This window comes from Haloechinothrix aidingensis, assembly GCF_013450155.1.
GTDB lineage: Bacteria > Actinomycetota > Actinomycetes > Mycobacteriales > Pseudonocardiaceae > Haloechinothrix > Haloechinothrix aidingensis.
In genome coordinates, this window is record NZ_JACCKD010000004.1 from 341,166 (window position 1) to 398,512 (window position 57,347).

Genomic DNA, 57,347 nt, shown 5'->3' on the forward strand with positions numbered 1-57,347 from the left:
AGCACCGGTCGCCGTCGCGCCGTTCCGCGCTGTGCCAGACATGCGCACATTCTGCCTGTCCGGCACCGGCGCTAGGCGTGGGCCCGAAGCTCCTTGCGCGCAAGCGAGGCCTTGTGTACCTCGTCCGGTCCGTCGGCGAACCGCAGGGTACGGATGCTCGCGTACCACTCGGCCAGCGGGGTGTCCTGACTCAGCCCACCGGCACCGTGTACCTGGATGGCCTTGTCGAGGATCCATTCCACTGTGGAGGGAGTGGCGATCTTGATCGCCTGGATCTCCGTGTGTGCTCCCTTGTTGCCGACGGTGTCCATCAGCCACGCCGCCTTGAGCACCAGCAGGCGCAGCTGCTCGATGCGCACGCGCGCCTCGGCGATCCAGTCGCGGATCACACCCTGGCGCGCGAGCTGCTCGCCGAACGCGACCCGCTCGGACGCGCGCCTGCACATCATCTCCACCGCGCGCTCGGCGATACCGATCGAGCGCATGCAGTGGTGGATCCGGCCGGGTCCGAGCCGCGCCTGCGCGATGGCGAAGCCGTCGCCCTCGGTGCCGATGAGGTTCTCCGCGGGCACCCGGACGTCGGTGAACTCCAGGTCGGCGTGCCCGCCGTGGTCGCCGTCGTCGTAGCCGAACACGGTCATACCGCGCGTGATCGTCAGGCCCGGCGTGTCGCGGGGTACCAGGATCATGCTCTGCTGCCGGTGGGTCTCCGCCTGAGGGTCCGTCTTGCCCATCACGATGAGGACCTTCGCGTCGGGGTTCAGCGCCCCGGTGATCCACCACTTCCGCCCGTTGATCACGTACTGGTCCCCGTCGCGCTCGATGCGCGTGGCGATGTTGGTGGCATCCGAGGAGGCCACATCGGGCTCGGTCATCGCGAACGAGGACCGTATCCGCCCGTCGAGCAGGGGACGCAGCCACTGCTCGCGTTGGTCCTCGGTGCCGAACATGGACAGCACCTCCATGTTGCCGGTGTCCGGCGCGGAGCAGTTGAGCGCGGCCGGCGCCAGGCGCGGGCTCCGCCCGGTGATCTCCGCGAGCGGCGCGTACTGCAGGTTGCTCAGCCCCGCCCCGTCCGCGCCCGGCAGGAAGAAGTTCCACAGTCCACGGTCCCGTGCCTCCCGCTGGAGCTCACCGACCACGGCAGGCACCGCCCACGGGTCCGCACGTTCGGACAGTTGCCGCGCGTACTCGGCCTCGGCCGGGTACACACACTCGTCCATGAAGGCCAGCAGTGCGTCCCGAAGCTCCTCGGTACGCGCGTCGTAGGCGAAGTCCATCAGCTCTCCTCGAGTGCGTCGAGACCGGCGGAGACGATGGGTTCGACGAAGCCGCCGACGCTGTCGAACCCCTCGCCCACGGTCTTGCCCTGCGTGTAGCGGAAGTGGATCCCCTCGAGGATCACCGCAAGCTTGAAATGTGCCAGCCCCAGGTAGAACCCCATCGAGCCGAGGTCCCTCCCGGACACCCGCGCGTAGTGGTCCAGGATCTCCGCCGGACCGGGGAAGCCGGGGGCGTCGCTGGCGTCGGCGATCACCGCCGAGTCGTCGATCTCGGACAGCCCCCGGTAGGTCGCCAGCAGGGCCACGTCGGTCAGCGGGTCGCCCAGCGTGGCCATCTCCCAGTCCAGCACGGCCGTGATCTCGTCCCGCTCGTCGACGAGCAGGTTGTCCAGCCGGTAGTCGCCGTGCACCACAGCGGTCGGCGACTGCTCGGGCACGCGGGACTCCAGGCGCTCGTGCAGCTCGTCGATGCCGGGCACCGGCCTGGCCCGGGAAGCGTCGAGCTGCTTCTTCCAGCGGCGCACCTGCCGGGGCAGGAACCCGTCCGGCCGTCCGAAGTCCGCGAGCCCGGCCGCCGTGGGGTCGACCGCGTGCAACTCGGCGAGTACCTCGATCATGCTCGTACTCAGCGCCCGGACACGCTCGGCACCCAGCCGCTCGAGCTCGTGCGCGTTGCGGTAGGCGGTGCCGGGCGCCTTCTCCATCACGTAGAACGGCGCGCCGAGCACCTCGGTGTCCTCGCACAGCAGGACGGTGCGTGGCACCGGCACCGGCGACGGCCCCAGTGCCGTCATCACGCGGTACTCCCGGCCCATGTCGTGCGCGGTCGCCAGCACGTGCCCGAGCGGGGGTCGGCGCACGACCCACTCGCGACGGCCGTCACCGACCTCGTAGGTCAGGTTCGAGCGCCCGCCCGCGATCACCGAGCCACGCAACTCACCGGAGACCAGGTCCGGAGCGGCCTGCCCGAGGTAGGTCCGTAGCCGGGCGAGGTCCAGCCCCGGAAGCTCGTCCCCCGGCTCATCGTCGCCGTACATGCTCGCTCCACCTGCCCTCACGTACCCGTCCGGCACACCGACAAACACCATACCAACTGGTCGGTTCGGCGTCGATCACCTCACGCACCGTGTGGTGTCCCGCTGGTCAGCCTGCTTGTCGTTCGGGGGCACCGGCCACGAGCGCGACGCGGCCCACGGTCTGCCCGTCCGCCAGCCGCTGCACCCCGGAGGCGACGTCGCCAAGCGGCAGCTGCTCGCTGACCACGGGAGCGACGAGGCCGTCCTCGGCCAGCCGGGTCAGCTCCTCGTGGCACTGCCGGACGGCCTGCGGGTCCTTGCTGTTGTACAGCCCCCAGTGCAGCCCGAGGATCGAGTAGTTCTTCACCAGCGCGTGGTTGAGCGCGGCCTGCTGCAACTCACCGCCTGCGAACCCGACGATGATGATGCGCCCCTCGAAGGCGATGCACTTGGTCGACCGGCGGTAGGTCTCCCCGCCGACAGGGTCGTAGACGACATCGGCGCCCCGGCCGTCCGTGGCCCGCTTGACGACGTCGACGAAGTCCTCGTCACCGCGGTCGACGACGATATCCGCCCCGAGCGAGCGGGCCACCTCGGCCTTGGCCGGGCCGCCGACCACGCCGATGACCGTCGCGCCCGCCGCCTTGCCGAGCTGCACGGCGGCGCTGCCGACCCCACCGGCCGCGGCGTGCACGAGCAACGTCTCCCCCGGGCGCAGCTGCGCCCGGCGGTGCAGCCCGAACCAGCCGGTCTGGTACCCGATGTAGAACGAGGCAGCCTGGGCGTCGTCCAGCGCCCGCGGGGCGTGAAATGTCGTGGCCTGCTCCATCAACGCCAGCTCCGCGAAGCCGCCTGCCGGGATCGCGGCTCCGCCGATGACCCGGTCACCCGCGGAGAAGCCGGTCACCTCCGCGCCCGTGGCCACCACCTCGCCGCACAGCTCGACGCCGGGAGTGAACGGCAGCTCGGGCTTGACCTGGTACTCGCCGCGGCACATCAGCACGTCCGGGAAGTTGGCAGCCGCTGCCCGCACCCGGACGAGCAGCTGGCTCGGCGCGGGCTGCGGGTCGGCGACCTCCTCGAGCCGCAGCACATCGGCGGGCTCGCCCAGCTCAGGGACCGTCCACGCGCGCATCACACGCCTCCCGTCTGCGTCACGCCGCCGTCGAGCACGACCGTCTGGCCCGTCATCCACGACGCCTCCGCGGAGAGCAGGAAGGCCACCGCGCTGCCGACATCGCCCGGCACGCCCAACCGCTTGAGCGGGTAGGCAGCCGACACCTCTTCTTCCTGCCCCTCGTACAGCGCGCTGGCGAACGCGGTCTTGACCACGGCCGGCGCGACCCCGTTGACCCGGATGTCCGGCCCGAGCTCGACGGCGAGCTCGGCGGTCAGGTGCGAGAGCATCGCCTTGCTCGCGCCGTAGAAGCCGATCCCCGGCGCCGGTTTGAGCCCGGCTACCGACGACACGTTGACGATCGAGCCGCCGTGCTCGCCCAGCCACGCGCGGTGCGCCTGCTGCACCCAGGACAGTGCGGACAGGCAGTTCACCTCCACGATCTTGCGCGCAGCGTCGAGCTCGAGGTCGACGAGCGGCCCGTAGACAGGGTTGATGCCCGCGTTGTTCACCAGCATGTCCAGGCGGCCGAACTCCCCGATGGTGCGCTCGATCGCCTCGGCCTGGTGCGCGGTGTCGTGGCTCTTGCCCGCCACCGCGATCGCGTGCTCCTTGCCACCCAGATGGTCGACAGCCTCGTCCAGCGCATCCTGGTTGCGAGCGGTGATGCACACCCGCGCGCCGTCGGCGACCAGCTGCTCGGCGATGCCGAGGCCGATTCCCCTGCTGGCCCCGGTAACCACGGCGACCTCGCCGCTGAACCTGCTCGTCATGGAACGCTCCTTCCTCGGCGGCGTGCCGGACAACCGCCCGGTGGGCACGGTGACCACGATGATCTGCCCCTGCGTCGGTCCCGCGCCGTCAGCGACGTACTAAGCGGTTGCTTATCCGCGAGACGCCAGCTTCCCGCGCTCCGGACGTGTTCGTCAACATACCCGGGACACGACGGCACGTGAGTCAAATCACACATCGCGACGGTGTCCTGGCGCTACCGGGTCTCGCCGCCACGGCCTCGTTCCGCGGTGGGCAACCGCTGTACTACCATGCGGTCGCCTGTCGAGCGCGTGGCGCGAGGCCCACGCGCTCCCCGTATCGACGACCGTGGCACCAACCTCCCGAAAGATCGTGGCCATCATGCTCCGGAGGCGCTCGAGCGCAGACGACAGTAGGCGGTCCGGTCGGCCGAGCCTGCGCAGGCGCTGCCAGCAGCACGTCCAGGCACTTGGCCTGCCGCGCGCAGGCAGGCTGACCGTGCGCGCGGTCTGCGACCGCGTCAGTGAGCATCGCGGGCGCCCCATTCACCTCGTCCCCCTCGAGCTGAGCACCGTGGCCGATGCCCTGTGGGTCGCCTCCGCGACGGACGATCACATCGTGTTCGAGTCGCGCCTGACTCCGGTGCATCAGCATCAGGTGATCCTGCACGAGCTCGGGCACATCATCTGCGGGCACGCGGCCAACTCGGATGCCGCGCTCGAGACGCTCCGCCTGCTCATGCCCTCGCTGGATCCCGCTCGCGCGCGCAGCGTCCTCGGCAGGGAGCACGCGGACTCCGGCTGCGAACTGGAAGCCGAGCTGGTCGGCTCGCTTCTCGCGCAGCGCGTCTCCTCGTGGACCGCCCAGCAGCACTACACCGTTCCCCCGCAAGCACGCGAGCTCGCAGCCCGGCTGTCCGCGCTCATGGAAACGCCTCGCGAACCATGACCGCGGCCGTGTACGCGCTGTGCGTCGGTGTGACCGCCGTCGCGCTGCTGTACCGGGCGCGGGCGCTGCGCACCGACCGCTCGCCTGCGCAGGTCGCCCTCACCGGGGTGTTCTTCTTCTCCCTGTGTATCTGGGTGGTGGTCCTGCCGGGGCTCTGGAGGTTCCTCGGCGAGACCGTCGGGCTGGCCAACCTGTCCGGGCTGCTGTCGCATATCGCCGTGATGCTGGTGACCGCCTGCCAGCAGATCGTCCTGCTGCACCTCAGCCACGACCGTGACGTCGCGTGGCGCAAGGCCGCGCCACGCTTGATCGCTATCGGGCTGGTCATCGGCACGATGGTCGGGCTGTTCGCGCGAGCGATCGGCAGGCTCGGCGAGCACCCCACCGACTTCGCCGTGACGACCGCGGCGAGCAACCCCGCCTACCTGGCCGTGTACCTTGCGGCCTTCGGTGCCGCGCAGGCCGAGGTGGCGCGGCTGTGCAGGCGGTACCGTGCGGTCGCACCGACGGCATGGCTGCGCCGCAGCCTCGGGCTGATCATCGTCAGCATCGGGCTGCTGTGGATCTACGTTCTCGGCAGGCTGGCCGGCATCGTCGCCGGGTTCGTCGGCGCCACCGGGCACGCGTGGGAGCCCGTCACGCTGGTGGCCGTGGTCGCCGGGAGCACCCTGCACCTGTTCGGCTGGCTGCTCCCGGACCTGGGCCCGCAGCTGTCCCGGCTGTGGGCCCGGCTCGACCGCCCGCGCGCGTACCGCGCGCTCCTCCCGCTGCACAGCGCGCTCACCAGGCACGTCCCCACGGTCGTGTTGCGCGACTCCGTGGCCGTCGCCCGCGACCGCCGCGCCGACCTGCGGCTCCGGCTCTACCGGTTGATCATCGAGATCCGGGACGCGCAGTGGGCGCTGCGCGAGTGGATGTCCACCGACACGCGGCGCGCGGCGGAGCGGGACGCCGGTGATCGCGGGCTCACCGGCGAGGACCGCGACGCGGCGATCGAGGCCGCGATGCTCGCCGGCGCGCTGCGCGCGAAGGCTCACGGACAGCGGCCCGAGCACCCCGTCGACACGCCCCGCGTGGGCGAGCCCGAGGATCTCGCGGCCGAGCTGGCGTACCACCGCGCGCTGGCACGGCACTTCGGCAGGCTGCACGCGGCACCGGCCGAGCCGACCGGCGAGCCCGCCCGCGCCGCGGGCGAGACGACCGGCGGGTAGTACCCGGACCTGCCGGTGGCGGGAGGACGCTATGCTGCCCGGCTGTGTCCAGCGGTGCCGCGCCGCGGGACAACACCACCCGATCCCGCCGCCCGTCCAGGAGACGTCGTGCCCGACCAGCCGGACCAGGCCGACCAGTCCGACCAGCCAGTCCAGCAGGACCAGCAGCACCAGCACTGCCGGCCTGGCAGCCCCGAGCCGGCACTGACGCTCGACACCGGTTTCGTCGCCGACCCGCACGCAGCGTTGGCGCGGCTGCGCGAGACCGAGCCCGTCTGCCGCGTGCGACTTCCCGACGGCAACCAGGCCTGGCTGGCGACCAGCGACGCCGACGTGCGCTCCGCGCTGACCGACGCGCGGCTGGCGCTGGACAAGGCCCACTCGGCCGGTGACTACGCGGGCTTCGCGCTGCCCCCGGCACTGGATGCCAACCTGCTCAACCGGGACGGGTCCGCGCACGCGCGGCTGCGCCGCCTCGCCGCGGGCGCCTTCGCACCGCACCGCATCGACGCGCTCGGCGAGCGCGTGCGCGCCGTCGCCGATTCGCTGGCCCGCGATCTCGCCGCGCGCGGTGGCGGCGACCTGATCGCCGAGTTCGCCGCACCGCTGCCGCTGACGGTCATCGGCGAGCTCCTCGGTGTCCCGGAGTCCCAGCGGGAGCACTTCGCCGCACAGACCCGCCGCATGCTGGCCCCCGAGCGGCGCGAGGACCTGTCCCTGGCCGTCGCGGAGATCCATACGCTGCTGCTCGAGGTGATCGCACTGCGGCGCGACGCGCCTGCAGAGGACCTGCTGTCGGCGTGGATCGGCGCCAGCGACCGCGACGACCGGCTGGACGAGAACGAGCTCGTGTCGCTCGCCTTCCTGGTGCTGTGGGCAGGCATCGAGAACGTCACCCACCTCATCGGCAACGGCACGGTCCGGCTGCTGCGGGATCCGAAGCTGCGCGAGGCGCTCCGCGCCGATCCGGCGCGGCTACCGGGCGTCGTCGAGGAGCTGCTGCGGCTGGCCCACCCGAACACCCTGGCGATCCGCCGGTTCGCCACGACCGATCTCGACCTCGGTGGCGCCCGGATCCACGCCGGTGACACCGTCCTGCTGGCGCTCGCCGCCGCCAACCGCGACCCCGGCAGCCACCCGCACCCGGACCGGCTCGATCCCCACCGCGGGTGGTCCGCACGCCCGGCGCACCTCGCGTTCGGCCACGGGCCCCACTACTGCCTGGGTGCGGCGCTCGCACGGCTGGAGCTGGAGGTCGCTTTCGACACGCTGCTGCGCGGGCTGCCCGGCATGCGACTGGCCGTTCCCGAGACCGAGTTGCAGCGCCGCGCGTCGTTCCGCTCGTTCGACCTGGAGTCGCTGCCGGTCACGACGTAGGTCGCCGGACCTCCCGGCAGCCACGGCGCGGCATGCCGGGGCGATAGGCTCCAACCATGTCCGACCGACTCTACTTCCGCCAGCTGCTGTCCGGCCGTGACTTCGCCGTGGGCGATCCCGTCGCCACCCAGATGCTCAACTTCGCGTACCTGATCGGCGACCGTGAGACCCGCGAGGCGGTCGTCATCGACCCCGCCTACGCCGTCGGTGACCTGCTCGACGTGCTCGCCGCCGACGACATGCGGCTGGTCGGCGTGCTCGGCACCCACCACCACCCCGACCACGTCGGCGGCAGCATGATGGGCTTCCAGCTGCCCGGGCTGGCCGAGCTGCTGGCGCGCCAGCAGGTTCCGGTGCACGTCAACCGGGATGAGCTGGACTGGGTGCAGCGGGTGACCGGCCTGTCGACCACCGATCTCACCGGGCACCACCACGACGACACGATCGAGGTGGGCGCGATCACCATCCGGCTGCTGCACACGCCCGGCCACACTCCGGGCAGCCAGTGCTTCCTTCTCGACGACCGGCTCATCGCGGGCGACACGCTCTTCCTCGAGGGGTGCGGGCGCACCGACTTCCCCGGCGGCGACGCCGACGCGATGTACCGCAGCCTGCAGCAGCTCGCGGGCCTCAAGGGCGACCCGGTCGTGTACCCCGGCCACCAGTACTCGACCGAGCCGTCCGCGCCGCTGTCCTCGGTCCGCGAAGGGAACTTCGTCTTCCGGCCACGGTCCCTCGAGGAATGGCGCATGATGTTCGGCGGTTGAGGGGCCCGGGCGGACAGGTCGGGACCGCACCGGCACTCGCCGGGTGTGCACCTCCGGGCGCGAGCGTCAGGGCTTGCGGCCGACGACGGCGGTGTACTCGGCCTCGAACCGCAGCGTGCCGTCGGTGGCCGTGTTGAGCTCCTCGAGGAGACCGATGATCTCGTCACGGCAGTCGCCCCACCGGTCCTCCGCGGACAGCCGTTCGCGGACCTTGACCATCGGGCCGTAGTAGTCCTCGAAGAACGCCATGTAGTCGTCAGCGGACGGGAACCGGAACGGGTTGGTCCCGTAGTGGAACTCCAGCTCGATGCCTGTGCCGGCGAACAGGCCGCGGACGTGGTCCTCATCGCCCCACTTGGGTGGCGGGGAGGCGAACGGCGGGGGCGCGGGCATGTAGCTGCCGATGATGCGCAGCATCCGCCCGACCTGACTGTCCGGCGTCCAGTTGATCAGGCCGATGATCCCGCCCGGTTTGCACACCCGGGCGAGCTCCCGTGCGACCACCTCGTGCCGGGGCGCGAACTGGACACCGAGCACCGAGAGCACGCGATCGAAGCGGTTGTCGCCCAACGGCAGCTCCTCGGCGTCTCCGGTGACCCACTCGACGGTCACACCCCACTCGGCGGCACGCCGGTGGGCGGCGTCGAGCAGCTCGGGTGCGAGATCCAGGCCGGTGACGTCGGCTCCGGCCCGCGCGGCCCGCAGCGCCACGTTCCCGGTACCCGTGGCGACGTCGAGCACCTCCTGCCCGGGGGCGACCCCGACGAGGTCGAGCAGGTGCCGTGGCGGCACGTCGTCGACGAGCTCGGCGACCTTGGCGTACTCGCCCGCGGCCCACGTCACCCGGTGCGTCTGCTTGAGCTGGGCGACGGCGGCGTCACCCGTCGGCTGCTCGGTAGGTGATGACATGGCGGAACCTCCATGGTGTTTCCCGTTCGGCTTACGTCTCGCAGTCTGTCCCGGCAAGAACGGGCGATACATCCGTAGTCACCACTGATTTGCCACTGATCCCGGTTACGGGACAATCACCGGATGACCGATACCGCCCGGTTGCGCGGCATGGGGATCTCGGCCCGGGAGGCCGAGGTACTTGCGCTGCTGGGGGACCACCTCACCAACTCCGAGATCGCGTCGCGGCTGTTCATCTCGGTGCGCACCGTGGAGAGCCACGTGGCGTCGTTGCTGCGCAAGCTGGGGGTGGCCGACCGTCGCGCGCTGGCCGCGCTGGCGGCCGACGCCGCTGCCACCACCGGCCGGGGTATCACGCGGCTGCCCACGCCGTTGGGCGCGCTGATCGGGCGGCAGGCCGAGCTGGATCACCTGGTGTCTGCCGTCGGCGGTGCGCGGTTGGTGACCCTCGTCGGCGCAGGAGGGTCGGGAAAGACCCGCCTCGCGATCGAGGCAGCTCACCGCCTCACAGCCGCGCACCCGGAGGGAACGTGGTTCGTCGAGCTGGCGCCGCTGCGCGATCCGGGCCAGGTACCCCGCGCGGTCACCGCCGCGCTGGGCGTGGCCGATCACGCGTCCCGCACGCCACTGGAGTCGCTGATCGACTACCTCCGGCAACGCCGCGCGCTGCTGGTGCTCGACAACTGCGAGCACCTCGTCGACGCGTGCGCGGAGCTCGCCGTGTCGGTCACCTCGGCCTGCCCCGCCGTTCGGGTGCTCGCCACCAGCCGGGAAGCGCTCGACGTGGCAGGCGAGACCGTGATCCCCCTCGGGGGCCTGGACGCCAGGTCGGCCGCCGAGCTGTTCGACACGGTCGCTACCGCGGGCAACCCGCACTTCGCCGCATCCCCCGAGTCCGTCGACCGGGTGTGCGGCAAACTCGACCGCCTGCCGCTGGCCATCGAGCTCGCCGCGGCACAGCTGGCGACCGTGACGCTGGAGGAGCTCGAAGCCGGACTGGCCGACTCGCCCACGACGCTGCGGGCCATCCGGCGCCGGGCCGACCCCCGCCACCGGTCACTGGCCGAGGTCATCGAGTGGAGCGTGGATCTGCTCGATACCCGCCAGCGCGAGGCGCTGGCCGCGCTGGCGGTGTTCGCCGGGCCGTTCGGGATGGCAGCGGCGGAGAGCGTCGTCGGCACGCCGACCGCGACCGGCGACGTCGCAGGCCTGCATCGCCGCTCGCTGCTCAGCCGGGACGCCGACGTCGCGGGCGAGTCACGGTTCCGGATGCTCGAGACCGTACGGCAGTTCGCTACCGGGCTCGACCGGACAGCGGTGGGCTCGGCTCGCCGGAACCACCTGCGCTACCACCTCAGCCTCGCCGAAGAGGCCGACAGCGGTCTGCGCACGGCCGACTCGCCCCTGTGGATGGAGCGGTTGCGCGCATCGTCCGACGATCTGCGCGTCGCGCTCGACGAGGCGTTCGCAGCCGAACCCGACAGTGCCGCCAGCCTGGTCGCCGACCTGTCCTGGCCGTGGTTCGTCGATGGCAGGCTCGCCGAGCTGCAGCTGCGCAGCGAACAGGCCCTCGCCGTGAGCGTCGTGGACCCGCTGCTGCGTTCCCGTCTGTACTTCGGCCTGGCCGCGGCCACGATCGCGCAGGGGGATCTGCCCGCGTCCGAGGACGCCGCCACACGGCAGATCCGCGAGGCGGAGGAGGCCGCCGACGTCGACTTCGCCGGGCACGGGTACCAGCTTCTCGGCATGGCGGCGTGGGCGCGCGGTGACCACGCCAGCGCCGACACCCACCATCGAACAGCACTGAGTTACATGCGCCGCTCCCGAAGCGAATGGCGGCTCGCCCTGGTGTGTGCCACCGCGGGCCGGTCGGCGCGGGCCGCGGGCGACGTCGAGCGCGGCGCGGCCCTGCTCCGCGAGGCGACCGCCGTAGCGGAGCAGCTGGGCGAGCCGATGGTGCTGGCCAGCGCGCTGGACTACACGTGCGTCGGCCTGTTCGAGCGGCAACACTACGAGGCGGCCGTGCCGCTGGTCTCGCGCAGCCTCGCTGCCTACCGCGCCGTCGGCTACGCGGAAGGGATCTCCTCCGCACTCGCGCTGCAGGCGGTGCTGGCCATGCGCCACGACCGGTGGGACGAGGCCGAGGCACACTACGCGGAGACCCTCGAGGTCTGCCTGCGCGCCCAACACTCCGGCGGCACCGCGACCGCGCTCGAGGGCCTCGGGCTGGTCGCCGCGCACCGGGGCGATGCGCGGGCGGCGGCGCGCCTGCTCGGGGCCTGCGACCACACCAGGTCGAGTATCGGCGTCGCCGTGCCCGAGCACATGGCCGAGCCGCGCGACGACGCGCTCACGGTGCTGGCGCACGAGCTCGGCGACGAGTTCGACCCCGAGTACCTGCGGGGCCGCGAGCTCCGGCCCGAGGCCTACGCCGACGGATTCGGCCGTTAGCCGAACCAGTCGACGATCTCGTCGATGAAGGCCACGTTCCACGGCTCGTGGTTGAGCGCGTGGGTGGCGCCCGCGAGGATGTGGTGCGTGCCGTGCCGCGCGGCGTGCAGGTAGCCCTGGATGGACTCCTGCGAGATGACCTCGTCGTGCTCGCATTCCAGCACGAGCGTGCACCCGTCGAAAGCGCGCAGCGCGCGCAGGGCGGGGTTGGCGTCGATCAGCTCGCGCAGGTGCTGCCTGCTCCCCGTGGGGTCAGGGCCTTCCGCGTCGACGTAGAGGGCGGGAGCCCGCACGAGGAGCCGGTCGACGGCACGTTCGGCCAGCAGCAGGCACGACAGGTAGGCGCCGTAGCTGGCCGCGCACACGCCGATCCGCTGGACACCCGCCGCCGCGAGCGCGTCGTAGGCCGAGACGACGTCCTGCACGTGCTCCCTTCGTGTCCGTGCAGGCAGCTCACCGGGACTCTCGCCGTGCCCACGAAGGTCGAAAGCCAGGCCGGTATGTCCCGTTCGGCGGGCGAGCTCGGTGGCGCGCGGGATGTAGCTGCGGCGCGAGCTGGCGTAGCCGTGCACGAACAGTACGCCGTAACCACTCGGCTCACCTTCGGGCTCGACCAGGTCGGCGGCGAGCATGTGCTCACCGGAGGGAATACGCATGGTCGTCATGGTGCCCGGCGGCGAGACGTCACCCGGAAGCGCCCGCGGACAACCGTCGCCGCAGGCGGCCCAGCACGTGCCCGACCGCGAGCTCGACGCGAACCGCGTCGAGCAGCACCACGGCCTGCAGGACGATCGCACCCATCAGGAACCCGGCGAGCATGTCGGTCATCCAGTGCGTGTCCCGGTAGACCGCCGTCACCCCCATCAGCAGCGTCAGCGCCGCCACCCCGGCGCCGAGCGCGCGCCGCCGGTGCCACAACGGCCCGTAGACGGCGAGCAGGTACGCCACGACACCCCAGGTCAGCACCACGTTGGCCGCGTGCCCGGACGGGAAAAGCAGACCGCCTTGGAAGAGCTCGGGATCGTCGAAAGCGGGATCCTTGCGTCCGAACCCCAGCTTCGCCAGCCCCACCACGAGGTTGATGGCGAGCAGTGCCGCGCCCGTGACCACGACCGGACGCCACCGCCGCTGCCGCACGCCGAGTACCGCCGCGAGGACCAGCGCGAGCACGGCGGTCGGGCCGCGCTGCCCGACGAGGTCGGTCACCCGTGCCGCGCCGACGAGGGACGGCCACCGTTGCCGGAACGGGGCCTCGTGCAGGAGGTGATCGGCGCGAACGAGGACACCGGCGTCGGCCCAGACCTGCGCGACCGTGAAGACCAGCAGGACGCCGCAGACCACCAGCACCCACCGTGCACGGCGGGTGGCGAGCCCGGTGACCCCTGGCGAGCAGATCGAAGGCTCCGACCCCGGACCACCTTCACGGGACGGGCTTCGATCCGTCGCCGCCTCCTCGACGACCACGGCAGCGGCACTCCTCTCTGCTGCGCCTCACCATCGACGATACGGGCCGCGCTGTCGCGCCCGTCACCCCCGCTCCGCGCCACCGAGCCCCGGCGCCGCCGGTTGCCTCCGTGCCAGCAGCCTGCTCACCCGATGACGCTCCGAGTCGTATAGTTCCTCGGCCAGCACCGTGAACGTCGCAGGAAGGCGGGCGCCCAGCTCGCCGTGCGCCACCCGGTACGGCCCTCTCTCCCCGCCCGGTGCCTGTGCCAGCGCCTCCCAGCCGAGCAGCCCGCCCGGCAGCACGGCGGCAGCCGCCGAGCCGAACACATCCGGGTCCCAGTATCGGGTCGCCAGCACGAGCGCGTACCGCCCGGCCGCTACCGGGTAGGCCGGAAGGTCGGCGAGCACGCGGCGCACCCGGGCGTCGAGCCCGCGTCGCCGCGCCTGACGCCCAAGCTGCGCCAGCGCGTGGTCGGAGATGTCCACCGCCGTAACCGTGCGGCCCGCCGCGGCCAGGGCCAGGGCGCTACCGGACCGGCCGCAGGCCAGCTCGAGCACCGGGCCGGCAGGCAGCCCCGCGGCCAGCGCATCGGTGACAAGCTGGTGCGGCGCGAAGTCCGGGTCGGCCTCGCGGTACCGCTCGTTCCACCGGAACCGGTCCGGGTGTTCGCGCAGCTCGGACGGCACGTCCGGGCCACACGGGCCCGCCGGCTCGCTCGCGCCGCTCATCGCTTCTGGGCGAACTCGACGACGTTTCCGTCCGGATCGGACACGTGCAGGGTGCGCTCACCCCACGGCCGGTCCACCGGCCCGGTCAGGATCCGCACGCCGTGCTCCCGCATCCGCTCGGCATCGGCATCCACATCGTGGGTGCGGAACCCGATCTCGCCGCACGGTGGGGTACCGCCGTCCCGCCCGATCAGCTCGCCCAACTTGGCTGCCTCGAAGAGCGCGAACTTCGTGTTGTCCATGGCGAACTCGATGTAGCCGTCGCCCTCGACCCGGACCTCGAGCCCGAGAACGTCACGGTAGAACGCCATCGCCCGGTCGAGTGAGCGCACGTACCAGATGACGTAGTCGATCCGGCTCATGCCAGCCACGACCCTTCAGCGCTCGTAGACGCCCACGACACGGTTCTGCTCGAGGATCGCGTCCCGGTAGTCGTCCAGGAACTCCGCCCGCGACGGTGTTCCGTCGACCGCACGGTCCAGGGCATAGACCCAGAAGTAATAGCGGTGCGGTCCGTGACCCGCGGGTGGCTTCGGGCCGCCGTACCCGGTCGTGCCGAAGTCGTTCGGTCCGGGACGGAAACGGCTGTCCGCGTCCGGCCCGATCTCGGTGACATCGGCAGGGATCCCGTACAACGTCCAGTGCGTGAAGCCCCTGGGCAACGGCGCGTCCGGATCATGGCAGACCACCGCGAGCTCGGCCGTGCCGGCGGGAACACCGCTGACCCGCAGCGCGGGTGGCGCGTTGTCGCGGTCCTTGGCGTGCCGGTCACCGAGACGCTCGTCCGGCCCGATATCGGCGGTGGTGACCGTCAGGTCCTTGATGTTCAGCCCCACGCCTCGTCCCTCCTTCTCGCCGGGGAACCTGTGGCAACACCCTCAACGTAGTAGACCCCGGCGACCGTCACTCGCCCTCACCCGCGGCGGCACCCGAGGCGCTGAACATGCTCGGGAACATGCGCCGCACCTGCGCGCCGTTCAGCCGCAGGAACCGCGCTTCGGCCTCCACGAGCGCGACATCCGGTTCGGCCACCGTGGTGATACCGCCCTGGGTGACGGTGCGGTTGCCGTCCACCTCCACCGTGTCCGCCCAGATCCGCAGCGGCACACCCAGCGGGACCGGCTTGCGGTAGCGCACGGAGAGATTCGTGGTCACCCCACGGTTGTCCGCCGCTGCCGCGGCGTGGCCGAGCGCCTGGTCCAGCCACAACGCGCTCATCCCCCCGTGGCTGGACGACGGGGGTCCCTCGTGCGCGAGCCCCAGGGTGCAGCGGCCCTCGACGAAGGTCCCGTCGATCTCGAAGCGGATCGGCGGCGCGATCGGGTGTCCCTCCCCGATCACCGGGTTGTACATGCGTACCCCGCCGATCAGGTCGTCCACCGCGGCGGTCTCGGATATCTCCCGCTGCTGCCTGCCCAGCTCCTCGGTCGCCGCGGCCACCTCGTCTGCCACGCGGCGCAGCACGTCCGTGGGCACCTCCGTGCGCACAGCCGCCTCGGTCAGCTCACGGAGCCGCCTGCCCAGCTCGGTTACCGCGTCGCGGCGCTCCGCCAGCTCCGCGGTCTCGGTCACAGCGGCCACCCACGCCTCGCTCGCACCGGGTAGCCCGCCCCCGGGAGTGCGCGAACCCTCCACAACGCCTCCTCGCAGATGGAACTCGTGGCAGCCTGCCACGGGTATCCCCGCTCCCGGCAGTGGAGGTGACCGGCGCCACACGCGGCCTGGTCCGGGCGCTCGCGGCCCGCTCCGGCGGTACCGCAGCGGCTCGCCGATCGGGCGCACCGGGGACTACCGTGGCGGTATGGCCCGGCCGAACGACGAGGTCGCAGCCCTGCTGCAGGAGTACTCCGACCTGCTGTCCATCGGCGGCGGTGCGGCGTACAAGGTCCGGGCGTACGAGAAGGCCGCACGGGCGATCAGCGGCCACCCGCAGGACATCTCGGTGATGGACGCCGACACGCTCCGCTCCGTGCCCGGAGTGGGCAAGGCGATCGCCGACAAGGTGCTCGAGTACCTGCGCACCGGCAGCGTGCGAGCGCTCGACGCGCTCCGCGACGAGATCCCGCCCGGGGTACGCGACCTCATCGCGATACCGAACCTCGGACCGAGGAAGGCGGCCACGCTCTACCACGACCTCGGGATAGCCTCGACCGGCGAGCTGGTGGCGGCCATCCACGCCGGGCGGCTACGGGAGATCGCCGGCTTCGGCGCGCGGACCGAGGAGAACATCCTGCACGGCATCGAGCTCACCCGGCAGCACGGGGAGCGCGTACACCTCGACACCGCGATGGAACGGGCCGAGGAGCTCGTCGAGCGCCTGCTGTCGGTCGGCGGCTGCCAGCGCTGCACGCACGCGGGCTCGTTGCGCCGCTTCGTCGAGACCATCGGCGACGTCGACGTCCTCGCGGCCGCCGACGAACCCGGCCCCCTCATGGAGACCTTCACCGAGCGCGAACCGGTCGAGGAGGTGATCGCGACCGGGGAGACGAAGAGCTCGATCCGCACCACCGACGGCCTGCGGATCGACCTGCGGGTCGTGCCGCTGCGCGCGTGGGGCGCGGCGCTGCAGTACTTCACCGGCTCGCGGGCCCACAACATCCGGACCCGCGAGATCGCGGGGCATGCGGGGCTGAAACTCAGCGAGTACGGACTGTTCGACGCCGAGACCGACCAGCTCGTCGTCTCCGAGACCGAGGAGGAGGAGGTCTACAACCGACTCGCGCTCCCGTGGATACCCCCGCCGCTGCGGGAAGATCGGGGCGAGATCGAGGCCGCACGGAAGCGCGAGCTGCCGGACCTGGTCAGTGAGACGGATATCCGGGGTGACCTGCACACGCATACCGACCTCACCGACGGCGTGTCGCCACTCGAGGACATGGTGGCCACAGCCGCCGAGCGTGGCTACGCCTACTACGCGGTCACCGACCACGCCCCTGGCCTGCCGATGCACCGCATGACCGACGAGAAGGTCCGTGCCCAGCGTGAGCGGGTGCGTGAGCTGGACGGCGCCTACCGTGGCATGCGCCTGCTGCACGGCAGTGAACTCAACATCGGGCCGGACGGTGAGGTGGACTGGCCGGAGGAGTTCCTGAACGGCTTCGACGTCTGCGTCGCATCGGTGCACACGCACTTCGACCAGCCACGCGAGGAGATGACCAGGCGGCTGGTGCGGGCCTGCGAGAACCCGTGCGTGAACATCATCGGGCACCCGACCGCGCGCCTCATCGGCCGCCGCCCCGCCGTCGACGCCGATCTCGACGAGGTGTTCCGCGCGTGCGCCCGCACGCGCACCGCGCTGGAGATCAACGCGTCCCCGCGCCGTCTGGACCTGCGCGACGACGACATCCTGCTGGCGAAGCAGTACGGTGTGCGGTTCGCCGTGGACAGCGACGCGCACTCCGCCGTGCACCTCGCGGGACTGCGTTACGGGGTGGGCACGGCGCAGCGCGCGTGGCTCACCGGCGAGGACGTCATCAACACCTGGCCCCTGCACCAGCTGCGCCGGTTCCTGCGCCCGCCGTCGTAGGCGGCCACAGCCGCCCCGGCACCCTTTCCCCGGACCGGCTACCCCGCGCAGAATCGGTGTGGCCCGCCAACGTTCTACCGCCAGGGGCCCGGACATGCGCGACGACACACGCGATACCGAACTCGCCGCCTACCTCGATGCGAAGCTGGCTGAGCTGCGCACCGCGGTCGGCGACCTCAATGACGACGACATCATCCGGATCATCGGTCACGTCCGCGCCGAGGCCGGTCTCGGTGCGGCCTCGAGTGTCGTCACGGAGCTGCTGCAAGCGTCACGGAACTCCCTGACGGACCCGACAGCCGCCGCGTGCATCCGCACGGCCCTCGCGCGCTACGAGGCCGACTAGCCGCGACCGCGCCAGAGCGGCAGTATGCGAGGCCGGGACGGCGGGCACCGTCCCGAGGCGCTACCGGCCTCAGCCGGTGACGCCGGACCACAGCAGGGCGGAGATCAGCACACCGAGTCCGTTGGTGGCCCAGTGCAGCCCGAGGGGCGCGAGCAGGCTTCCGGTGCGGCGGCGCAGCTCGCACAGCACCACACCGGCGACGCCGGTGAACACCACAACGGCAGCCACGCCAAGCGCCGGGAACGCGCTGCCCGGCCCGAGGATCACGTCGAAAGCCGTGTCCTGCTTGGCGACCTCCAGCGTCGGGAGGATGTGCCACAGCCCGAACATGGCCGAGGAGGCGCCCACCGCCCATGCCCTGCCTGCCGGGCGGCTCAGCATGCCGAGTAGCACGCCGCGGAACGCGATCTCCTCGAGCAGGACCGTCTTGAGCGGGATCACCACGAGGGCCAGCAGCAGCGCCGAGCCGAGCGCCATGTCGTAGCGGGCATCGGCGATCACGGCCCGGGTGACCGGTAACAGCATCCCGGCCAGGTACACCAGCCCGACGAGCGCGATCGCGGCACCGCCGTAGGCGGCTCCCTTGCGCCAGGTGTGCCTGCTGATCCCGAGATCGGCCCAGGTCAACCCGAACCGGTGTGCGAGGCCGAGCAACACGACCGCGATCGCGGGCTCGACGAGCGCCTCGGCCCCGGCCGAGCCGTACGCGGTCACCACATTGGCTCCTGCCAGCAGGGCCACGACCGTGGCGAGCACGGCGAGCCGGTCGGAACGCGGGACGCTCCGGCGCACCGCACCCGCGGATGCGGGATCGACGAGAGTCACAGTGGGCGCCAGTGTACCGGCGGCTTTCCGACGGTCGCCGCTACTCCCGCCCGGACCGGCCGCGCCCTGCTACGCGTGCCGCGCGTGGTACCGCAGGGCCGACAGCGCGGCGTTGTAACCGCACATACCGTGCACACCCGGTCCGGGCGGGGTGGCAGCCGAGCACAGGAAGACCCCCGGAACGCCCGTGGCGTACGGGTCCACGGCCACGCGCGGGCGCAGGAGCGCCTGCACGGGAGAGTTGGCCCCCGTCGCGATGTCGCCGCCGGTGTAGTTCGTGTTGTAGCGCGCCATCTCGGGTGCCGACCGGACGAACGTCCCGAGGACGCGTTCCCGCACACCGGGCGCGAACCGCTCGATCTGGCGGAGCACGGCCTCGGTCGCGTCGCCCTCGTAGCCGTGCGGCACGTGCGCGTAGGTCCACACCGGATGTACGTCGCCCGAGGATCGCTGCGGGTCGGCGAGGTACTGCTGGGCCACGAGCACGAACGGTCGTTCCGGCATGGTGCCGCGGTAGACGTCCCGCTCGGCGCCGGCGACCTCCTCCAGGGTTCCCCCGACGTGGACGGTTCCCGCCTTGCGGCAGTCCTCGTTGCGCCACGGGATGCCGCCCTGCACGGCGAGATCGACCTTGTACGCGCCGGGGCCGCGCCGGTATCGGGTGTACGCGCGCCGCACCCGCGCAGGCAGCTGCGGGCCGAGAATCCGCACCGCGGCGGCCGGGTCGAGGTCGAGCAGCACGACGTCGGAAGGTGGCAGGTCCGCGTAACGGTGCACCGGCCTGCCGGTCTCCACGACACCGCCGTGCTCGGCCAGCAGCGCGACGAGCGCGTCGACGATCGTCTGCGACCCTCCCCTGGCGACCGGCCACCCGTACCGGTGCCCCGCTGCCGTGAGCATCGTCCCGATAGCGGCGCTGACCGGGCGGTTCAGCGGGTAGAACGCGTGCGCCGCGATCCCTGCGAACAGCGCGCGGGCCTCCTCGGTACGCCAGGCGCGCGCCAGCATCGTCGCGGGAAGCACGGCTCGCATCCCGAAGTGGGCCAGCTGCACAGGGTGCTTCGGCACATGCGCAACGGGCCGGAAGAGGTCCTCGGCGAGCGCGTCGAACCCGGCTGCCGGGCGGCCGAACACGGCACGCCACGCCCGCCCGTCCCCGCCGAGCCCGCGCGCCGTGTCGTCGAGCGAGCGCCGCAGCACCCCGGCACCGCCCGAGTCCAGCGGGTGCGCGAGGTCCACCTCGGGCCAGGACCACGACACGCCGTAACGCTCGAGGTCGAGCGAGTGGAAGACCGGCGAGCCGCACCCGGTGGGGTGCACGGCCGAGCACTGGTCGTGCAGCAGACCCGGCAGGGTGAGCTCGGCCGAGCGCGCCCCACCACCGGCCTCGTCGGCCGCCTCCAGCACGGTGACCCGGAAGCCCCGCTGCGCGAGCACGACAGCCGCGGCGAGCCCGTTCGGACCCGACCCGACGACAACCGCCTCACTCACGCCGCGCCCTCTCGGTATCGCGGTCACGCTCGGCGGCCTGCTCGCTGTCTCGGCCGCCCAGCGGCTGGACGGGAATCGTGCCGTCGCCGTCGAGCCACGGCTGGCGCTCGCACATGTCCTTGACGTCCACGTGTCCTTCCTCGATCACTCCGGTGGCGACATCCACGATGCGGTAGTGCTGGCGCTGGTGCTGCATCGGTTGCGACTCCAGAAGGATGACCCGCACCTCGCCTTCCTCGAACCCACAGCGCCGCTGGATCGCCCGGATGAGCTGCTCGTGGTGCAGGTGCCCCTCACCGAAGTTCCACCCGAGCACGACTCCGGCGACGAACTCACCCTCACGCACATCGTAGTCCCGGGTGTCGTCGACGGCACGCGGCAGCAACCCGAGCAGGGCCCTGCCGTGCGTGTGCATCGAACGGAACACCACCGCCTTCTGCATCAGCAGCTCGGCCATCTCCTCACCGTAGAGCTTCGTCAGCTGCGCCTTCTGCGTCGCTGCCGACTTGGTGATGTGCTGGTCCAGCTTCTGCTCGCTGCCCTTGCGGAACGCCCACATCGACGTCGCCCAGTTGCCCGCGTAGTAGCGCATCGCGGGCAGGAACGAGATCAGGTGCGGCTTGACGTTGCCCAGCACGGGACCGATCACCAGCAGCGCCAGCACGACCACCATCAGCACCGGCGATTCCAGCGAGGTCACGCCCACCTCGGCGTAGTTGCCGAACAGGAACAGTGCGCCGAAGATGACGTAGACGTTCCACTCGAGCGGGACGCCCAGCGGGAACGTCGAGATGATGTGCAGGTGGAAGATCACCATGATCACGAGCGCGACCCAGGTCAGCGGCCCGCCGGTGGACAGCAGCAGCACGAGCGGCACCGTGAACTCGATGACCGTGCCCAGGTGAGCCGCCGTCGCCGACAGCTTCGAGGGTCGCATGTCCCTCGGGTAGTCGCGGAACAGCTTGCGCTTGATCCGCTTCACCCGCATGAACGGGCTGTTGCTGATCATCACCGAGACCACGAACGGGAAGTGGCGGTTGAGCTTCGAAGTCGCAGCGCCCCACCAGATCGCCACCATCAACAATTTCAGCGCGACGATGATGTCGGTGGCCGAGAAGAGGAAGAAGAACAGCGGTACCCAGTACTGCTCGCTGCGCGCGGCCAGGAAGATCGTCTTGTCGCGCAGGCCCAGCAGGGGCAGCAGGACCATCAGGGGGATCAGCCGGACCGGATCGATCAGCCCCACCGAATTACCGAGGGCACCGACCTGCACGGCACCGGGTGAGCTCAGCAGCCATACCGCCGAGGCGATCACCGCGACGTACAGCACGATGTCCACGGCGCCGCGGCGATCACCCCGGGTGCCGGGCACCGTGCCCGGCCACGGCGGCAACCGCACCGTGCCCGGCCGTAACCAGTACGTCAGCGCCCCGATGGGCGGCAGGAACCGGAACGTGAGCGGCCCCGAGCCGCAGCCGAAACCGAGGACCTCGAACAGCAGGGTCCAGACGATGACCTTCTGGTAGACGATCGGCTCGGTCCACCACGCGGCGACGTCGGAAACCGGGCCGAGGCCGGGCGTGGCTGCGATGACGAACAGCGCGCCCAGGATGTAGGCGATCATCTTGAACAGGTAGAAGAAGTAGACGCCGCCGGGCGACCCGAAACCGTTCTGGCCCCAGTCCACCACGATCGGCTTGATCCGCTCGAGGATGGGCCTCGAGCGCCATTCGGCGATGTCGAAGTCGGGTTCGCGTGGCGCGAGGAGTCCCATGGTTGTCCTTCCTCGTGGCTCGGATGGTTACTCGGCCCCTCGGGGCGCGAGATGGCCCTGCGCGGCAGGCGCGTCCGCGTTCACCGGGAGCGCAGCGCCGGCTTGTCGATCTTTCCGACCGGGTTCTTCGGCAGGCTCCCGGTGACGACGGTCTCTTCGGGAACCTTGTACCGCGACAGGGACGCCCGGCACAGCTCGTCGAGCTCACCCTCGTCGAGGTCGGTCTCCGGGCGCGGCACGACGAACGCCACCGGTACCTCACCGAGCACGTCGTGGGCGCGCCCGACGACAGCGGCTTCCAGCACTCCCTCGTGGGTGTAGAGGACGGACTCGATCTCCTTCGGGTAGATGTTCTCCCCACCGCGGATGATCATGTCCTTGATCCGGTCCACGAGCACCAGGTAGCCGTCCTCGTCGAGATACCCGACATCACCGGTGTGCAGCCACCCGTCGACGATCGTCTCCGCCGTGGCCTCCTGCCGGTTCAGGTACCCGCGCATGACGTTCGGGCCACTGATCACCACCTCGCCTGCCTGCCCGTCCGGCAGCGCCGCCCCCGAGCTGTCCACGACCGCGACGCGCTGTCCCGGTAGCGGCAGCCCCACGGTCCCGGGCTTGCGTATCCCGTCGACGGGGTTGATCGTCGAGGCGCACGTTCCCTCGGACAGCCCGTATCCTTCCACCACGGGCACGCCGAACCGCAGCTCGAACCGGTCGATGAGCTCCGCGGGCATGGGGGCGGCCCCGCAGATCGCGAACCGTAGCGAGGCCAGGTCCGGGTCGGTGCCGGAGGGCAGGGCCGACAGCATGGCATAGATCGCGGGCACCGCGGAGAAGTATGTGGGACGTACCCGTTGGACGGTGTCGAGGAAGGTCTGCGGGCTGAAGCCGCCCGCGATCGTGGCACGGGCTCGGGCCAGCAACGGCGAGAGGATACTGACCACGATGCCGTTGACGTGGAACAGCGGGAGGATCAGCAGGCTGTGATCGTTCTCGTCCAGGTAAAGCCCGTCGAGGGCCATCTCGCACATCGCCGTGAGGTTGGCGTGATCGAGCATCACACCCTTGGGCTTTCCTGTGGTTCCACTGGTGTAGACCAACAGTGCAAGCGATCCGTCGTCACCCGGAACGGCCGGAGGTTCATCGTCCACTGTGGTCATATCTGCCGCATCGAGCGCCGCGATCTCCATCACCGGGCACGACAGTTCCGTCGAGTCCGTGACGACGAGAGCCGTGCCGGAGTCGCTTGCCTGGTACTCGGCCTCGCCAACGGTCAGCTCCGGATTGATCGGCGTCACCGTCGCGCCGAGCCGCCATGCCGCGAACATCGCGACGACGAACTCGATGCGGTTGGGCATCATCAGCGCGACGACGTCACCCGCACCGACTCCCCGGTCGCGCAACGCCGCACAGGCGCGACGGACCCGCAGCAGGAAGTCCTCGTTGGTCAGCTCCGTGCCGTTTCCCGCCAGGCAGGGCGCAGCAGGATTCTCGCCCGCGCGTATGTCCGGGAGCACCGACCAGTGCATAACGTTCCTCCACCCTCGTCCGGCTCGTTGGTTCGGGGCGAACCCGCATCGTGTTCGGACGAGCGTAGGAACGCGCGGCAAGCGCCGGTAACGGGCGCGGGGAACGAAACTTCGCGCCCGCGTCGTGCTCGAGGCACAATACCCGGCCGCGGAACGCGCCGACGGGATCAGCGTGGGCGCAGTACCGCCGGGCCGAGCCAGTGACACACGTTCAGCGCCAGCTCGACGTGCAACCGCTTCTCCCGGACAGAGTGGCCCAGCTCGTCCTCGGCCTTCCTGATCCGGTACTGGATGGAGTTCTTGTGCAGGTTGAGCCTGCCTGCGGCCGCAGCATAACTACCCCCCTCGGACAGGAACACGCGCAGCGTCTCACGCATCCGGGCGTGCGGGGCGTCGTCGATCGCCAGGGCACCGAGCGTGTCGATCAGCCACGAGCGCGTCGCCGCGAGATCGGTACACATCAACGCGATCGGTCCCGTCTCGTCGAAGCTGACCACGGTGCGCGCCTCCCGGCCTGCGATCAGCGAGACCGACTGCGCCTGGACCGCCTGCCGGTGCGTGGCCCGGAACCCGTCCAGCCCCACAGCAGGCCGCCCCACAGCGGCGCGCAGGGATGTATCGCCGTCCTCTGTCACGGACCTGACGATCTCGCCGTTCACCTCGGTTACGTCCCTGGACACGGGTAGCCACGCCCACCCGCTGGTGGCATCACAGGGCACGAAGAGCGGGCGGGCGATACAGCCGATACGCTCCGCCAGCCGCCGCACGGATGCCTCCAGCACCGCCACCGGGCTGTCCAGGCCCTTGTCCTCGGTGAACCAGAGTACGACGCCGGCATGGTTACGCCCTGTGAGGCGGTAACCGAGCGTCTTCTCGGTCGCCGCGATATCGATGCCGTCCTCGCCGAGCAGCCTGCGGATGTGCGCGGCTCGGACCGCGTCCCTGTTCTGCAGCCAGCGCTCGCGTTCCTCTTCGTAGACGGCGACGACCTGCTGCGAGACCCTGTCGACGTAGGCGAACGTCAGGGCGACCAGGCGTTGCGACACCGCGGCGATGAGCTCCTCGTCGCCGAACGGCAGGAGCTCGAACGCCCGGCGGAGGAACGTGTCCTGGCCGAGCCGGTACGCCCGGATCAGCGCGTCCACGGCGACCCCGTGCTGGGCCAGCCGCTTCGCGTACTCGACGGCCGCCGACGGCGCCTCGATCCTGCCGATGTCGATGCCGTGCTGCAGCACGTGCAGGGCGGTGTCGATGTTCGCCTCGACACTGGCACCGAGCAGGTTGATCAGACGCTCGTCCCCGCCGAGCTGGTCGACCTCGGTCGCCAGGCGGTCGCGTACGGCAGCGGTCAACGACGCGAGCTCGCCGTTGAGTTGCGCGGCAAGGGCCGCGATCTGCCCGTCGACCTCAGCGGAACGGTCCACTACGAACGGCCTTCCATGCGCGTGTACAGCATTGAACGTCTGCCAATAGTACGGTCGGTCCCGTCGCGGTGGAAGCCCGCATGCCTCGGCAGTGCCGTCCGTCGTTTCCCGCACGGTGTCATGCTGCGGTCAGCAGGGCGTGTGCGCCTGCGGCCAGCAGGAGTGTGGCCGCGACAAGGCAGGCGATGCCGCCGCGGCGGAGTACGCGTGCCCGGTGCCTGCGTTCCTGTCCGGGAAGTGCGGCAGGTGCCAGCCGTGGTGCGTGGCGGATGCCCCACGTGCCGAGGGCGACCAGGATCGCGGCCATGGCGGTGAGGATGAGGGTGTTCATTCGCCGTCGGGGTCCGGTTGCCGGGGTTGTACTCGCTGCTGGTCACCGGGGCCGGGTTCGAGGTTCGGCGGCGCGTCGGGGTCGTCGGGGCGGTACTGGTCGGCGTAGACGACGTCGGCGGCGCGGATGCGCTCGGCGAGCCAGTCACGCCATGCACTCAGGGTCTGCTCGTTCTGCAGCTGGGCGCGCAGGTCCTCGGCGACCTCGTCGAAGGTGGCCTCCTCGGCGGGGTGGACGTTGTCGACGCGGCCGACGTTCCAGCCGTAGTCGTTGTGTACGGGGCCGAACACCTCGCCCTCCTCGGCGCTGAATGCGGCCTGGCCGTACTCCTTCTCGAGCTGGTCCTTGCTGAGCCTGCCGAGGTCGCCGCCGTCCTCGCGGGTGCTGCCGTCCAGGCTGGACTCCCGGGCGAGCTCGGCGAAGTCGGCGCCCGACTCGAGCTGCGCGATGACGTCCTCGGCAGCTGCTTCGCTGTCGACGACGATGTTGCGGATCTCGCGGGTCTGCGGCACGCCCAGCTCGTCCCGGCGTTGCTGGAAGGCCTCCTCGAGCCGCTGCCTGCCGACCTGGCGGTGGTCCTCGGTGACGGTGTTGAACAGCTCGCCGAGCTCGAGCTGCCGTGTGATCTCGTCGAGCACCGCCTGCTCGGTGGCGCCTTCCTGGCCGAGCGTGTCGATGAACTGGTTGTAGGCCTCCTGCCCCTCCCCGAGCTCCTGTTCGATGAAGGACGTGAGGGTGTCGCGGGCCTCCTTGCCGGAGACGGCGATGTCACGCTCGTCGGCCTCGCGTTCGAGGATCAGGCTCACCGCGTAGGACTTGGCGGTGTCCCGCCGGAACCGGTCGCGCTCGGCTTCCTCCTCGGGCGGGGTGATCCCGTACAGCGCGCCCAGTACCTCGATGCGCTGTTCCAGCTCGGTCTCGGTCACCCGGCGCCCGCCTGCCTCGAACGCCACCCCGCCGGGCAGGCGCACCGGCAGGAACGAGAGCACGCCCTGCCCGGACTGCAGGCCGGCCAGGGACCGGCCGCTGCCCAGCCACAGCGCGGAGCCGCTCAGCACAAGGACCAGCACCAGCGCCACCACCAGCACGCTCCGCGCGCGCCTGCCGGCCGGTACCAGCCTGCGCAGCCCGCGGGTGGTCCCGGCGTCGGACACGGTCCCGGCGTCGGACGCGGTTCCGGTCTCGGCGCCGGTCTCGGCGCCGGTTTCGGTCTCGGCGTGTTCCTCGGCAGGCTGCGTATCGCCCTTGCCTGCGCTGTTCTCGTTGCCGCCGTCGTCGCGCGGACCGGTGGGTGGTTCTTCTCCGGTGGTCATGTCGATGCCCCTACGGTCTCGGTGGCCACTGCGGTGTGCCGGGGTGCGCTGGGGGTCTCGCGTGGTGGGCAGGCCCAGGTCACGCAGGCCGCTGCTGCCAGGGACAGCGCGACCGCCCCTGCCAGGACCAGGCCGAACTCGGCGATGGCGGCCAGATCGGACAGGGCGAGCACGGCATAGCCGGCCATCGAGGTGGCGGTGGCCAGCAGCACCGAGCGCCGCAGCGCGGGATCGCCGCGCCGGGACGCCTCCGACAGTAGTACCGCGAACTCGCAGCCGACCGCGGCGGTCAGCGCTCCGAGGGCCACGGTCAGCGGGCTGAGCGCGATCCCGGCCAGCTGCTGCGCGAGCAGGCCGGCACCGGTGGCGATACCGGCGGCCAGCGCGGCCCGCAGCGCGTCGGCGCGGCGCCGCAACGCGATCGCCACCACCAGGCTCGCCGCGGCGATGCCGGCCAGGTTGCTCCACAGGCGGTTGTCCGACAGTAGCTCGTGGGCACGGGCGATCGCCACGGGCAGGCCGGTCACGGCGGTCTCGTACCCCTCGGGCGGGTCGGGCACCAGGCCGGTGAGCTCGTCGCGCAGCACGCGCAGCTCTCCTGCGTCGAGGGTGTCCACGCCGAAACTCAGCAGCGCCATCCCGCCGTCGCCGCGGAACACCGCCCCGGTCAGGTACGGCGGAAGCAGCCGTAACGCGGCCGATACCTCCTCTCCGGTGGGATCGGCACCGAGGAACGGCAGCACCATCGGCGGGGTGACCACCGGGGTGAGCCGGTCGCCGTGCGCGGCCAGTAGCGCGTTCTGCGCCTGCCTGCTCCAGTCCAGCGTCTCGGGAGTACGTACCTCGTCCCCGGTCAGGGTCACGGCCACCTCCCCGCGCGAGCCGAGCACCGACGCCACCGTGTCGGCATCGTCCAGCGCGGGCAGCCCCTCGGCGAAGCGCTCCATGCTGCTGTCCAGCTCCATTCCCGGCAGCGCCAGCCACCCGGCCGCGGCGACCGCGATCGCACCCGCGAGGGCCCCTGCCCTCGCGGGAACCGACGGTGACCTGCGAGCCGGTGGCGCCGGGCCGGCGGGTGCGGAGGCACCGTCCGTGGCCGGTTCGCGGGCACCTGCCCGCGCCACCCGCAGCAGCACCAGGCCGGTCGCCGCCGAGACCAGCACGCCCACCGACAGCATCAGGCCCAGGTCGCGCACGAACGGCAACGGGGACAGCAGCAGGGTGGCGAAGCTGGCCGAGGTCGCCGCCACCACCGCCGCCACGGTGCGGGCCGAGACGCGCTGCGCCAGGTATGTCGGGTAGTAGGCGGCCGTGCCGAGCAACACGGTCAGAAACGCCAGCACGCCGAGCGACAGGGGCCGCTGGGCCCACCCGAACGCCGCCAGCGTCAGCCCGATCGCCAGCAGCGCACTCGCCACCGGCAGGGCCCGGTACCGCCAGGACGTCCAGGGAACCAGCAGGAAACAGCCGGTCACCAGCAGCACAGCGACCCCGCCGAGCAGCGGGATCTCGCTGCGCACCTGGGTACCGAGCGCCGAGGCCACCGCGGGCACGCCCGAGACGGTCACCTCGGCGGCATCGACCCCGGCGTCGTCGACCGCCCCGCGCACCCGCTGCACCAGCCGCTGGGTAGCGGCCTCGTCCAGCCCGGCGCGCGGGCGCACCAGAATGGCCACGGACTCGGGTGTCGGGACGACGAACCGCCACTGTTCCCGCGGCTCGCCGGCATCGTCGAAGACGACCCGGTGAGCGAAGTCGGGATTGTTCAGGGTGGGCAGGCCCGCGGGCATGGCATCGACAACCAGGCCCCCGTAGCGAGCGCTGAACTCCTCGACGGCACGCTGCCCGGCCCGGGCGGCCTCCTCTTGCGAAGCCCCGTCCTCCAGCGCCTGCTGCTCGGCGTGCTCGGCCAGCGAGTCCCGCCTGCCGGACAGCTCGGCCAGCAGGTCCTGCATCCGCCCGGCCACCTGGTTGAGCAACGTCGCCGGGCCGTAGGTCACCGCCACATCGGGCAGCTGTGCCAGCTCACCCTCCAGGCCCATCAGCGGGCCCGCGTTGCCCTCACCGAGCAGCCGGCCCGGCTCGTCACCCTCCAGCAGCACCACGACCGGCTCGCCACCGAAGGCGGCACCGACCTCCTGGAGGTCACGCACGGCCTCGTCCCGGGCCGGCAGGAACGAGTCCATGCTCGTCTCCAGCCGCACCTGGGCCAGCCCGCCGAGCAGGAACGCGGCGACCAGCAGCAACGCACCCGCTGCCAGCATCGTGCGCCTGCGCGGACGCCGCACCCTGGCACGCAGGCCGCTCGCCACGCGAGCCGCAGAACCCATCAACGCGTCCCGTCCCCGCGCGGCCGGCGCGCACCCGGCACGGCGCGACGAGGCGCGGCACCACTAGTTGTCATCGGGGCTCTCCTCGCGCTCCACCCGCGGGTACTCGCCGGTGAACGGCCCCGGATCCTCCGCGGAGCCCGGCGCAGGATACGGGTTCTTGCGGTCCACAATCTCGTTGGTATCCAGCGGCAACCCGCGCAGCGACTTCTCGTTGAACAACGGCTGCAGCCGGGCCAGCCACCCGTTGGGCGCCAGCGCCGCTGCCGGTTCGGTGGTGGTGAGGAACCCGGCGAGGTCGCGCCCGTAGGGACGCAGGTAGGACAGCATCGGATTCACGTCCGCCAGCGCCACCTGAACCTCCGGCAGCAGCTCGCGCGCGTGCCCGGAGACGGTCGGCACCCGGGTGAGGGTGTCCGGTGCCGCCTCGAGTGTGCCGTCCAGCGGGGGCAGCAGCGCCCGCAGGTCGTGTGCGGTCGCGGGTAGCTCCTCGAGGGCGGCGGTGAGCTCGGGTGCGGCCTCGGTGAGGTCGGCCGCGACCGGGCCGAGGGCCTCCGACAGCCGGGTGACGTCGTCTGTGGCCTCCCGGGTGGCATCGAGCACGCCGGGAAGCTCGCGCATGACCGTCTCGAGCTGCTCGCTACCCTCCGCGGTCGCCCGGGTGACGGTGTCCGCGTCGTCGACCAACCGGGCGATCTGCCCCTGCCGGGTGTCGAGCGCCTCGAGCAGCTGCGCGGTGTTGCCGGTCAACCGTTCCAGCGAGTCCGACTGCGACGCCAGCGCGTCGACCGCGGTGCCACCGTCCCTGCCGATGTGTCCGAGGCCGGTCAGCGCGCGCGAGATGCTCTCCTGGCTGTCCTCGGTGGACGCGCCGAGGGAGCGCACGCTGCCTGCCAGCGCGTCCCTCGCGGGTTCGTCGAGGTCGTCGAGCACGTCGTTGAGATCGACCTCCTGGCTCGCCGCATCCGCGGGCAGCGCGGCGCCGTTCGGCAGGGCGGCACCGTCCCCGTCGGTGATCTCCAGGAACGTCTCCTGCAGCAGCGTCTTCGACCGCACGCGCAGGGTCGCGCCCTCGTGCACCGGCGTGGCCCGCTCGCCGAGCTGCATCACCACCCGCGCCCGGTCACCTGCGGGCTCGATCTCGACGACCTCGCCGACCGGGGTGCCTGCCACCATCACGTCGGCGTTCTCGGCGAGGTTGGACACGTGCGGCACGGAGGCCGACACACGGTAGCCCTCGTCGCTGACCAGCGGGATCCGGCCGCCGGAGCTGGTCCACAGGAACGCGAACAGCAGCACGCAGGCCGTCACGAACGCCAGCACGACACCGAGCCGGATATGGCGCATCAAGGTGTGGGGAATCGTCATGGCGTGCTCTACTCTCGCTCCTCGTCGGACGGCGACAGGTTGTCCAGCAGCGGGATCGAGCTGGGCGACAGCTGCGCGACCCCGCGCACGATCGGGCCGCTACCGTCATGGACGCTTGCCACCGAGTTGGTGTTGTAGACGAAGGCGTTCACATCGTCCAGCCGGGGAACCAGGCTTGACGTCACCGGGTCGAGGTGGGCGGTCATCCGGTTGACGTCCGGCAGGGCCTCGCGCGTGTCCGCGACGGCCGGCCGCAGGTCCTCCACCACGGGACCCGCCCGATCCACGACGGGACTGGCCTTCTCCGTCACGCTGCCCGCGCGTTCCAGAGCCGGGTCGAGGTCCTCCAGGGCCGCCGACAGCGGCTCGGCAGCGGCGTGCACGTTCTCCAGCGTCGGGTCGAGCTCGCCGCTGAGCCGTTCGACGCTGCCCATCGCCTCGGTCAGTGTCTCGGTCACGCCGGGCAGCCGCCGCAGCGACTCCTCCAGCGGGGTGTCCTGCTCACCGAGGCCGCGCAGGGTCTGCTCGAGCGTGTCGGCGATGGCGACCAGCCGCTGGTCGTTCTTCCCGACGGTCTCCGAGATCGTGGACAGGGCGCTGATGAGCTCGGCAACCTTGTCCTTGCGCTCCCGCAGCGACTCCACCACCGGGCGCAGCTCCTCGAGCACCCGGTCGGTTGCCGAGAGCCCGCCGGACAGCTCCTCGGGAGCGTTGGCCAGAGCGGTGTCGGTCTCGACGATCAGCGCCGCCATCGCGTCCCGCGTGTCGCCGTCGAGGTGTCCCAGCACCTCGTCGAACTGCACGGGGCGCTTGGTGTTTGCCACCGGCAACGTCTCCCCGCCGGAGAGCTCCTCCCCTGGCGGGCCACCGGGATCGATGGCCACGTACATCTCGTTGAGCGGGCTCTTGGGACGCAGCACCAGCTCGGCGTTGTCGTAGATCGTGTGCTCGGGCTCGACGGACAGCTCCACCTCGGCCAACCCGTCCTCGGTGACCTCCGCGGCCTCGATCGCCCCGGCTGGCACGCCCGCGATCCGCACCTCGTGGCCCTGTCCCGGGGCGATCGCGGAGGCCTCCTCGAACTCCGCGCTGAAATGCAGCCGCTCCTCCCACGGCCACGCCAGCACGCCGGCACCCTGGTTGCCCAGGATGTAGCCGCCGACCCCCAGGCCCATGGCCACGACAACACCGAGGGCGAGCAGGTTGCGGCCCAGCTTCGGCTCGGTGCGCACCCGTTGCCACAGCACCCGCACCCGGTTCGTCCGCGCCGTCATCGTGGTACCTCCTCGGTCAGGCCCGTCAGGTGCTCGAACAGCCGGGTCAGGCTGACCGGCATCCCGGCGACCGAGTCCGTCCCGAACCCGACGTGGAACCCGATGGCCGCCCCGTTGGCGTCGGTGGTGGAGATCGCCGCGCCGAAGTTGGAGAACATGTAGCCCAGCTCCTTGTAGAAGGGCCGGTCGGCGCCGCCTCCCTCGTAGGGGCCGCTGCCGTGCCAGTCGGAGAGCACGTTCTCGGTGATCGGGCCGTCCACGCGGTCCATCACCGGGCCGCGCACGTCCTCAAGCGAGCGGGTAAGCGCGCGGGTGGCCGGGATCAGGTCGTCCACGAGCGGGCGCGTCTCACCCATCAGCTCCCGCAGGTCCCGCACCACCGGACGCGCGGTGACCAGCACAGGCTCCAAGGTGTCCAGCGTGTCGTTCAGCCTGCCCGCCAGCGGCCGCAGGTCGTCCGCCGTGGCTTCGAGCGTGTCCAGCGAGCCGTCCAGATGCTTCAGGCCGGACTCGGTCGCGGCCAGCGCCGTCGGCAGCCGCTCCACCGTCCGGCCGATATCCGCCGAGCGCTCGCCGAGCACCCGGCTCGTGGTGGCCATGTTGTCCACGATGGATTCCAACTGGCCGTCCTGCTCGTTGAGTACCGCACCGACCGACTCGAGCCCACCCACCAGTTCCGGCAGGTCCGTTGCCGGCTCGGTGCCGCGCGCCGCGTCCAGCACCTCGCCCGCAGGCTCCATGGTGTCGGGCGCCGACTCCAGCAACTCGTCGATCGCCGACCGCGACTCCTCGCTGCCCAGTGTGTGGTCCAGCCGCGGAACCACCCCCTGCAGCGCCTCCAGGGTGTCCGGCTGCAGGTCGTTGACGACCTGGCCGAGCTCGACCGGTGTCTCGGTACGCTCGGTCGGGATCACGCCGTCGAACTCGCCCTCGAGGCCCCCTGTGGCCAGGTCGACGTAGTAGTTGCCGCCCAGCAGGGTGGTCGGCCGGATCGCGGCGGACGGCTGCGATCCCAGCTTCTCCAGCGCGGACCGCTCGACCTTGACCGCCACGGCGGTGTCGTCCTCGCCGACGCGATCGACCCCGGTGACCGTGCCCACCTCCACACCGGAGACCTTGACCTCCGAGGCATAGGGTTCCAGGCCGTACGCGCGGTCGAAGTGCACCGTGATCTTCTCCCCCGAGGAGAGCACGGTGGTGATGGGTTGCTTGTAGAACAGCGCGACGGACGCGGCCACGACAACGACGATCAGTACGACACCGATCCGGACAGGGGAGCGCGCCACGCTCGCGAGGACGCCGCTGTTGCGTGCTGCCATACTCACCTCACTCCCCCGATTCCGGCAGGACCGGCTGCTTGCGGACATCGGCCTCGCCCGGTTCCGGGTACGGGTCCCGGGCCACCGTCGGGTCCTCCAGGACCGGATCCGCGGCGCCGCTGACACTTTGCGCCTCGCCGACGATCGCGAACCGCAGCCAGTTGCCGTTCTGGTCCCCGTCGGACAGCACCCGCTTCATGCCCGTGAACCAGCCGGGCACCTGTGGCGCGTAGGGCTCGAGCACCTGCAGCGGGTCGCGCAGGTCCGACACCGCCGAGGTCAGCTGCGGCGCCACCGGGCGCGCGTCGGCGAACACCCCGGTGAGGTCCTCGACGGCGGGTTCGGCCTGCTCGGCCACTCCCGGCAACGTGCCGAGCGGCTGCCTGCTCTCCCGCAGCACGCCGCGCACGTCCGGGGTCGCCTCGGCAAGGGCGGTCGCGCCCGGCCGCAACGCGGCCATCGCGTGCTCGGTGTCGGCCAGCGGACCGTCCAGTGCGGACAAAGCAGAGCGTGCCGCGCGCATCGTACCCGGTGCGCTCTCCAGCGTCCGGGCCAGCGGCTGCCCCTTGTCGACAGCCAGCGCCGCCAGCGTCTCGTCCAGCTGGGCGGTCAGGTCGGCCAGCTGCCGGTGGTTCTCGGCGAACCGCGCGGACAGCGAGTCCGCCGCCGAGAGCATGGCCACGGTGTCGCTCCCGCCGTCGGCGGTCAGGGAGCGCGAGATCGCGGCGATGTCCGGCAGGGCCGCGGGCAGGGCCTGCAGCGCGTCGTGCACGTCGGCGCTGTGCCCGGCCATGCCGCCACCGACCTCGCGCAGCGAGGAGCCGAGCGCATCGCGGGTCGGCTCGTCGAAGACGTCGAACAGCTCGGTCAGCTCCTGCGCTCCCGCGGTCTCGGCGGCCTCGAGGACCTCGTCATCGCCCAGCTCACCGGCGTCCGGCGTCCCCGGGTTGAGCGAGACGTACCGCTGGCCCAGCGACGAGCGCGCCCCGACCGAGGCGGTGGCCGCCTCGGCGTTGCGGTAGACCGTGTCCACGTCGGTCAGCGCGAGGTCGACGAGGGCCCGCTGGTCCCCGACCTCGATACCGGCCACCCGCCCGACCCGCACGCCGCTGATCCGGACGTCGTCACCCACGCGCAGCGACCCGACATCGGAGAACGCCGCCCGCACCGACAGCTCGGTCGTCCCCGGCATCCCGTGCTGGGCGTTGACGGCGAAGAACGCGCTACCGACCAGCAGCAGGATCGCGACCGTACCGAGCGCCAGCGAGCGCCTGCGCTCACGCACCGCGCGTCTCATCACTGCTCACCTCCGACCAGAAAGTCCAGCGCTCCGCGCTCCTGCTCCTGGCTCAGCCCTGTGGCGCTGCCGTCGTTCTCGCCGTCGCCGGACGGCTCCAGCAGCCCGCCGGGCACCTCCTCCGCCAGGTCTCCGGCATCCTCGAGGGCATCGCCCTGCTCGCCTGCCTCGTCACCCTCGGCCGCCTCCTCGCTGCCGAGCAGGCCCAGGTCCGGCCCGGTGAACTCGGTCGGATCCAGGACCAGGTGCGCGCGGAAGTAGTGCGACAGCCCGTCATGCCCGTTGGTGGTCAGCGCCCAGTTGCGCACGAAGTCGAGCACCTCGTCGAAGTCGTTCGCCAGCTCGGTCACGACCGGCTCCGCATCAGCGGCCACCGATCGCAGGTCCGGACCTGCCTCGCGCAGCTCCTCGGCGACCGGCCCGGCCTCATCCAGCAACTCGACCGCCCGATCCAGGACCGGCTCGGTGCTGGCCAGTGCCGGTTCCGCCGTCTCGGCGAACGAGGAGATCTCCTTGCTGATCACCTCGAGGTCCTCGGTAACGGGACGGACCTCTTCCAGGGTCGGGGTGGTCTCGTTCGCGGCCGCGTTCAGCCGCTCCAGGCTCGCCTCGGTCTGCTCCAGCGTCGCCGGCAGCTCGGATACCGACTCCTGCAGCTCCTCCTGCCGGGACGAGGCCGCGTCCGTCAGCTGCAGGGTCGACTCCAGCAGCCCGTCCAGGGTCTTTCCCTCGTCCTCGGCCAGCGACGCGGCAACCGGCCGCACGTTGTCGATCATGCGGGACAGCAGCTCGTTGTGCTCGGCGAGCACGCCTGCCAGCTCACCGGTGTCGTCCATCGCGTCGGCCAGTACCCGGATCGTCTCGTCGACGTTGGCGCCGTTGCCGCGCATACCCTCACCCAGCACGGTGGCCAGCGCGGCCAGCCCCTCCCCCGTGGGCTCGTCGATGGTGTTGAGCACCTCATCGAGGTCGACCGCCTGCCCGGTCTGCTCCACAGGGATCGTCGCCCCGTGCCGCAACACCGGTTCGGACGGGTCACCCCGGTCGAGCTCGAGGTAGCGCTCACCGAGCAGGCTCACCGCGCGCACGGTCAGCCGGGCATCGCGGTGCACCGGCAACGCGGCGCTGCCCAGCCGCACCCCGACGCGCGCGGTGTCGTCGTCACCGACCTCGATACCGGCGACCTCACCCACGCTGACCCCGTGCGCCTGCACCTCGCTGCCACTCAGCAGCGGGCTGGCGTCGGCGAACTCGGCGGTCAGCAGCAGGTGGTCACCACCATCGGTCTCGTGCGCCATCCCCGTGACGCCTGCGGTCAGGCCGAGAGCGCCTGCGGCGGCGACCGCCACCGCCCGCGCCGAGGCGCGCTGCCGCACCCGTCCGATCGCGCGTGTCAGGCCACTCATCGCATCCCACTCCCACTGGCGTCGGTCCACGGTTGACCCACCGGCTCACCCGGGCGCGGCCGCTCGTTCACCGACATCCCCGGAAGCTCGGCGCCCGGATTGACGTTGGCGCTCGGCGTGCCGAACGTGGCCTGAATACGCCCGAACCGGCCCTGCTCGTTGTAGTTGCCCAGCGCGGAGTTCCAGTTGGACACCAGCCCGGCCAGCTCAGGGGTATAGGGGCGCAGGAACTCCAGCGCGGGCTGCACATCGGACACCGCCGAGGTGGCTCGTGGCAGCACGGCTCCGGCACTGTCCAGCAGTCCGGGAGTGTCCTGCAGCAGGACCTCTGCCGAGTCCAGTGTCGGGCCCAGCTCGCCTGCCAGCGGGCGCAGGTCGCGCAACACCGGGCGCAGTTTCTCGGCCACCCCGGGCAACCGCGAGGTCGCGGGCTCGAGGTCCTCAAGCAGCGGGACGGTCTCGTCCACGGTGCCCGGTAGGCGCTCCAGGGTCGACCTGGCCTGCCGCAGCGTGCCCGGCAACCGGTCCAGGCTGGTGCCGAGCTCCTCCTGCTGCGCGGCCACGTCCTCGGACATCGCCGACAGGCCGTCCACGATGTCGGTGACCTGGCCCTCGCGCTGCGCGAGCGTGCCGGTCAGCTCCTCGAGCCGGATCGCCAGCTGCTCGATCGCCGGTCCGTCGGTGCCGAGGCCCCGCAGCACCTCGCCGAGCGCCTCCAGCGCCGGGCCCGAGGAACGCAGGGTGTCGTTGAGCGGGGCCTCGTTGTCATCCAGGGTGCCCTGCAGCGAGTGCAGCAGGTCGTTGACCCGCTGCCTGGTGGGTTCGTCCAGCGCCGCGAGCACCTGGTCGATCTCCATCGGCTGCGGCATCGCGCCCTCGAGCATGCCCCCGCTCGGGATCTCCGCGCCGTCGTCAGGGCCGTCCTCGATGGCCACCCTGCGCTCACCGAGCACCGCCCGCCACTCGACCGTGGCCACCGCCCCCGAATGCAGCGGCGCGAACTCCTCATCCATCGCGAGGCTGACCCGTGCCTGGCCCTCATCCGGGGTGATGTCGGCGATCGTTCCGGCCTCGTGCCCCTCGACAAGCACGTCCCCACCGGGAATCAGGTTGGTCGCCGACGGCAGCACCACGTCCACCTCGTAGCCGTCGTCGCCTGCCGCCACCGCGGCCGTTCCCGCGGCGGCCGCGACCGCCACCACACCGGCTATCGCGAGTCCACGCATATGCTCAGTCCATTCCCAACGGTCCGGCCGAGTCCCCGGCGAGGAACTGCCGCACGAACGGGTCCTGGGAGGCGAAGGCCTCCTCGGCTCCGCTGTAGTGCACGACCTCGCCCTTCCAGATCAGCCCCACGTAGTCGCTGACCTTCTTCGCCGTGCTGATGTCGTGGGTGACCAGCAGGTAGGTGCCGCCGTGCTCGCGATGCACCTGCAGGATCAGGTCGCACAGCAGGCTGGTACGCACCGGGTCCAGCCCCGAGTCCGGCTCGTCGAACAGCACGATGTCCGGATTGGTCACCAGCGCCCGCGCGAACCCGGCCCGCTTGCGCATTCCCCCGGAGATCTCCGGCGGGTAGCGCGACAGCGCCGCTTCCAGCCCCACCTCCTGCATCGCGGGCATCACCGCCTCGGCGATGGCATCCTCGGTCATGTCGGTGTGCTTACGCAGCGGGAACGCCACGTTGTCGTAGATGTTCATCGACCCGAACAATGCGCCGTCCTGGAACAGCACCCCGAACCGCTTGCGGATCTCGTAGCGCTCGGCCTCGCTGATACTCCAGATGTCCTGCCCGAAGACCCGCACCTCACCGGCATCCGGTTCCAGCAGCCCGACAAGGTGCTTGATCAACACACTCTTACCGGTCCCGGACGGGCCGAGAATGGTCGTCACAGCCTCGTCAGCGAAGTCCAGACTCACCCCGCGCAGCACAGCAGTGTCGCCGAAGGACTTGTGCAGGTCCGATACCGCCATGGTGTGCTCGCCGTTGCCGTTGAGCAGGCGGCCGCTCTTGGTCATGGCCACCTCGCCCGACACGCGGGCGCTGTCGGCGACGTCGATCTGCGCGGCTGGTTGCTCGCTCACGGTCAGCTCCTCGAAATCGTCTTTGCGGCCGGACATGCTCAGTTCGCTATCGGCGCGTTGGGGGCGGCACCCCAGAACAGGGCGGTGCCGGAGAACCCGATGATGTGGATCAGGACCATGTTCAGCATCATCGACTTCGCGGTGTTCTTGCCGACCCCGACCGGGCCGCCGCGGGCGTGGTAGCCGTAGTAGCAGCCCACGAACACGATCGCCGTGCTCATCGCCATGACCTTGAGCATGGAGAACACGAAGTCGCTCGGGGTCTGGTACAGCCAGAAGATGTAGGAGTACCCGCCCGCGGAGACCCCGCCCAGCATCACCACCGTCACCAGGTACTCGCCGACGTACATCACCCCGAGACCGACGGTGTAGAGGAACGGGATCGCGATCCACGCGGCCACCACGCGGGTCCCGACCAGGTAGCTCAGCGACCTGACCCCCATGACCTCCATCGCGTCGATCTCCTCGGAGATCCGCATCGACCCGATCTCCGCCACGAGCCCGCAGCCGATCTTGGCCGCCACGATGTAGCCCCACATGTAGGGCGCCATCTCCCGGATCGCGCACCAGGCGTTGAACACCCCCGAGTACAGCGGCGCACCGATCTGGTCGAGCACGTACTTGGCTTCCAGACCGCACTGGTAGCCGATCACGAACTGCATCAGCCACAGGATCAACCCGGTCGACAGGATCAGGATCCCCGTCTGGTGGAACACCTCGCTGGTGTGATGCCGCAGATCGGGCAGCGCACGCAGGGTCCGGATCGCGAACCGCGCGATCTCGCCGCCGGTACCGATCGCCTGCCGGACCTTGTCCACGGTGCCGCTGACGGTCACCCGCACGTCCTCCGGCTGGGGGACCTGCGCCCTGGCGGCCCCGGTGCGGCCCTCGCCGCGGTTCGGTTCGTCGATACTCATCGCGCCCGCCCCCTACCGGAAGACCTGCATATCCGGGTTCAGCCCGAGCAGGATCGTCGTGTACACGGCATTGAAGATCCAGATCGCCACGAACGCGATCACGACTCCCTGGTTCACGGCGCGCCCCACACCGATCGGCCCCCCACTGGCCCGGTACCCCTTGTACGAGCACACCACGCCCACGATCAGCCCGAACAGCCCGCACTTGACGACCGTGCCCCACATGTCGGTGGTCGTGGCGTTGACGAAGAAGTTGTCCACGAACACGCTCGGATTCGCACCGCCGACATGCACGGCAGCGATGTAACCGCCCACGACACCGAACGCGAGCGCCGGCAACACCAGCAACCCCGTCATCAGCGTCAACGCCACCACGCGCGGCACGATCAGCGTGCGGATCGGGTCGATACCCAGCACCTGCGTGGCGTCGATCTCCTCACGGATCCTGCGCGCGCCCAGGTCCGCCGTGATCGCGGTACCGACGACACCGGCCACCACCATGGCGTTGATCCACGGCGCGAACTCGCGCACGCTGGCCATGACGAAGAACGAGCCGAGCCGCTCCGGTATCCCGAACAGGCTGAACAGGTTCAACCCCTGCAGACCGGGAGCACCGTAACCGAACGCGACCGTCGAGATCACCAGCGGGATCCAGCACAGCTTGACGATCTCGTACATCTGGTCGCGCACCTCGCCCCAGTACCCGCGGGGGTGCCGCACAGCCGAACCGACGACACGCGCACCGAAGCGCACGATCTCACCGGCCTCCACCACCGGCGACTGGACGGTCGCCGACCATTTCGAGCTCGCACGGTTCCGCGCCGCTCGCGAGGAATGTCCAGTGTGCTCGGTGCGTTTCGTACTCTCGGTCATGATGCGGCTCCTCGCGCACGACGCCGGTAATCGAACCGCCGGAGCAGGACCGCCGCTGTCCCGACCACCACCGCCGTCAGCACTGTCGACGAGACCTGTACGGGGTCGATCTCCCCGGTCCCGAACAGCACGAGGGGCAACGCCAGCAGGTAACCGCCCAGCGCGGCCAGTGCTCCCTGCAGCACAGGGCTGGACGGTGTCGTCGCACGCCAGCCCGCTACCGCGAAGGCGACCGCCGCGACAACCGGCAGCCATACGTAACCCAGCACCGGTACCGCACCCGCCACGACCACGGTCATCAGGCCACCGATGACCAGGATGGTGAATGCGGTGGAGGCACCTCGCACGATGGATGCGACGTCGATGGGTTCAGGACTCGCCCCTGACTCGCGGCGAGCCGGGCGGTGTGACGCACCCGTTACGTTCACGTCGACTGGCTCCTTAACTCTGCACACACTGCTCGTGCACCGGGCAGGCGATGCGCTTCCCTGTGCACCGCCTGCGATCGCTCGTCCCTGTCCACAGGTGTCATCCGACCTTCGTTCCTGCCTGGCGCATCCTCTGCGTCCCCTGCGTAGCGCGGCGTGTTGCGCCTTACGCAGGCACGCGAACCCTCGGCGGTCGGCCGAGCGTAGGAGCGGGAACGTGAGCCGGGTAATAGGCGGCCGGACCGAATATTCAGGCTGTATTCGTGCCGCGAGCACAAACGCCCCGCGACCCCCGTCCCGCCTCGCGGTTACCGGCCGCACAGGGCCCGCGACCACGAGGCCGGAACGGTATGCGACGAGGCAACCCGGTCTCCTTCGCTTCCCACACATTCACAACCGTGCGTCCGGCACGATCGCCGTGCTCTACTGATGGCGTGTAGTAGACCACGCGGCCTTCGCTGTGGAACACCGACGTGCGGGCCAGGTCCTGTCCCCGACGGGCCAGGTTCGGACACACGACAGGGCGGGGGTACGCCCGGCGCGTCTCGCCGGACCCGGTCACGTGTCTTAATCGAGCTGCCGACGGACTCGGTCAACCCGTCGACAACCACCGCGGCACCCATGCCTACCTCCAGAGGTCGTACTGCGCGGTCGTCGGTCCCGTGGTCTTCTGCGCTCCTCGCCGGGCGTTGCGCCTGCTTCCGTTGACCAGATCGTTGAAACGGTCGACGGCCCAGATGGTTCGGAGTCCTAATCGGCCCATCATCATCGGACGAGGAAACGTGGGCTTCTCGGTCCACAGGGTCTCCAGATCCTCGTGGCGCTCACCATCGACGACCAGGTCGGCGATGAGGGTTCCGACGTACGGGGCCTGCGCGAGACCGTGACCGTTGCACGCGATCGAGTAGAAAACGTTGGCGTCGATCTGCCCGGCGAGCGGAAGCCAGGACGACGTGATCGCGATCCATCCGCCCCACGTCCGCTCCACAGCGACGTCCGCCAAGGCCGGGAATCGCGTCGAGAACGCGTGTGCGAGTTCCTCGACGAGCGCGGGGTCGGGCGTCTTCTGCGGGAGTGGATAGGTCGTGCCTCGCTCGAGCCGACGGACACCGAACACGATGGTGTTGCGCGGAGTCACGCGGTAGTTCTCCATGATGGCGTGCTGCGTCACGAGCCCCGACCTGCTGGTCCATCCCAGTGCGGCCAGGCGGTCGGGGTCGATCGGCTCGGTCTCCATCTCGATGATCCAGATGGGCACAGACAGACGTGGAGGAGTGATGTCCCACTCGCCGGCGAAGGCGTTGGTTGCCAGCACCACCTTGTTCGCCCGCACCTGACCCCGCGGCGTGGCGAGAACTACCTGACCGCGCTCGCGTGTCACGTCGGTGACCTTCGTCTGCTCGAAGACCCGCGCGGACGAGTCGACCAGTACCCGGCGCATCCCCATGGTGAACTTGCCGGGGTTCATGATTCCGCCGACCACCTCGCGCATCCCGCCGACGAATCCGCGCGGAATCCCGAGCTCCTCGCTCGTGCCCACCTCGACGTGGCCGCCGGCGCGTTCGATTATCTTGGCCACCCGGCGAGCCCGGCCCATCTGGCCTCGCGACACCGCCGCGAAGGTGTTGCCGGTCGGTTCGTAGTCGCAGTCGATGTCGTGCTTGGTGATGAAGTCCTCGACGTGGTGCGCGGCGTGCTCGGCGAGCCGGATCATGCCGGGCATCTTCTTCCGGTGGAACAGGTTGATCAGCTGGAGGTCACCGCCAGGCGCACCCGCCAACTGCCCGGCGTTGCGGGAGCTGGATCCGTGTCCGCAGAACTCCGCCTCCAGCAGCACCACGTCCTGACCGCGTTCGGTCAGCCGTAGCGCCGTCGACATGCCGTTGATACCGCCGCCGATGACCACGACATCGCAGGTGAGGTCGCCGGCCAGCGCAGGCAGGACGTCCACGGGCGGATCGACCCAGCCGCTGAAGGTGGTGTACTCGACGTTGTCGGTCTTCATCTGATTACTCCTCGCGAGGCGCTCTGCTCAGGCCCGAACAACGGCGGGCTCGTGTGACGACGGTTCCCTGCCTGTCGCCACGTTGTGGTTGTGCACAGCGCGGTAGGCGAGGAAGTACACGAACAGCTGTGTTCCCCAGGTGGCCATTGCGGCGGTGTAGAAAATCGTTCGGTGCTCGTCATCGAACGGCAGCGGGAAGAAGTCGTAGGTGATCGCGATCGCCGAGGCGGCCGCTGTCGCCAGGCCCGCGAAGACGGCGAGGCCGTAGGCACGAATCTTCCACAGCCGCCACACGAAGTACGCCAGGAACAACGTGGTGAGCACGTTGACCACGACGTAGAACGTTGCCGGGCCGACATGAAGCTCCCCTGCGCGGAACTGTTGGAGGTACAGCCCAGCGATGATGGCCAGTGCGAACACGCCGACCTCAACCTTGACGCTCGGCCTGTACCGGTGCGTCACCCGCATCAGGCCCAGGACGAGGATGAGGGTGATGCCGATGGACCGCGAGAAGGCGTCGAGGAAGTACGCGATGTCGTACAGGAAGCCCTCCTCGTCTTCGCCGAGGAGGGCCCAGAACAGGAAGTTCGAGCCCGACGTGGCGACGACCATCCATTCCAGGCCCAGCAAGTAGTTGTGGTAGCGCCGGATGAAGAGCCATCCGAAGTAGAAGCCGGCGAAGATCATCCAGAGATCGGCCAGCATGAAGAGCAGGTCCTTCATGTCATCGATTCCTTCGGGTCGTGCCTTCGCGGGTGAAGGCGGCGTTCTTTCCGAGGTCTTTCCGGTCTGCCAACCGACCTCCGCCCACGCCGGAGCGGCGCCGCGCCGGCTTCGTGATCCGGCTCATAGGTTAACGGATAGTTGGTCATTCGTTCAAGATGTCTGACTAAGATATTTGACTAAGAATATTCCCGCCCGTATCAGCGGCCACTCGCGCTCACAGTGCTAGGCTGGACGTTGACTTAATCAAGTGTCCAACTACGTGGACGCCTTGCACCGGGAGGATTTCGTGCCACGGATCTCCGCCGCGCAGCGGCGTAGCGACTTCGTCAACGCCGCCATCGAAGTCATCGCGACCTACGGCATCGACGGAGCGACGACCCGACGGATCGCCGACCAGGCCCAGGCGAACCTGGCGATGCTGCACTACTGCTATGACTCCAAGGAGGACCTCTTCGCCGATGTCTACGAGTTCGTCGCAGGCAGGTACCGCGATGTCGTCGAAGACAGCGATCCGCACTCCACCCTGGTGGAGACAGCTCGCCGTACCCTGCGCGGAATCATGGAGTGCTACCTCGAGTCACCCAGCTTCACCGCCGCGACACTGGATCTCATCAGCTGGGCACGGCGGCAACACGGAGACCGCGGCATGGCGGTGTACGACCAAGCCCTCAAGTCGGTGCGCGCCGCGCTTCGCGGCGCCTCCGCGGACCACGCGGTCGAACCGGAAACCATCGATCAGATCGCCTATGTCATCGCCACCTTGGCCGACGGTTTCGCCCTGAACTGGTTGACCTACGAGGATCGGTCCGCCGCGACGGAGCAGATGGCGATCACCGAGTCCGTGCTCCAGAGCTGGCTCGCGGTTCGGCTCGGATCTACGCCCGCCACAGTGTGATCACCTCCGGTGACAGGCCCGGGGGTCGGGCCTGTCACCAATCGTGTGTGGTGTTGTCACAGCGGCAGGTCGGGCGAGTCGACGCCGACGACCCGGTCGCCGCAGAAGACGCGTACCGACTCCGCTGGTCCGTGGCCGCCGATGCCGGCCGGACCCCAGAAGCTCTGCGCCGAGTCGTCCCCGAGGTCGGCGAGCTTGGCACCGTTGACGCGTACCTCGCCGGACAGGATGCGGGAGCCGACGTCGATCGCCCGATCGGTGTCGGCGCCGAACACGTAGGCGTCGAGGCCGGAAGGGTTGGCGTTCGCGACGCGCAGCGCCTCTTCGTCGGAGTCAACGGCGTGCAGCGAGACGACCGGACCGAACAGCTCGGCGGTGGCCGCAGCGGGGTCGGCGCCCGCGGCGACAGTCGGCGACAGGAAGAAGCCGTCGAGCTCGGGCAACTGGGCGGGCTGGCGGATGGTCGATCCCAGCTCACGCAGCCCGTCGATCCTGCTCTGCAGGGTCTGGAAGTGCGGCGCATTGGAGACCGGGCCGATCTCGGCGTCCTCGTCCAGCGAGTGCCCGATGACGAGCTTGGCGATCCGCTCGGTCAACGCCTCGAGAAGCGGGTCGACCAGGCTGCGATGAGCGAGGATCTTGCCCGGCCCCTCACACCACTGGCCGTTGAGCTTGGTCATGCCGTCGAGGATGCCGTCGGCGGCGACGTCGAGGTCGGCATCGTCCAACACGAGCGCCGGATTGTTGCCGCCGAGCTCCAGCTGCAAAACCTTGAAATCCTCAGCGGCGGCCCGTGCGATGGCGCGGCCCGCACCGGGTCCGCCGGTGAACGAGACGATCTTGATGCGCGAGTCGGCGGTCAGCGTGGCGCCGACGTCGCCGGTGCCGTGCACCAGCTGCAGCGCACCGCTGGGCAGGCCCGCCTGGACGAGGCACTCGACGATGATCTGCGCGCTGCTGGACGCGTGCTCCGAGGGCTTGAGTATGACGGGACAGCCCGCCGCTATCGCGCTGGCGATCTTGGCGGCGGGGATGAAGCTCGGACCGTTCCACGGCGTGAGGATCGCCGCGGGCCCCCACGGCACCTTGTAGAGGCGGACGTCGCGGCCGCCGGCCGCCAGCGCGGTGACGCGCGGAATGTTCACCAGGTCCGACGCCGCCGCCCGGATCCTCGCCGGCAGGAACGCCGCGACCTTGCGCGTGACACTGATGGGCGTGCCGCTGGTCAGCGAGTCCGTCCGTGCGATGTCCTCGGCGCGGGTCTCGATGATCCCGGCGGCGCGCTCGAGCATGTCGGCGCGCTCACGCCGGGCGCCGGAGTCCCAGCGGCCGATGTCGTACCCGAGCTCCGCGTGCCGCAGCGCGCGCTCCAGATCGTCGGGTGCGGTGGTGACCATGCGGTGGACGGGTTCGCGCGTGTTGGGGTCGACGTTCCACGCGTCATGGACCGTCTCGCATTCGCTCCACTCGCCGGCGATGTAGTTCACCGGCCGGGGCATCGTGATCTCCTTGCTCGCCATGGAGCTCACCTCTGGATTCATTCGTCGGTCGCCGACTGGAGGTCGGCGACGATGCGGGTCACGTCACCGGACTTCATCGCCTCGAAGCCCTCGTTGATCTCACCGAATCCGATGACGCGCGTAACCATCTCGTCGAGCAGCAGTCGTCCCTGCTGGTAGAGGCGTGCGAGCTGGACGATGTCCTCGCGTGCCTGGCCCGAGCCCAGGTAGGAGCCGATGAGCCGTTTCTCCTCGAAGAAGAAGTCCGACGCCGGGACGCTGAGCTCGGTGCCACCCGGTGCGATCCCGACAAGGCACGCGGTACCCGTCGGCCGCAGTAAGGCCACGGCCGTCGCCGCGGTACGGGCCGAACCAACCGCTTCGAAGGAGTAATCGACCCCCTCACCCAACTGGCGGTGGAGTTCGGCGATCGTGTCGCCGTCCCCGCCGTTGATGACGTGGGTGGCTCCGTAGCCGCGCGCGGCCTTGAGCCGTTCGTCGTCCAGGTCGATGGCGACGATGGCCGAGGCACCGGCGAGCCTGGCGCCCTGGATGATGGCGGATCCGACACCGCCACAACCGATGACCGCGACCGTGCTGCCCGGGCGCACCTGAGCGCCGCGGAAGACGGCGCCGACGCCGGTGACGATGCAGCAGGCCAGGAGGCATCCGACGTGCAGCGGCACGTCGTCGGGGAGCTTGACGAGCGCGTTCTCGCGCATGAGCACGTACTGGGAGAAGGCACCGATCGCACCGAGCCGCTCGATCGGCAGGCCGTCGGTGGTCTGGAACGCCGGACGTGTGCGGCGGCGGATCTCCGCCAGGCGCTGGCACTGGGTCGAGTGACCTGCCTCGCAATTGGTGCAGCGGCCGCAGGAAGGAGTCAGCGCGCCGACCACGCGGTCACCAGGGCGCAACCCCTCGACCTGCGAACCGACTGCCTCGACCACGCCCGCCACCTCGTGCCCGAGCACGGCAGGCAGATCGGTCGGCACCGTCCCGGTCATGTAGTGCAGGTCGCTGTGGCACAGCCCCACGTTCGTGACCGAGACCCGCACCTCATGCGGCTCCGGGTCGTCCACCCGGATGGCGGTCAGCTCGAGCGGCTCGTTGAATGCGGTCAGTACCGCGGCCGTGGTGTCGATCATGTCGGACTGTCTTCTCTCGTTGGTCTGTTGAATGTGGTGACGAGGCCGGCACGAGGGTTACGCGCCGGTGCCCCGGTCGGACCAGAAGTCCTTGATCCCCGCACTGAGGACTCCGCTCTCCCACGCCTTGCCGGCGGCGAGATCCTCACGGGCGAAGGCCGCTTCGACGTCCTCGGCCTGCGGACGCAGCAGAGCGAGGTGGAGGGCTGTCGTGTTTCCCTCGGGAGTCCACTCGATGACGGTCTCGACGGCGCGGCCGACGAGGACCCCGGGCTCGACGATCTCGTCGAGGAGCCCGATCCGCAGGGCCTCGTCGGCCCCGATGCGCGGGGAACCGAGGACCATGCGCATCGCGTGGTTCCCGACGACGCGCCGCAGCAGCACGCTGGACGCGTTCGAGATCGTGATGCCCCGGCCGTTCTCCGGCTGGTAGTACTCCGTTGCTCGGGTACCGATGCGAGCGTCGCAGCACAGGGTGATCTCCGAGGCTCCCCCGACCGCGAGTCCGTTGACCGCGGCGACGACGGGAACCCGGGTTCCGAGAATGGCCCGGGTGATGTCGTGGAAGCTCTCGAATGCCTCACGGAACTCAGCGTCCGTGGATGGAGCGCTCTGGAGGTCCTCCCCCGCCGAGAACGCTCGTCCCTCGCCGGTCAGCACGATCCCCCGCGCACGCTCGCCGGTGCCGAGCTCGCGGATGACGGCCGCCAACCGGTACCGGGTGGCGACGTCCATGGCGTTCAGCTTCTCGGGGCGGCTCAGCGTCAGCACTGCCACGTCCCTGATGGTGTCGACGGTGAGGAACGCGGTCTCGGACGTGCGATGCGGCATGTCTAGTTCCTTCGGGCGGCGAGGTCGTGGATGATGCCCGGATCGTCTGCTGCGCGCGCCTTGAGGGCGGGCTTGTTGACGCGCTCGGACGGGGTGCGGGGGAAGTCGGCAACGAACTCGACGTAGCGCGGCACCTTGAAGCGGGCGAGCTCCTTGCCCGCCCGCTCGACGATCTCCTCAGCCGTCGCACGATCGGCCGGTACGCCGGTTGCCAGCTGGACGAAGGCCTTGACCTCCTCGCCGAGGATGCCGTCGGGTTCGGCGACGACGGCGGCCGAGACCACCAGGTCGTCTCGTTCCAGGGCGGCTTCGACCTCGACGCTCGCGACGTTCTCGCCACCGCGTCGCACCATGTCCTTGATCCGCCCGACCAGCCGGATGCCGTGCTCGGGATGACGGACCACGACGTCACCGGTGTGCAGCCAGCCACTGCGCAGCACCCGTGCGGTGTCCTCGGGCCGATTCCAGTACCCGTTCATCATCGGCCTGCCCGCGACGACGAGCTCGCCCGACTCACCGTCGGCCACCTCGGAGCCGTCGGGATCGACGACACGAACCTGCTTGGTCGGCACCGGGTGCCCCAGGCTCCCGCTACCCACGGCGTCGGCGTCGCCGAACGAGCTGTACAGGTCGATCCCGGACTCGGTCATCCCGTAGACCTCGCGCCACGGCGCACCCCAGCGCTCCTCCAGCTGGGCATGAAGACCGACCGGGATACCCGAGCAGAACACCATGCGGAGGTCATTGTCGCGGTCGTCGGGGGCAGGCGGCTGCTTGAACAGCAGCGTCGGCATCGATCCGAGGACATAGACGAACGTCGCGCGATGCCGGCGTACGTCGGCCATGAAGGTGGACGCGGAGAAGCGGGGCAGTACGACCAGCGGGGCGCCGAGCGTGAGGGCGAGCGCGGTGTTCCACTGCGGGTCCATGTAGGAGAAGGGCTGTGCCGTCAGGAGCACATCCTCGGCGCCGAGACCGGTCGCCGCAGCGCAGATCCAGCCCAGCCGCACCCAGTAGTCCTGGGTCAGCACGCAGGCCTTCGGGTAGCCGGTGGTCCCCGAGGTGTACTGCAGGTTCGCCAGGCTGCCCGCGTTGATCGGCACACTCGGGGCCGTGTCCGGGAAGGCACCGGACCCGTCGTCCGCGATGTCGACCACCCGCACGTCGGCGAGCTCGTCCTCACCGGCGACGACGTCGGCAACCAGGCCCGAGCGCTCGGCGTCGGTGAACACGACCCGTGCCCCCGAATCGCGGAGGACGAAGTCGAGGTCTGCCCGCTGGTAGGAGCAGTTGATCGGTACGGCGACCGCGCCCGCCTTGAGCGCGGCGAGCCACACCACCGGCCAGTGCACGACGTTCGGGAGCATGACCGCGACACGGTCGCCCGGCCGGACGACGTCGACCTCGATCAGCCGGTGCGCAAGCCGGGACGTCCAGTCGTCGATCTCGGCGAAGCTCCATGACCGCTCGCCGAAGCGGAGGAACTCCCGATTCGGTGAGTCCTGTGCGCGCTGCGCCAGCAGCTCGGTCAGCGTCGGGATGGCGGGGTCATCGCCCGCCTGTTCGGGCTTCACGACCGGCCCGGTACCCGAGTGAGCGAGACCGGCCTGCTCGCGTGCCACATTCGCAGTCATCGCACGCTCCTCTGCATCTCTGTGTCGCGACGTCCGGCCGGCTGCTGCGAAGCGGCCCGGACGACCCACGTCAGCGTCGGGTCAGTGCTCTCCATCCACTCCGGATGCCACTGGACTCCGAGGACCGGAGCACCTGCGAGCTCGACCGACTCGATCACACCGTCGCTCGTCCGCCCGGTCACGACCAGGCCGGCGCCGCAGCGGTCGACAGCCTGGTGGTGCCAGGAGTTGGTCGTCGCGTGCTCGCCGAACAGCTCGGCGGCGAGGGATCCCTTCTCGAACGTCACGAGGTGATCGGTGGTGCCGTCCGTTGGCGCGGCCTCGGCCGACAGGTGGCTCACGGAGCCCGGCTCGAGGTGGGCGATGAGCGTGCCGCCGAGAGCGACGTTGAGTACCTGCATGCCCCGGCAGACACCCAGCACAGGGATCCCGCGGTCCAGCGCGGCGCGTACGAGCGCGAGCTCGTAGGAGTCCCGCGCAGGGTCGTGGGCCATCGGGTCCGTCCGGGGGTCGATGTCGCGGACCACGCTCGTGTCGCCGCCCCAGCACGCCGGGTGGACGTCCTGTCCACCGGTGATCACGACCCCGGACAGCCACTGACACATGTCCGTCGCGTCGCTGTCGTACGACAGGTACACCGGAAGCCCACCGGCCTCGGCGATCCGCGTCGCGAAGTCCGACATGTAGCTGTCCAGGCAGCGGTCGCCATACCGCTCGTCGGCTCCCTCGAGCACACTGAGCCGGTATCGCCGTCCCGTGATGCCGATCAGCGGGCGCACCGTCGCGGCCTCCTCACGTACGTTCACGGCAACTCGAAGTAGCGAGCCGACTCCCATTCCGAGAGCTCGGCGAACGGGTCGCCGCCAGCGGTGTGGAACTGCATCCACTCCCACTTGCGCGACGCGATCCAGCAGTCGACGAACTCGTCGCCGAGCAGCTCGCGCAGGATCGGGTCGGCGTCCAGAGCCGCCGCGGCCTTCGTGATGCTGTCGGGGATCCGCTCGATGCCCAGGCCCGGCGGCATGCACCACGCCATGTCGGTGACCTGCTCGGGCGGGTCGATCTTCTGCTCCATGCCGCCGATGACCCCGGCCAGCACGCCGGCGAGTGCGAGGTACAGGTTGGCGTCGGCGCCCGGGAGGCGGTACTCGAGGCGGGAGTACTTGGGGTGTCCACAGACGGCGCGCACCGCGGTGGTCTTGTTGCTGATCCCCCAGCTGATCGTGACGGGCGGCCCACTCAAGTCGACCAGCCGCCGGTACGAGGTGATCTGCGGCAGCACGATCGAGGTGTTGCCCTCGATCGTCGCCAGCAGCCCACCGATGGCGTGCAGCATCGTCTCCGACGGCCCGTCCTCGGCATAGAACGCGTTGTCGCCATCGCGCTGCAGCGAGAGGTTGATGTGGGAGGCCTGGCCGTAACCGGCCGTTGGCTTGGCCATGAAGGTCACGCAGTGCCCGCGCTCGAACGCGACCTCGCGCATGATCTGGCGGGTCCGCGCCCAGGCGTCACCGACCTTGATCGGGTCGCCCGGTGCGAGGTTGATCTCGACCTGGCCGGCGGCATCCTCGTCGCTGAAGGCCTCCCACTCGATGCCGACCTCGTCGAGACGGTCGGCCACGGCGTTCATGTAGTCGATCCAGTCCGCCGACTTCGCCAGGTGGTACGCCGTGCCGGCGTTTCCGCCCAACGGGCTCAGGTTGCGATACCCGCGAGCACGAGCTTCGTGAATGGACTCCTCGAAGACGGCGGCCTCGATCTCGACCGCAACGGTCGCGGTGAATCCGTGCGCAGCCAGCCGCTCGACCATCTGCCGCAGCAGGTTGCGCGGACAGATCGGGACCGGCGTGCCGTCCTTGAGCCAGTAGTCACCGATCACCGAGTCCAGCCCCGGCTTCCATTCGATCAGAGTCGACATGTCGGGACGGAAGTAGACGTCGTCCAGGTGGCCGCGCCAGGCGGGGAAGGCGGAACCGAAGACGGGAAGGTTGCCGAGGTCGAGTCCGAACAGGAGATCCGCGAAGGCGAACCCCGCGTCCTTGCCCGCGGCGAACTTCTTGGGCGAGACGTTCTTGCCGAGGAAGCACCCCTCATGATTCGTCGCCTCGAGCCGGACGGCTCGCGGGCCGGAGTCGCGGAGCGGTGCGCTGGTGGTGGTGAGTTCAGGCATCGTAACGAACCTTCCAGGAGGCGCCGGTCATCACCGACAACTGGGAAAGGGTGCCCTGGATCCCCAAGGCACCGGAGAACAGAACAGCGATGAGATCGTCCGCGCCGGAGAACACTCCGGCGAGCGTGTCGGGGTCCGAGGCCATCAGGTACTGAGTGGCGCCGTCGCCGAGCACGATCTGCTCGACGCCGTCGGGCCCTTCGGTGACCGCGATCAACACGTCGGGAATCCCCGCGATGGATCGTGTCGCATCCCAGAATTGCTGAGCGGCCTCACGCCAGCCGGGAAGCGGCGGCGTGAGCGCCCGCAGGACTCCCCGTGCCAGGTCGGCGTCACCAGAGGGATCCTCCGTCGGCGCGAAGCGCGCGTTGAGGTCGACGGTGATGGCGGCGTCCGGCTCGATCCGCACGCCGCTGGACACGTCGATTCCGTTGTCGCCGAAGCTGATCGTCGCGGCCTGGGGCGTGTCGTGAGAGCGAATCGCAACGGTGCCGGACGAAGTGTGCAAAGCGTCGAGGGCGTGCCCCGCCCGGGCGGAGTCGCGCAGCGTGCGGCCGATCATCCGAACGATGGGACTCGCATCGTCCTCGATCCTGACGTCGACGTCTGCGGCGCCCGCAGCTGTCGGCGTGGGGGCCGTCATGGTTTCGGTCATTCCTCGGTCCTTTCGACTTTCGCGAGCTCACGCGAGGAGTTCGCGCCCCCTCTCGAACAGCTCCGGCGTTACTTAGTCAGATGACTCAAACGCATGACTATGATGGTGCGGCACGGATCGCACCGTGTCAACACCGCCCTTGCCCCGTCGCCGGAAAGGTTTTCGCGCATGACCGAGCCCATCCCATCGAGCTGGGAGCTCCTCGACGCCGACGCGCTGCTCGCCGCCCAGGCGATGGCGGAGGCATTGCCCACGCCGGTTCGCGAACTCGGCGCCCGGGCGGCGCGCGAGCTGTTGGCGAGCACGCCGTCCGACCGTCCGTTGACGCCACTCGACCGGGTCGAGGCGGTGGCCGTGCCGACCCGTTCGGGACACGTCCGTGCACGCCTCTACCACCCGCCCGGCTCGCCGGCCGCGGGCCCGCGGCCGGCGCTGCTGTATCTGCACGGCGGCGGGTTCGTTCTCGGAACGCTCGACGGAGTGGACGAGGTCTGCCGAGCCGTCGCCGCACGATCGGGATGGGCGGTCCTCTCGCTGCAGTACCGACTCGCCCCGGAGCATCCCTACCCGTCGGCCCTCGAGGACACGCTCGACACGCTGGCCTGGCTTCGCGAGTCAGCCCTTGATCGCGGCATCGACCCGGACATGATCGCCGTCGGCGGCGACTCCGCGGGCAGCAACCTCGCCGCTGCACTCTGCCTCCACCTCAGGGACCACGGGCTCCCGACCCCCGTGTCGCAAGTCCTCGTCTATCCCCCGGTCGACGACCGCTTCTCCACGCCGTCCTGGACCCAGTTCGCCGACGCCCCCCTGCTGACCACAGCCGATGCGCGTTGGCTCTGGGAGCAGTACATCGGCCCCGGCCACGTGGGCCGCGCCGACCAGTACGCAGCCCCCATGAAGGCGGAGTCGCTCCATGGATTGCCGCCCGCCCTGATCCTCACCGCCGAGGTCGATCCGCTGCGCGACGACGCCGAGGCGTACGCCGAACGACTGCGACGCGACGGCGTACCCATTACCGCCATTCGCCACTCGGGCGTGTTCCACGGCTTCTTCACCGAGGTCGGCGTCTTCACCAAAACCGAAGCGGCCATCGATGACGTCGTCCGGCACCTGCGCGGCATCGCCCCCCGCACGACGACCTCGACTTCTTGACGGCCACCAGGCATTGACGAAGGCACAGTCCGACGTTTAGCTTCTTGGTCATACGACTCAGACTGTTGACTATCTCGGCTGTGATCTGTCGACGCATCGACCACGGGAAGGCAGCGACCATGACTGACACCACCTCCTCCACCAGCCCGATCGTCGACGTCCTGTGCGTCGGTGCCGGCTTCTCCGGCCTGTACGCCGCGTACCAGGCAGCCGAACGGGGATGGACGTTCGCCGGATACGAGGCCGCGCCCGACGTCGGCGGCACGTGGTACTGGAACACCTATCCCGGCGCGCGCTGCGACGTCGAAAGCATCTACTACTCGTACTCGTTCAGCGAGGAGCTCCAGCAGGAGTGGACGTGGAGCGAGCGTTTCGCCCCACAGCCAGAGATCCTGAGCTACATCAACCACGTCGCCGACCGCTTCGACCTTCGTAGGCTCTTCCGGTTCAACACCAAGGTGGTGGCGGCGAACTGGCTTCCCGACGAGCATCTCTGGGAGGTGACGCTCGACTCCGGCGACACCCAGCGTGGTCGCTACCTGCTGGCCGCCTCGGGCGGACTCTCGACGCCGAAGGACGTCGACGTTCCCGGCATGGAGAACTTCGCCGGGCTGACAGTGTCGACGAGCCGCTGGAACATCTCGCTCGACGACCTCGCCGGCAAGCGGGTCGCAGTCATCGGCACGGGATCGTCGGGCGTGCAATGCATCCCGCTCATCGCCGAGGTCGCCGAGCAGCTCACGGTGTTCCAGCGCACCCCCAACTACGTCTTCCCCGCTCGTAACGGTCCGCTGCACGAGGAGACGATCGCTGAGGTCAAGAGGAACTACTCCGCCATCCGCGAGGAGTGCCGGCACTCCCCCGGCGGTATCCCGGACCGTCCGGTGACCGACTGCGCCTTCGACGTCTCCGAGGAGGAGCGTCAGGAGCGCTACGAGCGGGCCTACGAACGCAGCGGATTCCTCGGTGTCGGCGCGGAGTTCGCCGACCTCCTCACCGATCCGAAGGCCAACGAGACCGCTGCGGAGTTCATGCGCAACAAGATCCGCGAAATCGTCCACGATCCGCGGACCGCGTCCCTGCTGGAACCCCACTTCCACCCGCTGGGTGCCAAGCGCAGCTGCTTCGGAACCGACTACTACGAGACGTTCAATCGGGAGAACGTCTCGCTCATCTCGCTACGCGAAGAGCCGATCACCACCATGACCTCCGACAGCATCGTCACCGAGCGTGGTTCCTACGAAGTCGACGCCATCGTCCTGGCGATCGGGTTCGACGCTTTCACGGGCCCGCTGTTCGCGCTCAACGTCACCACGCCCGAGGCCGGCAGGCTGCAGGACGCCTGGAGTGACGGCGTGCGCACCTACCTGGGAGTCATGACCGCCGGATTCCCCAACTTCTTCATGATCGCCGGCCCCCAGAGCCCCGCGCTGGTGAGCAACGTCGTCATGACCATCGAGCAGGCGGTCGACTGGATCAGCGACCTGATCACCCATGCCAAGGCCGAAGGCGGTGAGGTCATCGAACCCACCACCGAGGCCCAGGACGACTGGGTGACCATCACCGAGGCCACGGTCGACCAGACGCTCTTCGCGACGACCGACTCCTGGTACCGCGGCTCCAACGTGGCCGGCAAGCCGACCACCTTCCTCGGCTATGTCGGCGGCGTCGGCAAGTACCGCCGTATGTGCACCGAGATCGCCAAGCGAGGCTACCCCGGCGTCAAGATCGGCGGGCAGGCCATTGCCCCCGGGATCGGCCGTATCGATGAGGAGATCGAATGAAAGTCGTCCACCAGCGCTACGTCGCCTACTCCGATGCCCACTACGCCGGCAACCTCGTCGACGGCGCGTACAGCCTGAAGTTGTTCGGTGATGCCGGAACCCACTTGGCGATCATCGGCGACGGCCACGAGAGCCTCTTCGCCGGGTACTCCTCGGTCGAGTTCCTCGCTGCGGTCCGAGGTGGAGACGTCATCGAGGTCGAGGCGCGCCTCGCGGCCACGGGCAACCGGAGTCGCACGATCGACTTCGAGCTGCGCGTCATCTGCCGATCTCTGGACGAGACGGGCCGGGCCGAGGTGCTCGCCGAGCCCATCGTCGCCACTCGGGCCCGAGGGACGGGTGTCGTCCCCGCAGACCACATCAACAGGAGCTGATCAGCGTGGATGTCCAGGGAGAGGTGCGCGAGGAGAACCGCGAGATCGTCGTGGTCGGTGCTGGCATGGCGGGGTTGACGGCGGCGAGCACCCTGTCCGATCGGGACGTCGTCGTGCTCGAGGCCGCCGGCCGTGCCGGGGGGCGCGTGGAGTCGGTTCGCCAGGGCGACTACTGGATCAATCTCGGCACCCAGTTCACCGAGGGAACCGGGCCACTGATCGATGCTCTGCATCGCCACCAGATCCCGATGGGAACGCTGGAGGGCAAGAAGGTGGCCCTCGCGCTGGACGGAAAGGAGGTCGACACCTCGAACCCGTTCGGCCTGATGCTTCGCTCCCGGATGAGCTTGCTGGACCGGCTCGGGCTGGCAGCAGTCGGCGCCCGCATCCTCGCTGCCGTGCCGTTCCTGGAGATGGACCCGGACAACCGCCTGGCGCAGCGGGTACGGGCGAAACTCGACGCTCGACGCGCCGACTTCGTGCTGCGCGGCGTGAGGTCCACGCTCGCTCGGGCCATGGTCCGGTCCTGGTCCGGGCAGTGGATGGGATGCGAGCCGGAGGAGACCGCCGCCACCCAGTTCGTCATCTCGATGGGCATCCTGCTGACCGACCCGGCGAAGGTACCGAACTTCTCCCTGCCGGATGGGGGAAACCAGACCCTCACCGACATCCTGGCCGCCGACCTCGACGATCGGTTACGGCTGAACTCGCCGGTGACGTCCGTGGAGTGGACCGAGGACGGTGTCGTCGTGGACTACGAGGAGGAGAACGGACCGGCGCGGATACGCGCCCGCCGGGCGATCGTGACCGTTCCCGGCGACGTGGCCGTGCGCATCATGCCCGGCCTCCCACATGAGTACCGGGCGGCGTTCGACGATATTCACTACGGCCGGTACGTCGTAGTCGGCTTCTTCACCCACGAGGAGGGTCCCCAGCGGTGGGACGACTACCTCGCGGTGTCGACGCCGCAGCTGTCGTTCCAGGCGATGTTCAACCACGCCGCGGCCCAGCGCCGCGGCAACACCCGCAAGCCCGGTGGCGCGCTGGCCTGCTTCGCCGGCGGCGCAGAAGCCGACAACCTGTTCGAGCTCACCGACGACGAGATCATCGCCCGCTTCACCACAGACCTCCTCGCGCTCTACCCCGAACTCGAGGGGAAACTCGACGAGGGGATCATCCGACGTCACCACCGGGTCGTGCCGTTCTGGCCACCCCGCGGACGCGCGTCGCTGCCAACACTGCGCCAGCACCTCGGCCCCATCCACCTGGCCGGCGACTACCAGCTCGACATGCCCTCCCTCGCCGACGCGGCCAACTCAGGTCAGCAGGCCGCCCGACAGGTCCTGGCGAGCCTGTCCCCGCGCGGCTGAGCGCCCGCAGAACAACGGAGTGACACAGACACTCCAGGCAGCCAACCCGGACGCAATCAACCTTAGGGAGACGACTCGTGGGGAATACAGCGCATCGCAGTCAAAGGATATCGCGACGCGGGGCACTGGCGGCCGGCGGCGGAATGGCCGCGGGCCTGACGCTGGGACGAACTCCCGCCGCCGAGGCAGTGCCCGGGAGCAGGAGTGCGGACGTGGTCGTCATCGGAGCTGGGATTTCCGGTCTCACCGCGGCCCGCAGGCTCGTCCAGTCCGGAGTCTCGTCGGTGCTGGTGCTGGAGGCCAACGATCGGGTCGGCGGCCGGACACTCGACCTCGACGTCGCGGACGGCGTGGTCACCGAGGGCGGCGGGGAATGGGTCGGGCCGGGCCAGGACCGCGTCCTCGGCCTCATCGACGAACTCGGCCTCTCGACGTTCAAGACCTACGTCGACGGCAAGTCGGTCTACCTGCGCAACGGAAACCGGCAGACCTACACCGGGACGGTCCCACCGCTCGGACCGGACGCGCTGGCCGACTTCGTGCAGCTGCAAACAAGGCTGGAGGAAATGGCCTCGACCGTCCCCGCCGATGCGCCGTGGACCGCGAGTGACGCCCTGACGTGGGACGGCATGACCTTCGGCGGATGGCTCGACGCGAACTCCGTCAGCGCCGAGGCCAAATGGCTGTTCACATTGGGATTCACCATCATCTTCGCCGAGGATCCGCACGAGACTTCGTTCCTCCGGGCACTGCACGCGATCGGGTCATCCGGGGGTATCGAGCACATGTTCAACACGACCGGCGGATCCCAGGAGTCGCGCATCGTCGGCGGCTCGCAGCTGATCTCGCTGCGGATGGCCGAGCAGCTCGGCGAACGGGTCGTGCTCGGCTCGCCGGTCACCGAGATCGGCCAGGAGGACGGCGGCGTGACCGTGAAGTCAGCGCGCGCCGAGGTGCGGTGCCGACAGGTGATCGTCGCCATGGCACCGGCGGATGCCGAGCGTATCCGCTTCACTCCGGGGCTTCCTGTCCGCCGGGCGGCACTGCAGCGCAAGTGGCGCAACGGCACCGAGAACAAGCTGTTCGCGGTCTACGACAAGCCGTTTTGGCGCGACGACGGTTTCAGCGGCCAGGCGCTCACGGACCTGCCGACCACACCATACGTCTCCGACAACTCGCCACCCGACGGCAGCATCGGGATTCTGGTGACGTTCATGGGTACCGCAGGCTCAGGAGAC

The 57,347-nt window shown here is 70.1% G+C and carries 52 protein-coding genes (2 of these 52 cut by a window edge); 13 read left to right on the forward strand and 39 right to left on the reverse strand.

All coding sequences use genetic code 11. From position 1 onward, the window contains the following. The 5 genes from H0B56_RS13045 to H0B56_RS13065 form a co-directional block, all read right to left on the reverse strand. A protein-coding gene (locus H0B56_RS13045) for an adenylate/guanylate cyclase domain-containing protein (protein ID WP_180893291.1) crosses the window boundary here: on the reverse strand, positions 1-42 show its 5' end (the start). The gene continues 1,560 nt to the left of window position 1, outside the view; 42 of the gene's 1,602 nt are visible here — the first part of the coding sequence; it begins with the start codon at positions 40-42; its stop codon lies beyond the left edge, outside the window. A 29-nt stretch (positions 43-71) separates the two neighbouring features. Then, complete coding sequence (locus tag H0B56_RS13050; RefSeq protein ID WP_180893292.1) at positions 72-1,280, reverse strand: acyl-CoA dehydrogenase family protein; 1,209 nt, start codon at positions 1,278-1,280, stop codon at positions 72-74. Then, positions 1,280-2,320, reverse strand: coding sequence for a phosphotransferase family protein (locus H0B56_RS13055; RefSeq protein WP_180893293.1), 1,041 nt, complete (start codon positions 2,318-2,320; stop codon positions 1,280-1,282). The genes H0B56_RS13050 and H0B56_RS13055 overlap by 1 nt, the downstream gene beginning before the upstream one ends. A 106-nt stretch (positions 2,321-2,426) precedes the next feature. Next, on the reverse strand, positions 2,427-3,434 hold the full coding sequence (locus H0B56_RS13060; RefSeq protein WP_180893294.1) for an NADPH:quinone oxidoreductase family protein: 1,008 nt from the start codon (positions 3,432-3,434) through the stop codon (positions 2,427-2,429). Beyond that, positions 3,434-4,189 (reverse strand): SDR family oxidoreductase, encoded by a 756-nt coding sequence (locus H0B56_RS13065; RefSeq protein WP_180893295.1) that lies wholly within the window; start codon positions 4,187-4,189, stop codon positions 3,434-3,436. Before H0B56_RS13065 ends, H0B56_RS13060 begins: the two co-directional genes overlap by 1 nt. Before the next feature lie 361 nt (positions 4,190-4,550). Here H0B56_RS13065 and H0B56_RS13070 point away from each other — a divergent pair, with 361 nt between their 5' ends. The 4 genes from H0B56_RS13070 (at position 4,551) to H0B56_RS13085 (ending at position 8,472) form a co-directional block, all read left to right on the forward strand. Then, complete coding sequence (locus tag H0B56_RS13070) at positions 4,551-5,117, forward strand: hypothetical protein (protein WP_180893296.1); 567 nt, start codon at positions 4,551-4,553, stop codon at positions 5,115-5,117. Beyond that, positions 5,114-6,328, forward strand: a complete 1,215-nt coding sequence (locus H0B56_RS13075) for an MAB_1171c family putative transporter (protein WP_180893297.1) — start codon at positions 5,114-5,116, stop codon at positions 6,326-6,328. Before H0B56_RS13070 ends, H0B56_RS13075 begins: the two co-directional genes overlap by 4 nt. A gap of 108 nt (positions 6,329-6,436) precedes the next feature. Then, the gene (locus tag H0B56_RS13080) at positions 6,437-7,705 is read left to right on the forward strand and encodes a cytochrome P450 family protein (protein ID WP_343063878.1); all 1,269 of its coding nucleotides are present in this window, start codon (positions 6,437-6,439) and stop codon (positions 7,703-7,705) included. 56 nt (positions 7,706-7,761) lie between these two features. Next, a complete protein-coding gene (locus H0B56_RS13085; RefSeq protein WP_180893298.1) occupies positions 7,762-8,472 on the forward strand; it encodes an MBL fold metallo-hydrolase in 711 nt (236 codons plus the stop codon). Between the two features lie 66 nt (positions 8,473-8,538). Here the strand turns inward: H0B56_RS13085 and H0B56_RS13090 are convergent, their stop codons facing one another. Beyond that, the gene (locus tag H0B56_RS13090; RefSeq protein WP_180893299.1) at positions 8,539-9,381 is read right to left on the reverse strand and encodes a class I SAM-dependent methyltransferase; all 843 of its coding nucleotides are present in this window, start codon (positions 9,379-9,381) and stop codon (positions 8,539-8,541) included. A 123-nt stretch (positions 9,382-9,504) separates the two neighbouring features. On the opposite strand from H0B56_RS13090, the gene H0B56_RS13095 reads away from it, so the two are divergent. Next, positions 9,505-11,832 (forward strand): ATP-binding protein, encoded by a 2,328-nt coding sequence (locus tag H0B56_RS13095; protein WP_180893300.1) that lies wholly within the window; start codon positions 9,505-9,507, stop codon positions 11,830-11,832. On the opposite strand, the gene H0B56_RS13100 is transcribed toward H0B56_RS13095, so the two are convergent. The 6 genes from H0B56_RS13100 to H0B56_RS13125 all read right to left on the reverse strand — a co-directional run bounded on the left by H0B56_RS13100 (position 11,829) and on the right by H0B56_RS13125 (position 15,642). After that, positions 11,829-12,488 (reverse strand): alpha/beta hydrolase, encoded by a 660-nt coding sequence (locus H0B56_RS13100; RefSeq protein WP_180893301.1) that lies wholly within the window; start codon positions 12,486-12,488, stop codon positions 11,829-11,831. The two genes, H0B56_RS13095 and H0B56_RS13100, sit on opposite strands and share 4 nt — an antisense overlap. A 28-nt stretch (positions 12,489-12,516) precedes the next feature. Further along, a complete protein-coding gene (locus tag H0B56_RS23490; RefSeq protein ID WP_180893302.1) occupies positions 12,517-13,296 on the reverse strand; it encodes a phosphatase PAP2 family protein in 780 nt (259 codons plus the stop codon). A 63-nt stretch (positions 13,297-13,359) separates the two neighbouring features. After that, complete coding sequence (locus tag H0B56_RS13110; protein WP_180893303.1) at positions 13,360-14,007, reverse strand: methyltransferase domain-containing protein; 648 nt, start codon at positions 14,005-14,007, stop codon at positions 13,360-13,362. Continuing rightward, positions 14,004-14,369: a VOC family protein gene (locus tag H0B56_RS13115; protein ID WP_180893304.1), complete on the reverse strand. Its 366-nt coding sequence runs from the start codon at positions 14,367-14,369 to the stop codon at positions 14,004-14,006. Before H0B56_RS13115 ends, H0B56_RS13110 begins: the two co-directional genes overlap by 4 nt. 15 nt (positions 14,370-14,384) lie before the next feature. Continuing rightward, positions 14,385-14,843: a YbhB/YbcL family Raf kinase inhibitor-like protein gene (locus tag H0B56_RS13120; RefSeq protein WP_180893305.1), complete on the reverse strand. Its 459-nt coding sequence runs from the start codon at positions 14,841-14,843 to the stop codon at positions 14,385-14,387. 67 nt (positions 14,844-14,910) lie between these two features. Next, on the reverse strand, positions 14,911-15,642 hold the full coding sequence (locus H0B56_RS13125) for a hotdog domain-containing protein (RefSeq protein WP_343063879.1): 732 nt from the start codon (positions 15,640-15,642) through the stop codon (positions 14,911-14,913). Between the two features lie 166 nt (positions 15,643-15,808). Between H0B56_RS13125 and polX the strand changes: the two genes are divergently transcribed. Continuing rightward, a complete protein-coding gene (gene polX / locus H0B56_RS13130; RefSeq protein ID WP_180893306.1) occupies positions 15,809-17,533 on the forward strand; it encodes a DNA polymerase/3'-5' exonuclease PolX in 1,725 nt (574 codons plus the stop codon). 94 nt (positions 17,534-17,627) lie between these two features. Then, complete coding sequence (locus H0B56_RS13135; protein WP_180893307.1) at positions 17,628-17,879, forward strand: hypothetical protein; 252 nt, start codon at positions 17,628-17,630, stop codon at positions 17,877-17,879. Between the two features lie 69 nt (positions 17,880-17,948). Here the strand turns inward: H0B56_RS13135 and H0B56_RS23495 are convergent, their stop codons facing one another. The 20 genes from H0B56_RS23495 to H0B56_RS13235 form a co-directional block, all read right to left on the reverse strand. Then, the gene (locus tag H0B56_RS23495) at positions 17,949-18,704 is read right to left on the reverse strand and encodes a CPBP family intramembrane glutamic endopeptidase (RefSeq protein ID WP_219632701.1); all 756 of its coding nucleotides are present in this window, start codon (positions 18,702-18,704) and stop codon (positions 17,949-17,951) included. 69 nt (positions 18,705-18,773) lie between these two features. Further along, entirely contained in the window at positions 18,774-20,195 is a 1,422-nt protein-coding gene (locus H0B56_RS13145; protein ID WP_180893308.1) for an FAD-dependent oxidoreductase, read from the reverse strand. After that, positions 20,188-21,969: a DUF3556 domain-containing protein gene (locus H0B56_RS13150; RefSeq protein WP_180893309.1), complete on the reverse strand. Its 1,782-nt coding sequence runs from the start codon at positions 21,967-21,969 to the stop codon at positions 20,188-20,190. Before H0B56_RS13150 ends, H0B56_RS13145 begins: the two co-directional genes overlap by 8 nt. 80 nt (positions 21,970-22,049) lie before the next feature. Next, on the reverse strand, positions 22,050-23,498 hold the full coding sequence (locus tag H0B56_RS13155) for a class I adenylate-forming enzyme family protein (protein ID WP_180893310.1): 1,449 nt from the start codon (positions 23,496-23,498) through the stop codon (positions 22,050-22,052). A 167-nt stretch (positions 23,499-23,665) separates the two neighbouring features. Next, positions 23,666-24,922 (reverse strand): RsbRD N-terminal domain-containing protein, encoded by a 1,257-nt coding sequence (locus tag H0B56_RS13160; RefSeq protein ID WP_180893311.1) that lies wholly within the window; start codon positions 24,920-24,922, stop codon positions 23,666-23,668. A gap of 118 nt (positions 24,923-25,040) precedes the next feature. Beyond that, entirely contained in the window at positions 25,041-25,253 is a 213-nt protein-coding gene (locus H0B56_RS13165; RefSeq protein WP_180893312.1) for a hypothetical protein, read from the reverse strand. Further along, positions 25,250-26,566: a peptidylprolyl isomerase gene (locus H0B56_RS13170; RefSeq protein WP_180893313.1), complete on the reverse strand. Its 1,317-nt coding sequence runs from the start codon at positions 26,564-26,566 to the stop codon at positions 25,250-25,252. The genes H0B56_RS13165 and H0B56_RS13170 overlap by 4 nt, the downstream gene beginning before the upstream one ends. Next, positions 26,563-28,896 (reverse strand): RND transporter family protein, encoded by a 2,334-nt coding sequence (locus H0B56_RS13175; protein WP_180893314.1) that lies wholly within the window; start codon positions 28,894-28,896, stop codon positions 26,563-26,565. Before H0B56_RS13175 ends, H0B56_RS13170 begins: the two co-directional genes overlap by 4 nt. Positions 28,897-28,959: 63 nt before the next feature. Continuing rightward, positions 28,960-30,264, reverse strand: coding sequence for an MlaD family protein (locus H0B56_RS13180; RefSeq protein WP_180893315.1), 1,305 nt, complete (start codon positions 30,262-30,264; stop codon positions 28,960-28,962). A gap of 8 nt (positions 30,265-30,272) precedes the next feature. After that, a complete protein-coding gene (locus tag H0B56_RS13185; RefSeq protein ID WP_180893316.1) occupies positions 30,273-31,538 on the reverse strand; it encodes an MlaD family protein in 1,266 nt (421 codons plus the stop codon). Next, entirely contained in the window at positions 31,535-32,857 is a 1,323-nt protein-coding gene (locus H0B56_RS13190) for an MlaD family protein (RefSeq protein ID WP_180893317.1), read from the reverse strand. Before H0B56_RS13190 ends, H0B56_RS13185 begins: the two co-directional genes overlap by 4 nt. 7 nt (positions 32,858-32,864) lie before the next feature. Continuing rightward, positions 32,865-34,154 carry an MlaD family protein gene (locus tag H0B56_RS13195; RefSeq protein ID WP_180893318.1) on the reverse strand — a complete coding sequence of 430 codons (1,290 nt, stop codon included), beginning with the start codon at positions 34,152-34,154 and terminating at the stop codon, positions 32,865-32,867. Continuing rightward, on the reverse strand, positions 34,154-35,560 hold the full coding sequence (locus H0B56_RS13200) for an MlaD family protein (protein ID WP_180893319.1): 1,407 nt from the start codon (positions 35,558-35,560) through the stop codon (positions 34,154-34,156). Before H0B56_RS13200 ends, H0B56_RS13195 begins: the two co-directional genes overlap by 1 nt. Then, a complete protein-coding gene (locus H0B56_RS13205; RefSeq protein ID WP_180893320.1) occupies positions 35,557-36,786 on the reverse strand; it encodes an MlaD family protein in 1,230 nt (409 codons plus the stop codon). Before H0B56_RS13205 ends, H0B56_RS13200 begins: the two co-directional genes overlap by 4 nt. Positions 36,787-36,790: 4 nt before the next feature. Beyond that, a complete protein-coding gene (locus tag H0B56_RS13210; RefSeq protein ID WP_180893548.1) occupies positions 36,791-37,579 on the reverse strand; it encodes an ABC transporter ATP-binding protein in 789 nt (262 codons plus the stop codon). A 104-nt stretch (positions 37,580-37,683) separates the two neighbouring features. Further along, a complete protein-coding gene (locus H0B56_RS13215) occupies positions 37,684-38,562 on the reverse strand; it encodes an ABC transporter permease (protein ID WP_180893321.1) in 879 nt (292 codons plus the stop codon). Positions 38,563-38,574: 12 nt separating this feature from the next. After that, on the reverse strand, positions 38,575-39,435 hold the full coding sequence (locus tag H0B56_RS13220; protein WP_180893322.1) for an MlaE family ABC transporter permease: 861 nt from the start codon (positions 39,433-39,435) through the stop codon (positions 38,575-38,577). After that, positions 39,432-39,863: a hypothetical protein gene (locus H0B56_RS13225; protein WP_180893323.1), complete on the reverse strand. Its 432-nt coding sequence runs from the start codon at positions 39,861-39,863 to the stop codon at positions 39,432-39,434. The genes H0B56_RS13220 and H0B56_RS13225 overlap by 4 nt, the downstream gene beginning before the upstream one ends. A gap of 625 nt (positions 39,864-40,488) precedes the next feature. After that, positions 40,489-41,868, reverse strand: coding sequence for an NAD(P)/FAD-dependent oxidoreductase (locus tag H0B56_RS13230; protein WP_180893324.1), 1,380 nt, complete (start codon positions 41,866-41,868; stop codon positions 40,489-40,491). A 27-nt stretch (positions 41,869-41,895) separates the two neighbouring features. Next, positions 41,896-42,591 (reverse strand): transporter, encoded by a 696-nt coding sequence (locus H0B56_RS13235; protein WP_180893325.1) that lies wholly within the window; start codon positions 42,589-42,591, stop codon positions 41,896-41,898. Between the two features lie 250 nt (positions 42,592-42,841). Between H0B56_RS13235 and H0B56_RS13240 the strand changes: the two genes are divergently transcribed. After that, entirely contained in the window at positions 42,842-43,489 is a 648-nt protein-coding gene (locus H0B56_RS13240) for a TetR/AcrR family transcriptional regulator (protein WP_343063880.1), read from the forward strand. A 56-nt stretch (positions 43,490-43,545) separates the two neighbouring features. Here the strand turns inward: H0B56_RS13240 and H0B56_RS13245 are convergent, their stop codons facing one another. From H0B56_RS13245 to H0B56_RS13275, 7 genes are read right to left on the reverse strand one after another with little or no spacing between them, the layout of a single operon-like run. Next, the gene (locus H0B56_RS13245; RefSeq protein ID WP_180893326.1) at positions 43,546-45,009 is read right to left on the reverse strand and encodes an aldehyde dehydrogenase family protein; all 1,464 of its coding nucleotides are present in this window, start codon (positions 45,007-45,009) and stop codon (positions 43,546-43,548) included. 17 nt (positions 45,010-45,026) lie between these two features. Next, positions 45,027-46,136: a Zn-dependent alcohol dehydrogenase gene (locus H0B56_RS13250; RefSeq protein WP_180893327.1), complete on the reverse strand. Its 1,110-nt coding sequence runs from the start codon at positions 46,134-46,136 to the stop codon at positions 45,027-45,029. Positions 46,137-46,193: 57 nt separating this feature from the next. Next, positions 46,194-46,967, reverse strand: coding sequence for an enoyl-CoA hydratase/isomerase family protein (locus tag H0B56_RS22895; RefSeq protein WP_180893328.1), 774 nt, complete (start codon positions 46,965-46,967; stop codon positions 46,194-46,196). Positions 46,968-46,969: 2 nt separating this feature from the next. Further along, on the reverse strand, positions 46,970-48,601 hold the full coding sequence (locus H0B56_RS13260) for a class I adenylate-forming enzyme family protein (protein WP_180893329.1): 1,632 nt from the start codon (positions 48,599-48,601) through the stop codon (positions 46,970-46,972). Next, a complete protein-coding gene (locus tag H0B56_RS13265) occupies positions 48,598-49,407 on the reverse strand; it encodes a gamma-glutamyl-gamma-aminobutyrate hydrolase family protein (RefSeq protein ID WP_343063881.1) in 810 nt (269 codons plus the stop codon). The genes H0B56_RS13260 and H0B56_RS13265 overlap by 4 nt, the downstream gene beginning before the upstream one ends. After that, entirely contained in the window at positions 49,404-50,771 is a 1,368-nt protein-coding gene (locus H0B56_RS13270; protein WP_180893331.1) for a glutamine synthetase family protein, read from the reverse strand. The genes H0B56_RS13265 and H0B56_RS13270 overlap by 4 nt, the downstream gene beginning before the upstream one ends. Beyond that, positions 50,764-51,426, reverse strand: coding sequence for a hypothetical protein (locus H0B56_RS13275; protein ID WP_180893332.1), 663 nt, complete (start codon positions 51,424-51,426; stop codon positions 50,764-50,766). Before H0B56_RS13275 ends, H0B56_RS13270 begins: the two co-directional genes overlap by 8 nt. 168 nt (positions 51,427-51,594) lie before the next feature. On the opposite strand from H0B56_RS13275, the gene H0B56_RS13280 reads away from it, so the two are divergent. The 5 genes from H0B56_RS13280 to H0B56_RS13300 all read left to right on the forward strand — a co-directional run. Beyond that, the gene (locus H0B56_RS13280) at positions 51,595-52,581 is read left to right on the forward strand and encodes an alpha/beta hydrolase (RefSeq protein WP_180893333.1); all 987 of its coding nucleotides are present in this window, start codon (positions 51,595-51,597) and stop codon (positions 52,579-52,581) included. Positions 52,582-52,700: 119 nt separating this feature from the next. Further along, complete coding sequence (locus H0B56_RS13285; protein ID WP_180893334.1) at positions 52,701-54,365, forward strand: flavin-containing monooxygenase; 1,665 nt, start codon at positions 52,701-52,703, stop codon at positions 54,363-54,365. Further along, positions 54,362-54,739 (forward strand): hotdog domain-containing protein, encoded by a 378-nt coding sequence (locus tag H0B56_RS13290; protein ID WP_180893335.1) that lies wholly within the window; start codon positions 54,362-54,364, stop codon positions 54,737-54,739. The genes H0B56_RS13285 and H0B56_RS13290 overlap by 4 nt, the downstream gene beginning before the upstream one ends. Positions 54,740-54,744: 5 nt before the next feature. Next, on the forward strand, positions 54,745-56,109 hold the full coding sequence (locus H0B56_RS13295) for a flavin monoamine oxidase family protein (RefSeq protein WP_343063882.1): 1,365 nt from the start codon (positions 54,745-54,747) through the stop codon (positions 56,107-56,109). A gap of 212 nt (positions 56,110-56,321) precedes the next feature. Beyond that, positions 56,322-57,347, forward strand: partial view of a flavin monoamine oxidase family protein gene (locus H0B56_RS13300; RefSeq protein ID WP_219632702.1) — the 5' portion only. 324 nt of this gene lie beyond the right edge of the window; 1,026 of the gene's 1,350 nt are visible here — the first part of the coding sequence; the start codon lies at positions 56,322-56,324; its stop codon lies beyond the right edge, outside the window.

What these genes read in the sequence shown, in the direction of transcription:
- H0B56_RS13050 (WP_180893292.1), bottom strand. Translation starts at nt 1,280, where the DNA reads ATGGACTTCGCCTACGACGCGCGTACCGAGGAGCTTCGGGACGCACTG.
- H0B56_RS13055 (WP_180893293.1), bottom strand. Translation starts at nt 2,320, where the DNA reads ATGTACGGCGACGATGAGCCGGGGGACGAGCTTCCGGGGCTGGACCTC.
- H0B56_RS13060 (WP_180893294.1), bottom strand. Translation starts at nt 3,434, where the DNA reads ATGCGCGCGTGGACGGTCCCTGAGCTGGGCGAGCCCGCCGATGTGCTG.
- H0B56_RS13065 (WP_180893295.1), bottom strand. Translation starts at nt 4,189, where the DNA reads ATGACGAGCAGGTTCAGCGGCGAGGTCGCCGTGGTTACCGGGGCCAGC.
- H0B56_RS13070 (WP_180893296.1), top strand. Translation starts at nt 4,551, where the DNA reads ATGCTCCGGAGGCGCTCGAGCGCAGACGACAGTAGGCGGTCCGGTCGG.
- H0B56_RS13075 (WP_180893297.1), top strand. Translation starts at nt 5,114, where the DNA reads ATGACCGCGGCCGTGTACGCGCTGTGCGTCGGTGTGACCGCCGTCGCG.
- H0B56_RS13085 (WP_180893298.1), top strand. Translation starts at nt 7,762, where the DNA reads ATGTCCGACCGACTCTACTTCCGCCAGCTGCTGTCCGGCCGTGACTTC.
- H0B56_RS13090 (WP_180893299.1), bottom strand. Translation starts at nt 9,381, where the DNA reads ATGTCATCACCTACCGAGCAGCCGACGGGTGACGCCGCCGTCGCCCAG.
- H0B56_RS13095 (WP_180893300.1), top strand. Translation starts at nt 9,505, where the DNA reads ATGACCGATACCGCCCGGTTGCGCGGCATGGGGATCTCGGCCCGGGAG.
- H0B56_RS13100 (WP_180893301.1), bottom strand. Translation starts at nt 12,488, where the DNA reads ATGCGTATTCCCTCCGGTGAGCACATGCTCGCCGCCGACCTGGTCGAG.
- H0B56_RS13110 (WP_180893303.1), bottom strand. Translation starts at nt 14,007, where the DNA reads ATGAGCGGCGCGAGCGAGCCGGCGGGCCCGTGTGGCCCGGACGTGCCG.
- H0B56_RS13115 (WP_180893304.1), bottom strand. Translation starts at nt 14,369, where the DNA reads ATGAGCCGGATCGACTACGTCATCTGGTACGTGCGCTCACTCGACCGG.
- polX (WP_180893306.1), top strand. Translation starts at nt 15,809, where the DNA reads ATGGCCCGGCCGAACGACGAGGTCGCAGCCCTGCTGCAGGAGTACTCC.
- H0B56_RS13135 (WP_180893307.1), top strand. Translation starts at nt 17,628, where the DNA reads ATGCGCGACGACACACGCGATACCGAACTCGCCGCCTACCTCGATGCG.
- H0B56_RS13150 (WP_180893309.1), bottom strand. Translation starts at nt 21,969, where the DNA reads ATGGGACTCCTCGCGCCACGCGAACCCGACTTCGACATCGCCGAATGG.
- H0B56_RS13155 (WP_180893310.1), bottom strand. Translation starts at nt 23,498, where the DNA reads ATGCACTGGTCGGTGCTCCCGGACATACGCGCGGGCGAGAATCCTGCT.
- H0B56_RS13165 (WP_180893312.1), bottom strand. Translation starts at nt 25,253, where the DNA reads ATGAACACCCTCATCCTCACCGCCATGGCCGCGATCCTGGTCGCCCTC.
- H0B56_RS13170 (WP_180893313.1), bottom strand. Translation starts at nt 26,566, where the DNA reads ATGACCACCGGAGAAGAACCACCCACCGGTCCGCGCGACGACGGCGGC.
- H0B56_RS13175 (WP_180893314.1), bottom strand. Translation starts at nt 28,896, where the DNA reads ATGGGTTCTGCGGCTCGCGTGGCGAGCGGCCTGCGTGCCAGGGTGCGG.
- H0B56_RS13180 (WP_180893315.1), bottom strand. Translation starts at nt 30,264, where the DNA reads ATGACGATTCCCCACACCTTGATGCGCCATATCCGGCTCGGTGTCGTG.
- H0B56_RS13185 (WP_180893316.1), bottom strand. Translation starts at nt 31,538, where the DNA reads ATGACGGCGCGGACGAACCGGGTGCGGGTGCTGTGGCAACGGGTGCGC.
- H0B56_RS13190 (WP_180893317.1), bottom strand. Translation starts at nt 32,857, where the DNA reads ATGGCAGCACGCAACAGCGGCGTCCTCGCGAGCGTGGCGCGCTCCCCT.
- H0B56_RS13195 (WP_180893318.1), bottom strand. Translation starts at nt 34,154, where the DNA reads ATGAGACGCGCGGTGCGTGAGCGCAGGCGCTCGCTGGCGCTCGGTACG.
- H0B56_RS13200 (WP_180893319.1), bottom strand. Translation starts at nt 35,560, where the DNA reads ATGAGTGGCCTGACACGCGCGATCGGACGGGTGCGGCAGCGCGCCTCG.
- H0B56_RS13205 (WP_180893320.1), bottom strand. Translation starts at nt 36,786, where the DNA reads ATGCGTGGACTCGCGATAGCCGGTGTGGTGGCGGTCGCGGCCGCCGCG.
- H0B56_RS13210 (WP_180893548.1), bottom strand. Translation starts at nt 37,579, where the DNA reads ATGACCAAGAGCGGCCGCCTGCTCAACGGCAACGGCGAGCACACCATG.
- H0B56_RS13215 (WP_180893321.1), bottom strand. Translation starts at nt 38,562, where the DNA reads ATGAGTATCGACGAACCGAACCGCGGCGAGGGCCGCACCGGGGCCGCC.
- H0B56_RS13220 (WP_180893322.1), bottom strand. Translation starts at nt 39,435, where the DNA reads ATGACCGAGAGTACGAAACGCACCGAGCACACTGGACATTCCTCGCGA.
- H0B56_RS13230 (WP_180893324.1), bottom strand. Translation starts at nt 41,868, where the DNA reads ATGAAGACCGACAACGTCGAGTACACCACCTTCAGCGGCTGGGTCGAT.
- H0B56_RS13235 (WP_180893325.1), bottom strand. Translation starts at nt 42,591, where the DNA reads ATGAAGGACCTGCTCTTCATGCTGGCCGATCTCTGGATGATCTTCGCC.
- H0B56_RS13245 (WP_180893326.1), bottom strand. Translation starts at nt 45,009, where the DNA reads ATGGCGAGCAAGGAGATCACGATGCCCCGGCCGGTGAACTACATCGCC.
- H0B56_RS13250 (WP_180893327.1), bottom strand. Translation starts at nt 46,136, where the DNA reads ATGATCGACACCACGGCCGCGGTACTGACCGCATTCAACGAGCCGCTC.
- H0B56_RS22895 (WP_180893328.1), bottom strand. Translation starts at nt 46,967, where the DNA reads ATGCCGCATCGCACGTCCGAGACCGCGTTCCTCACCGTCGACACCATC.
- H0B56_RS13260 (WP_180893329.1), bottom strand. Translation starts at nt 48,601, where the DNA reads ATGACTGCGAATGTGGCACGCGAGCAGGCCGGTCTCGCTCACTCGGGT.
- H0B56_RS13270 (WP_180893331.1), bottom strand. Translation starts at nt 50,771, where the DNA reads ATGCCTGAACTCACCACCACCAGCGCACCGCTCCGCGACTCCGGCCCG.
- H0B56_RS13275 (WP_180893332.1), bottom strand. Translation starts at nt 51,426, where the DNA reads ATGACCGAAACCATGACGGCCCCCACGCCGACAGCTGCGGGCGCCGCA.
- H0B56_RS13280 (WP_180893333.1), top strand. Translation starts at nt 51,595, where the DNA reads ATGACCGAGCCCATCCCATCGAGCTGGGAGCTCCTCGACGCCGACGCG.
- H0B56_RS13285 (WP_180893334.1), top strand. Translation starts at nt 52,701, where the DNA reads ATGACTGACACCACCTCCTCCACCAGCCCGATCGTCGACGTCCTGTGC.
- H0B56_RS13290 (WP_180893335.1), top strand. Translation starts at nt 54,362, where the DNA reads ATGAAAGTCGTCCACCAGCGCTACGTCGCCTACTCCGATGCCCACTAC.